Genomic DNA, 57,671 nt, shown 5'->3' with positions numbered 1-57,671 from the left:
TGCCGGCACTTCCTTTGCCGCCTCGGGCGTATTGACGGTGATGCGCACCATCTCGGAACCGGCCTGCGCCAATTCCTTGACCTGAATGGCCGTCGCGATCGGATCTGCCGTGTCGGTATTGGTCATCGATTGCACCACGACTGGCGCACCGCCACCAATTTGGACCTGTTTGGCACCCCATACGACACGTGCACCACGCGTCGGACGGCGGGTCAACTGGCCAATAGGAAACGGCGATTGTTCAACGATGGTCATGGTAGTGTCAGTCTTAAACAGAGTGGTACGGCCGAAGTCGGGTCAGCGCACTGCAGCGACAAGAGCGATACCATTGAGTCAGTTATTCAAACCAGTGCTGCAGGCTTTCGAGACCGAGATCCTGCAAGGTGTACCAGCCGCGGGTAAAGCCGTAGACGGCAATTACGACCAGCACGAGCAAGATGACAAACAGCCACAGGCCTGTACCACTGGAGCGCCCGGACCGGGAGTAACTGTCCCGGATTTCATAATCGGTGCTGCGTTTCAGGTTGATATTGGTCGTGGCTGCAGAGGCAGCAACAACCTGCTGGCCGCCTTCAACGCCTGGCTGCTGGCCCAGCAATTGCAACAATGGCTGCTCATCCGCTTCCAATACCTGCGCATATTTCTTGACCATGCCACGCAACATGAAGCCAGTGGGCAATGACGCCCAGTTCTGACTTTCCAGCGCGCGCAACTGAGTCTCGGAAAACTTGATGCGATTGGAGATTTCAGCCAACGTAAGACCACGAGCCGCTCTGAGCGTCGCGAGCGTCTGGCCCAGCGATTGTACGGGGGCCGACTCTTCACGGGGAATATCAGCGGCAATGTCTGTTTCGTTGGTCATGAAGAAATCTCGGTAATGGGAATGGATTTGAAGGCCTGCATGCGTTCGCTGATGCGGGTACGGTCTTTAACGTCGCCCGCGAGCTGTCCACAGGCGGCATCAATATCTTCACCTCGGGTTTTACGCACCGTGGTAATCACGCCCTGATCCACCAGCAAGCTGGAGAACTGGCGAATGCGTGCATTGCTGGACCGCTTCAGACCCGCCTCCGGAAACGGATTGAACGGAATCAGGTTCAGCTTGCACTTGACCTGGCGCGTGATATCCACCAGTTGACGGGCATGCTCATCCGAATCATTCACGCCATCGAGCATGACGTATTCAAAGGTGATGAAATCACGCGGCGCATGCACAAGATAGCGGTTACAGGCGGCAATAAGCTCAGCCAGCGGATATTTGCGATTGAGCGGCACCAGTTGATCGCGCAACGCATCGTTCGGCGCATGCAGCGATACCGCCAGCGCAACCGGGCAGTCATGCGCCAGGCGGTCCATGAACGGTACGACACCGGAAGTGGACACCGTGACTCGACGCCGCGACAGCCCATAGGCATTATCGTCGAGCATAAGCAGCAATGCCGGCAGAACCTGATCATAATTGAGTAGCGGCTCGCCCATTCCCATCATGACGACATTGCTGATGACGCGAAGATCCTGGTCCTGTACGGCAGCTGGTGGCTCATCCTGTCCTGCGGCGGCCAGACGTGCGGCAGGCATATCCTGCATGATATCGTGGCGGGCCTTCCACAATTGACCGACAATTTCAGCTGTGGTCAGATTTCGATTGAAGCCCTGGTGACCAGTAGAGCAGAAACGGCAGCCCACGGTACAACCGGCCTGACTGGAAATGCACAGGGTTCCCCTGTCATCTTCCGGAATGAATACGGTTTCGACAGCATTATTATTGCCTACATCAAACAGCCACTTGCGGGTACCGTCGGTAGATACTTTCTGGGTAATAACCGATGGTGTTTGCAACGAGCAGCGTTCTGTCAGCGTGCTGCGAAAGTCCTTGGCCAGATCTGTCATCTGGTCGAAATCGGAGATGCCGCGCTGGTGCACCCAGCGCAGCAACTGTTTCGCGCGAAAAGGCTTGTTACCCCAGTCACCCACCTGCTTGACGAGCGAATCGGATTCGACACCCAGAAGATTGATGCGTTGATCGGTAGTAGTCATAACAGCCTTTTGCGGAAAATGAAGCACGTTTTCAGCGAGCCTGTTACTTCTTGAAGAAGTAAGCAATTTCGTTGGCTGCTGTGTCAGCGGCATCGGAGCCATGTACAGCGTTGGCGTCAATGCTGTCGGCGAAGTCGGCGCGGATGGTACCGGCATCGGCTTTCTTGGGATCTGTGGCGCCCATGAGTTCGCGGTTTTTGGCGATGGCGTTTTCACCTTCCAGAACCTGAATAAAAACAGGACCGGAAATCATGAATTTGACCAGATCGTTGAAAAAAGGACGCTCTTTGTGAACGGCATAAAAGCCTTCGGCTTCGGCCTGGCTCAGTTGCTGCATACGAGCTTCAACCACTTTGAGACCCGCTTTTTCGAAGCGGGAAATAATTTCGCCGATAACATTTTTGGCAACAGCATCGGGTTTGATGATAGAGAGCGTACGTTCAACAGCCATTTAATTACTCCAAATATTCAATGAAAACAGTTACTTCAACGAAGTTTTAACTAACTCGGCATTTTAACATGCAAAATTAGGGCGCTACACCTTAAAATAAGGGTTTTCGATAAAGACTCACCATTTTGCTGACCCTTTGGGCCTGACGGCCATAAACCCGCCAGCCCATCCACTGTTGATACTATGACTCAAACACCTGCCCCCGACGAATTGCCCAAAAGTTTTGAACCCAAGGAGCTTGAACGCACCTGGTACCAGGAATGGGAACGCATGGGCGTCTTTCGGGCCGGCCGCCACACGTCTACAGACGCACCGGAAAGTGGCGAACCCTACACCATTCAGTTCCCGCCCCCCAATGTCACAGGCACGCTGCATATGGGGCACGCCTTCAATCATACGATCATGGATGGTCTGATCCGCTACCACCGGATGCTGGGCAGCGACACCGTCCTGGTGCCAGGCACCGATCATGCGGGCATTGCCACGCAAATTGTCGTTGAGCGCCAGCTGGATGCCCAGAAAACCACCCGGCACGACCTGGGTCGGGAGGCCTTCGTAAAGCGCGTATGGGAATGGAAGGAACAGTCGGGCAATACGATCACCGCTCAGGTACGACGCCTGGGCGCTTCGGCAGACTGGCCGCGTGAATATTTCACCATGGACAGCCAGATGTCCCTGGGCGTGGTCGAAACCTTTGTCCGTCTGCACGAGCAAGGTCTGATCTACCGCGGCAAACGGCTGGTCAACTGGGATCCGGTACTGGGCACAGCAGTGTCTGACCTGGAAGTAGAAAGCCAGGAAGAAGATGGCTTTCTCTGGCATATCCGCTACCCCCTTACCGAACCGGTAAACGGGCTGGAATATCTGGTGGTGGCAACTACCCGTCCTGAAACCATGCTGGGCGATGTGGCTGTCATGGTTCACCCTGAAGACGAACGCTACAGCCACCTGGTGGGCAAGTCAGTACGTCTGCCCCTGTGCGATCGCAATATCCCAGTGATTGCCGACGATTATGTCGATCGAGAATTCGGTACAGGTGTGGTCAAGGTAACCCCCGCCCACGATTTTAACGACTATGCCGTTGGCCAGCGCCATCAGCTGGATATGATCAGTATTCTGACGCTGGACGCAAAAATCAGTGAAGACGCCCCCGCCCGCTTCCAGGGCCTGGACCGATTCGAGGCGCGCAAGCAAATTGTTGCAGAGCTTGAGGCCCAGGCGCTTCTGGAGAGCATCAAGCCGCACAAACTCATGGTGCCGCGCGGCGATCGGACCAAATCGGTCATTGAACCCATGCTGACAGACCAGTGGTTTGTCGCCATGAGCAAGCCGGCCCCTGAAGGCACGCACAACCCGGGCAAAAGCATTACCCAGGTTGCGCTGGACGTGGTGCGTGATGGTGAAGTGCGCTTTTTTCCGGATAACTGGAGCAACACCTATAACCAGTGGCTGGAAAACATCCAGGACTGGTGCATTTCCCGGCAATTATGGTGGGGTCACCAGATTCCGGCCTGGTACACAGAAGACGGCCAGATCTTTGTCGCCCGCAACGAGGAAGAAGCGCAGATCAAAGCCAAAAAAGCCGGCGTGACCGGACCGCTGCGCCGCGACGACGACGTGCTGGACACCTGGTTTTCCTCTGGTCTGGTCCCTTTTACGACCATGGGCTGGCCGGCAGAAACAGATGATTTCAAACGCTATATGCCGTCAAATGTGCTGGTCACCGGCTTTGACATCATCTTTTTCTGGGTGGCGCGCATGATCATGATGAGCATGCATCTGACCGGCCAGGTACCGTTCCGTCATGTCTATGTGCACGGGCTGATTCTGGACGCCTACGGCCAGAAAATGAGCAAATCCAAGGGCAACACGCTGGATCCTGTGGACCTGATCGATGGTGTTGATCTGGACACGCTGGTCGCCAAGCGCACGTCGGGCCTGATGAATCCAAAACAGGCAGGCAAGATCGAAAAGGACACCCGCAAGGCATTTCCGGACGGTATTGCACCTTACGGCGCTGACGCATTGCGCTTTACCATGGCCGCCTATGCCACGCTGGGCAGGAACATGAACTTTGACCTGAAGCGCTGCGAAGGCTACCGCAACTTCTGCAACAAGCTCTGGAATGCCAGCCGCTTTGTGCTCATGAACGTACCGGACGCCGAAGCAGTCAATCAGGACGATAACGAGCTGTCCTTTGCCGATCGCTGGATTACCAGCCGCCTGCAGCAAACCCTTGAAAATATACAGAAAGGGTTTCATGAATATCGCTTCGACATGATTGCAAATGCAATATACCGGTTCGTCTGGGACGAATACTGCGACTGGTATGTTGAACTGGCCAAGGTCCAGATCCAGCGCGGCAACCAGGCGCAGCAAAACGGCACGCGCCGCACCCTGATCCGGGTGCTGGAAGCCATTTTGCGCATGGCCCATCCCATCATTCCGTTTATCACAGAAGCGCTGTGGCAGAAAGTGGCGCTGGTGGCGGGCAAAAAACCAGCGGGCACCACAGCGAGCATCAGTGTTCAGCCATATCCGCTGGCCAACAGCGAGCTGATTGATGAAGCTGCCGAAGCACAGGTCGCCACGCTCAAGGCACAAGTGGAGGCCATCCGGGCGCTGCGCGGAGAGATGAGCCTGTCGCCGGCCCAGAAAGTACCCCTGTTCGCCGAAGGCGACGCCCAGATGCTCAACCGCAATGCCCCATACCTGATGGCGCTGGCCAAACTGAGCGAAGTACAGGTTGTTGACCTGCTGCCTGATCTGGGTGCGCCGGTTCAGATCCTGGACAACACCCGGTTGATGCTCAACGTGCAAATTGACAAGGAAGCTGAACTGGCCCGGCTGGCCAAAGAAGCTCAGCGTCTGGAAGGCGAAATTGCCAAAGCACAAGGCAAACTGTCCAACGAAGGCTTTGTCGCACGCGCACCGGGCCATGTCATTGAACAGGAAAAAGAGCGCCTGGCCCAATTTACCGAACGCCTTGAAGGCATTCGTGGGCAACAGGCCAGGCTGCAGTAAACATCTGGCTGATCCGTCCTTTGTTGGTTCGGGTCAGCCTGTTGCCTCCCGGCAATCCGCCACGGCGCATCTTACCGGCCAGGCCATTGAGTTTTCACGCCGGGCGCGGTGCTTTTGTCTACGGGCAGCGCACCACTGTTTCACCATCAATATATCGCCGAAACTGAGCAAGGCCTGAAACGGGCTCCCATCATTGCCACAGATCCCATAAAATATTCTCGTTACGTCACAATTGTCAGACAACCGACGTTTGTTTTTGGTATGGTAACTGTAACGAGCATCAACACAGCACACTACCCTTTCAACCAATTTGCCAGACAAGGAATTACACATGTCATTGAAAACGTTTACGCTGAATAACGGCCAGACCATCCCCTCACTGGGATTTGGCACATGGGAACTGGATAAGGAAGAAATCTGTGTGCCGGCAGTCACCCAGGCCCTGAAAACCGGTTATCGCGTCATTGATACGGCAGCCCGTTACATGAACGAAGCCTTTGTTGGAAAAGCGCTCGCCCAATCAGGACTGAAGCGCGAACACTACCATCTGACTACGAAAGTCTGGGTCACGGATTTCGGCTACGACCAGACCCTGCGCGCCTTTGACAAATCACTCAAAAAACTGGGGCTGGAGTACGTGGATCTGTATTTGTTGCATTGGCCGGTCGAAGGCTTCAGGGAAAGCTGGAAGGCGCTGGAGAAACTGCAGGACGAAGGCCTGACCAAAGCCATCGGCGTATGCAACTTTGAAATCGACCATCTGCAGGCGCTGGCGGCTAGTTCCAACAGCAAGCCGGTATTGAACCAGGTGGAAACGCATCCGCTGTTTCAGCAGCGTGCGCTGCTCAAGTATATGAACGAACAGGACATTCTGCTTGAGGCCTGGTCGCCACTTGGACGAGGCGACGCGACGCTGCTGACCAACCCCGTTCTTCAGGACATCGCCAAGTCCCACGGCAAGGATGTCGGCCAGGTCATTCTGCGCTGGCATTTGCAGCGCGGCTCACTGGCTATTCCACGCTCAAGCAAGCCAAGCCGTGTCGAGAGCAATTTCCAGATATACGATTTCGAATTAAGCGACGAACAGATGGCGGCCATTAACGCCCTGGACACCAACCAGCGCAGCGCCGGTGACCCCAAGGATCCGGAATGGATCGCCAAGCTCATGAGCATGCCCATTCCCGATTGATGCATATAAATAAACGTATAACTGAGCATATAATTAAGCATATATAAAAAATCGCTTTTACAAATGAAAGCGGCATCAGCAAGCGCCTCCCGAAGTGGCCGTCCTTTTCACCCAGTTGATCAGGGCGGCCATGTTTTATTGCCTGTGCCGATTGACAGCCAGCAAAGCCAGTGATGCCTTGTCGGGACTCCGTTATACCCGGCCCAGGACAGCGTGAACCAGGCAGGCGAACCACCTGCCTGTCACTGTCACTGTGCACGAAGTTGTCAACCTGCCGGCTAAAGCAGAGGCCGCCGATAGTAAAGATCACATAGTAAAGACCAGAGCGTCCACAGTACGCAGCAAGCTTACCGTCACCAGCCGATCCTGCGGTGTCCGAGTTTCAAAAACGGTTCATTAAACAGACACAGCATCACAATAAAGATAACTGCACTCAGACCGCCATGAACCTCGGGCTGGATGCCAGCAACCTGCACAAGCTGGCCAGAAAACCGGGACTCAGGTAAGCCCTCATTGATCGCTGCACTCGTCTAGCCCGCAGGCGACAAACGCTGCGTGGCGCCATCCAAGTCTTGTATGACCGACATAGACGCTGTAATTACAGTTGCCATGGGGAAACCCTTATTTCATTTGTGTTGTATTCATTACGCAATGCGTATATTATTTACGCAATAACGTAGCGCCCACGCAGCACCTACACCAATAACGGAGACAACATGCGCATTCGCACCTACCTGACATCCTGTTCGCTGGCCATTGTCGCCGGCAGTCTAGCCATGGCCCCGGCCCTGGCACAGTCATTCCCCGACAAACCCATCCGCTGGATCGTGCCCTATCCCGCTGGCGGCGGTTCCGATTTCCTGGCTCGCACCATCGGCCAGAGCCTGTCCGAAGATATCAAACAATCTATAGTCATCGACAACAAGCCGGGTGGCAACACCTCCATAGCGGCCAGCGACACGGCGCGCTCCGCTGCCGACGGTTACACCGTGCTGTCGGCCGACAACGGAACCATGGTCTTTAATTCGGCACTGTACAAAAAACTCTCCTATGATCCAGTCAAGGATCTGGCGCCAGTTACCCTGCTTGGACGGTTCCCCATGATCCTGGTGGTCAATCCGGCCAGCAATATCAAAAACCTGAAGGAGTTTGTCGAACACGTCAAAAGCAGCAACGGCAGCATCAACTACGGTTCAGCGGGTGCCGGCAGTCCGCATCATCTGGCCATGGAGCTGTTCCAGACAGAAGCCGGCCTGAAAATGACCCATGTGCCCTATCGCGGCGCGGCCCCCTCACTGACAGATCTTGCCGGCGGCCAGGTGCAGGCCATGATGGTTGATCTGGCGGCAGGTGCGGGCTTTCTGAAAGGCGAAAAAATACGTCCACTGGCCGTGGCAAGCGCCAAACGTTTGCCGCAATTGCCTGACGTGCCCACCTTTGCTGAATCCGGTTATCCCAATGTGGAAGCGGCGGCGCTGGTTGGGATGGTGGCGCCGGCCAAAACCCCTGCTGATATTATTGCCAGCCTGAATAAAAGCGTTGTTGCTGCCCTGAACAAGCCGGCGACACACAAAAAGCTGATCGAATTTGGCATCGAGCCAGTGGGCGACACGCCCGAGCAATACAGCAAGTTGCTTGAGGACGAACGCACTCGCTGGCACAAACTTATCAAAGACTTGAACATTACCCTGGACTGATCCGAGTTACATCATGAATACCCAATCCACTTCGCAGTCAGCGCAGGCGCAATGCCCTTATTCCGGTGCAAACACCAATGCCACCGGCTGCCCGGTGAGCGCCCGCGCTGCGCAGTTCGACCCCTTCGAAGACGCCTACCAACAGGACCCGCCGGAGTATGTGAAATGGTCACGCGAACAGGAGCCGGTATTTTTCAGTCCCAAACTGGGGTACTGGGTGGTGACTCGTTACGAGGATATCAAACAGATATTTCGTGACAACATCACCTTCAGTCCCTCTATTGCACTTGAAAAAATCACACCCACTGGCCCCGAAGCCAACGCCGTGCTGGAGTCCTACAATTACGGCATGAGCCGCACCCTGGTCAATGAAGACGAGCCGGCGCATATGCCACGGCGACGCCTGCTGATGGAGCCATTCACCGTCGACGCATTAAAGCATCACGAACCCATGGTGCGCCAGCTCACCCGCCAATACGTCGACCGCTTTATCAACGATGGCAAAGCAGACCTGGTCGAACAGATGCTGTGGGAAGTGCCGTTGACCGTCGCCCTGCATTTTCTCGGTGTTCCTGAAGAAGACATGGATACCCTGCGCAAGTATTCCATCGCGCATACCGTCAATACCTGGGGCCGCCCGAAGCCGGAAGAACAAGTTGCCGTCGCCCATGCCGTGGGCAACTTCTGGCAACTGGCCGGCACGATTCTGGAGAAGATGCGCAAAAATCCCGAGCAGCCCGGCTGGATGCAATACGGCATTCGCATGCAGCACTTGCATCCGGAGGTGGTGCCTGACTCCTACCTGCATTCCATGATGATGGCTGGCATTGTTGCTGCGCATGAGACCACAGCCAACGCCTCTGCCAATGCCATCAAACTGCTGCTATCGCACCCCCATGTCTGGCAGGAAATCTGTGAGGATCCAAACCTGATTCCGAACGCGGTGGAAGAATGCCTGCGTCATAATGGGTCTGTAGCGGCATGGCGAAGACTCGCGACACGCGATGTGCAGATCGGTGGTATCCAGATTGCGGCAGGCTCAAAGCTGCTGATTGTCAGTTCGTCGGCCAATCATGACGAACGTCATTTTACCGACGCTGATCTGCTCGACATCCGGCGTGAGAATGCCAGCGACCAGCTCACATTCGGCTATGGCTCGCATCAATGCATGGGCAAGAATCTGGCGCGAATGGAAATGCAGATTTTTCTTGAAGAGCTCACCCTGCGCCTGCCCCATTTGAAATTGTCGGAACAGACATTTACCTATGTACCCAACACCTCATTCCGGGGGCCGGAACATTTATTGGTGCACTGGGACCCTGCAGCCAATCCGGAACGCCATAACCCCGCTATTTTGGGCAGACAGCATCCGATACGGCTTGGCGAACCTTCCACCCATTCGCTATCCCGCCAGGTTGTGGTTCAGGAAACCGAGATGCTGACCGACGATATCATGCGAATCCGCCTGGCTGCGGCCGACGGCCAGACCCTGCCGCGCTGGACGCCAGGATCCCACATTGACCTGGTGTGCGGCGACCTGGGTATCTCGCGACAATATTCTCTTTGCGGCGACCCGGCCAATCCACAAGTTCTGGATATTGCCGTATTGCGCGAAGACGCCGGTCGCGGCGGCTCGGCATGGGTGCATCAACATGTCCGTTGCGGCATCCCCTTGCATATCCGTGGTCCGCGCAATCACTTTCATTTCGATGCACAAGCCAAAAAGGCCATCTTCATTGCCGGCGGAATCGGCATTACCCCCATCAGCGCCATGGCGCGGGCGGCCAAAAAACGCGGAATTGATTACCAGATCCACTATTGCGGTCGCAGCCGCAAGAGCATGGCATTGCTCGCTTGCCTGCAGGAGCATGGCGACCGGCTCCATGTCTATGCCGCCGATGAAGCGCGGCGCGCAGATTTTGCCAGCCTGTTGGCCACATCCGACGCCGACACGCAGATCTATGCCTGTGGGCCGCAACGCCTGACCGACTGCCTGCAGAAAATCTGCGAAAGCTGGCCAGACGACGCATTGCATATCGAACATTTTCATTCAACACTGGGCAAACTGGACCCGACCAAGGAGCACTCCTTCGAAGCTGAACTGAAGCAATCGGGCATTACCGTTACCGTTGCTGCAGACCAGACGCTGCTGGAGGCCTTGCGTGGCGCCAATATCGACATCCAGAGCGATTGCGAGGAAGGCCTGTGCGGATCCTGTGAAGTGAGTGTACTGGGCGGCCTGCCTGATCACAGGGATGTGGTGCTCACGCGCAGCGAACGTGCGGCAGGCAAAAAAATGATGAGTTGCTGCTCGCGAGCCAAAGACAAACGCATCGTCCTGGATCTATGACAATCCTCATATGAAAGGCCGGATCATGAATACTTGCCGCCATTGTGCTTGCCGCCCTTGCCGTCTAGTCCCGGGCGAAAATGCCTGCCTGGCCGATCATGTTCTTTTATCGTCCTCTATAATACGGCCCATGTCTACTTCCGGTCTATGTATCAAATGAACGCCCTGAGCGCCCCTGACAATATCACTGCCGCAACCCCCGCGCGCAGCCGTGAAAGACGACAAAGTGTACAGGCAGCTGACACCGTGGTAGCGGTGCTCAAAGGGCTGGCCAGCCTGGGTGGGGGCGCCAGCCTTACCGCCCTGGCAACGCATCTGGACGAAAACCCTGCCAAAGTCCATCGCTATCTGGTGAGCCTTATTGATGGTGGGCTGGTGACACAGAACGCCAATACGCAACAGTACACACTTGGTCTGGAATCCATGTTGATCGGCCTTGCCGCCATGCGACAGGCTGATCCCATCAGAATAGCGGAGCCAGCCCTGATACATCTGCGCGAGCAGCTGGGCATTACCAGCTTTATTGCGGTCATGGGCAACAAAGGCCCGACCATCGTACGGATGGAAGAACCCAGCCTGCCGGTCACGGTGAACGTAAGGGTGGGCTCGGTACTGTCCTTTCTCTGGTCAGCTACCGGCAGAGTCTTTCTCGGGCTGCACAACGAACCTGCCGTACGGGCACTGGCCAGGCAGGAATTTGACACCCTGGACGAAACGCAGAACCCACCGGCGCCATTTGATGTCCTGGTTGCACAATTACATGATGAAATAAGCAGATTTCACTGTGTTTGTGTCAGAGACACCAACCTGAAAGGCATTAGTGCCGTTGCAGCGCCGGTATTTAACTATGCCGGGCAACTGACTGCAGTGCTGACCGCATTGGGCGCCAGCGGCGGCTTTGATACGTCGCTGAGTGGACCCATTGCCGTATCCGTTCGTCAACAAGCGCAACGCATCAGCCAGCAACTGGGCTACAGCATAGCCTGATCAGCACGCCCTAATAACACTGGAATGAACAATCCGGCAGCCTGGCTAATACCGCAGCGTTGCGGTCGGCTACAAGGGGCCCCGATTGTGATGCACTCACCAAAGACAAGGAACCATGTACACGCTTTGCCCAACTGCGTGATCCTACATGCTTTTTTTCTTATGGAGACGGTCCCGTTTACGCAGCGCGGTGGGAATCGCCTGCCTGGCCCACATCGGCAACGATTTGCTTACATATTTGAGCCGGTCTGCCTCGCGGATGAGTAGAGTGCGGCGCCCTCTTTTGCGCTTGTTCTCAAACACCCAGGCCCGGTCTGCAATCTGCAGCGCAAACCCCAGGTTATCCATGCTGCGCCCGTAACGCCGCGCTATCGCATCCAGCGGAACGGCATGACCGCCATCGGCAACGCGTGATTTGACCCGCGCAATAAGCAGCCCCACGTCATCCACGCCAACAAAAGCCAGGATGACCTGATAGCCTGCGAGGCGGGCGCGACGCATCAGGTCCAGCTCAGAATTGCCGCTAAGCGTGGTTTCTATTGCAAAGCTGCGCCCACTGGCAAGCAGCTTATCTCGCGCAAGCAAAGCCAGCCTGCCGGCGCGCATTTGCACCTGTGCGCTATTGCGATTTTCGATATCAAGCTGTTCGGCAATATCGTCCGAATTGACAACCGGCAGATGGCCCGTCAGATGCAAACGCGTAAGCGTTGTTTTGCCTGCCCCATTGGGGCCGGCTACGACCCAGAGTTTCGGTACACTCATGCCGCTGCAGTATCGCCGACCGTTTGTTCGACTCCATCGACAAAACGCACGAGCTGGCGTCGCCCGTCGGGAAATTCCTTGATGATCAGGCCTGGAGGCGTACCATCTTCGCGATAATAAACCGGGCGGCCGGCCTGCAGGTGCGCGCGCGCAGCTGCGCCATTGTCGCGCACGATCCTGACATCAAACATTCTCCAGAACACCTTTTCTTCCACATCGGTCATGGCTTCCAGATTTTCCAGCTTCATTTCCATACTTAACCTCACCGCACAGTGGTGTGTCGCCTTTACGTTTGTATTACCACAAAGGCATACTCCATCACACTGTACGAAAGCATCGCCCAATATCCACGAGGTGGATCTCATTTCCCACCCTATCGACTGATTATATGCAATCTGCAGAAAATAACAGGCATTTCACCCCAGGGCGCGCTATCCCATCATTTTACAACCACCACCCTGCAAATGAAAAATGGCCCCGGGGGAAAAACCGGAGCCATTCTGACGCTCATTTTTCTACAACGATATTGGCTTGCGCACGCAGGCGAAACAATGCCCAATCCGGAATGCGTTCAACCGTAGCAAATACATTCCGTATCGTACATCACGCAACTTCCTGCAACGCATCCAGCGGCTCCAGCGCGCCCTCAAATGCCCGCGTCGCAATGTATTCAGGACGCGGCGCCAGCCCATATTTTGGTGCATTAAGCGTATTCTCAACGCTGTTATACACCATGAATACGTTGGCACGTGGCCATGGCGAAATGTTGCCGTTAGAACCGTGCATGGTATTGCAATCGAAAAACACCACCGAGCCGGCTTTGCCGGTAACGGCTTTGATGCCGCCCTGCTCTGCGAGCAACTCCAGACTCAATGGATCAGGCACGCCATATTCCTGAGCCTTCAACGATTTTTTGTAGTTCTCGTCGGGTGTGATTCCCCGGCACGAAATGAACTGTCGATGAGAACCTGGCACAACCATAAGCGGACCGTTGCATTCATTGTTGTCTGTCAGCAATACCGAGCAACTCAACGCGCGCATATGAGGCATTCCATCTTCCGTATGCCATGTTTCAAAGTCGGAATGCCAGTAAAACTCCTTACCCTTGAAACCAGGCTTAAGATTGGCTCGCGACTGATGCAGGTACACTTCCGAACCCAATATCTGACGTGCAACATGAATCAGACGAGGATCGCGTGAAAGCCGATCCATTACCTTGTTCAACGCATGCACCTTGAAGATGGAACGAACAGCTTTGCTGCCGGGTTCGGTAATCGCTTCGTCGCTCGCGGCAATCTTGCTGTTGTTGGTCATCGCTAGCACTTCGTCCATCAACACCTTGACTTCCTGCTCACTGAACAGGCTGTCCAACACCAAAAATCCGTCCCGTTCGTAGGCAGCCATCTGCTCGGCAGACAACGCATCGGCGTAATTGCCGTCACCATACACCACGGGTTCCTGTCTGGCGATAATTGCGGCTGTGCCGCTGGTACGTGATTCATAAATGTCGGTTACGACCATCTTGTACTCCTTATCTGTTTACAGTTCAGGCGGTTTCCTCGGTCATAGCCGGATAAACACCGTCTTCGTCATGTACTTCAAGACCGGTTACCGGGGGATTAAAGACGCAGATTACACGTAGCGGCACTTTCCCACCGCGCAGCCAATGCTCATCATTCTCATTCAGGGCATAAACCACGCCCGGGCCCAGTGCGTATTTCTTGCCATCGGCAATGGTTTCGATCTCGCCGTCCCCTTCCACGCACCACACTGCTTCCAGGTGATTCTGGTAGTGAATATGGGTTTCCGTACCGGGAAATATCACAGTTTCATGAAAAGAAAATCCCATGCCATCCTTGGCCAGCAACACACGGCGACTGAGCCAGGTGTCGGTTTTAACTTCGAGATCGGTACCAATAACATCTTTCACATTTCTAACTATCATATTTCTTACGCTCCGAATTTGAGAACTTTGGATTTCTTGCCTTCCTGCTTGAGCACTTCAGCGACGCTGCGTTCAATCAACTCCAGGCCCTGCGTCAAGTGCGCATCCTCGATGGTAAGCGCCGGCAAAATTTTCAGGACCTCGTCCTGGGCGCCCGAGGTTTCAATGACCAGCCCGTGTGCAAAAGCCTGCTGGGCAATTTTATTTGCCAGCTCGGGCCTATCATCGCAGACCAGTCCCTGAATCAGGCCACGGCCACGCACACTGAAGCCGGCTTCAGGAAAGCTGTGCACGATGTTCTCAAGCCAGTCGCGCACAATGCTTTCCTTGCGGCGCGTTTCGTTCTGGAAACGGTCGTCGCTCCAGTAGCTGTCCAGCGCCTGGGCCGCTGTAACAAAAGCCAGGTTATTGCCGCGGAACGTACCGCTGTGCTGGCCAGGCTTCCAGATGTCCAGTTCAGGCTTCATCAACACAAGTGACATTGGCAGACCAAAGCCGGACAGCGACTTGGATAGCGTGATAATGTCGGGCTTGATGCCGGCCGCTTCAAAGCTGAAAAAGCTGCCGGTACGACCACAACCGACCTGGATATCATCCACGATCAGCAGCATGTCGAACTTGCGGCACAGTTTTTCCAGTTCACGAATCCAGCGCCAACTGGCCACATTCACACCGCCCTCTCCCTGAACCGTCTCGACAATGACAGCAGCCGGCAAGTCCAGACCGCTGCTGGGATCTTCCAGCATGCGTTCGAAATAGGCAATGGTGTCCACGTCGGGTCCGATATACCCGTCAAAGGGCATAAAGGCGGTGTTATGCAGCGAGACGCCGGCCGCATTCCGGAATTTTTCATTGGCAGTCACAGCCAGCGAACCGCCGCTCACACCATGAAAACCATGAGTAAATGAAACGACGTTGGAACGACCTTTGACCTGGCGCGCCAATTTGAGTGCCGCTTCTACGGCATTGGTGCCGGTTGGACCGGTAAACTGCAACGTGTAATTCATTTTGCGCGGAATCAACAACACACGTTCAAAAGTTTCCATGAAATATTTTTTTGCCGATGTGGCCATATCCAGACCATGCACCACGCCGTCAGTATTCAAATATTCAATCAGCTTCTTCTTGAGAATCGGATTGTTATGCCCATAATTCAAGGTACCTGCGCCACTGAAAAAATCGATGTATTCCTTGCCTGATTCATCAGTCAGTACAGAGCCCTTGGCCTGACTGAATATGACGGGGAATGAACGTACGTAGCCACGTACTTCAGACTCCATGCGGTCGAAAATTTCTAAATCCATGATTTTTCCTATTTATTTAAATATTAAAAGACAATGCCTGTTACAGGCATTCGGACGCCGGGCACGCCCTGGTGAACTCAGCCCGGCGTTGGCCTGAGCGGCCCAATCTTCAAAAGACGTTCATCGTCATGCGCTTGAGGCCCGAATAATTCTGGTTCAAATAGCGGGCTTTCTGCGATGCCGGTGCTCATGTTGCGAGCGACGGCCGCGAACATACGACGAGAAGCGGCGTTGTCCGGACCCACCGTAGTTTCCAGGTACCGGATATGCGCCAGGTTCGGCCGCTCCAGCAGACTTTGCAGCATTCGCTGACCCAGTCCATGACCGCGCCCACGCTCGTGGACGGCGACCTGCCAAATAAACAATACGTCGGCCTTATCAGGAGGCTGATAGGCTGAGACAAATCCATCGATTTGCTCATTGGCCTGCGCGACCACGCAGGTCTTGTCAAAATGCTCACACAGCAGCAGATAGCTGTATACCGAATTTAAATCCAATGGCGGGCACTGGGAAACCAATTGCCAGATGTCATAACCATCGGCTCTGGCAGGTGTTCTCAGCAGGTGCAGGTTCTTCTGCGCCGCCCCTGCCGCATGGGATTGTTGCGAATGCGTTTGAGATGTGGTGAGTGCCGTGTCAATCAAATTAAAATTCCGGATTCTGGGTGCGAGGCATCAGCCACTGGAACATCCAGGATGGGTGATGCCGGTTCATTGGAAATCTCATGCGCCACAACGCTGTGTGCCTCCATGAGCATGACAATTTTTTCAAGCGACGTCGTAATGTCGGCCTGTTCTGTCTCTGGTAAATCCTTCAGCGCATCTGTCAGCTTGGTCTGAATGGGCGATGGCGTTGCCCTGACCAATTCAATGCCGGCCTCGGTCGCAGTTATAAACACAATACGGCGATCTTCCCTGCCACGCTCGCGACGAATCCAGCCCTTGTCTTCCAGACGGTCAAGAATACCGACGACGGTGCTGGGACTGACGTGTATTTTGCGGCTGATGGAGGTAGCCGTAATGGGCCCGTTCTCAACAATGGCGCCCAGGCAGATCAACTGCGGCGCTGTCACGTTGCTGTAGGCGGCAAGTTGCCGTGAGTGCACGGCGATAGCCCGGGTTATGCGGCGCAGCGCGCTAAGGATACGAATGTCATATTGAGTTTGCATATTAATTGTTTTACTCATAATTAATTGTATAGAGAAATCGCTTCCCTTTAAAATCATTTCAGCACTAATCATATGCGATCGAATGATTGCTGTCAAACCGGTTGATACCCTAATGATCAGGTAGAAAAAGTGTAGAGGAGAAACAAAGTCTGTCTGACGAAAATGAAGGGGGCTGCTTATTATTATCTTTCATCTTCTGTTAACTGACGATAAAAAACCGTCTATTTTTAACAATGAGTTACTTTTATATTTAAAAAAATAAGAAATATTCCTTATGGAAAACTTCTATTCCACATGCGACTGCGTATGGGCTGCGCCCTAACTGTTCGGTCGTGTTTCACCACTTAGTCCAATCACAGCTTTATTTTGACAAATATTTATTGACCGGTTAATATTTGCCTATGCAATTAATTGTCCCTTTACCCTTCAATTGACTGCATCGCCCTTCCGGGTTTGTTTGTCTCCCGGCAGGGCGTCATTTTTTGTGCCGTGCGCTTCAGTGCATGAAAATCATGCAAATATTTAAAGCGTCATCGCGGGATTTTGTTAATGAACAGTGTCGAAAAGATCAATCTGATAGGTCTGTACCAAAGAAGTGAATTCAGGGTTGGATGGCCGAACATTGTTCATAAATCCAACGCCAGTGGATTATTGAAAACCATATTTGTTGAGTGAGAATTGCTTGCCTCTCAGGCTGATTGACTGCTCCGTTATTGAAAAGGAGTAAGTCGGTCTAGTTGTTGTTTGATTGGTATTTGATTTTTGTAGAAAGTCGATGCACAAGATATTCGACTCCCATTCCCCCATTCCAGGTCCTGAATCATCATGCAAAAATTTGTCGCCATATCTGCCATTCTCATCGCTCTCTCCGGCTGTGGCGTGTACCAAGGCCACTACACTGGTGCCCCTCCCATGCCAGCCGACGCACCTCCGCCAACTTCACTGCCGTCACAATAAATCGTCGTCAGTGAAGTTGGACGCTCATCCAATCAGCAATAATGCTACTGCCAGTAGATGTACGAAAAGGATCTATTCCGGGGTTACCTTTGCGTCAAGCATTGCTTGTTGCCCCTTTTTTGATTCGGTTTTAGTTCTTTCTTCCAACTGTTGCGTATTTCCTTCCCACGCATCTAATGTCAGAGCGGACAACTTCTTTTGCGCCGCTAGAGCAGTCGCGCAATAACTGCTTCGCGTCAACCACGCGAGCGCAACATCGATTAATCAAAGACGGAGCACCTTCACGAAAAAAACTGTTTTATTTTCGGCAGTCTAACCAGAAACGTCGCGCGGGCCAATCCACGCAACGCATTTGCCAATTTGTTGCCGCGCTTCAATTGCTGCGTGAACGCTTGGTATCTCTTCGAAAGTCGTGCAGGCGGCAATATCAATAAATAATTGACTATCCAAAATTGCAGAAAATATCGCATCTGCGCGACGCTGGACTGTTGCGTGGCCTACCATATAATCTGCCAAACGCGGACGGGTAAGAAATAGCGATCCTTGCTCTCCGAGCTCATAGGGGTCAAGATCGTTAACGGAGCCTGAAACATTCCCGTAATTGATGACAAGACCGCGCGTGCGTGTGGCTCGCATGCTGTCGCGTAGAGTCGTTTTTCCTAACGAATCGAAAACGACGTGAACCCCACTACCCAACGTGAGTTCCCGAACCCGGTCAGCGAATAGCCCGCCCTCGTAGGGAAGTACAACGTCGGCTCCGCGCTGAGTGGCTGTCACCCTTTTCTCTTCGCTACTCGCTGTAGCGTACACCGTTGCGCCGGCGAGCTTGGCCATTTGGATGAGGATCTGGCCGATGCTACCGGATGCCGCATGGACCAGACAATCCATCCCCTGCTTTAATTCGGCAACATCGTTCACCAAATAGTGAGCGGTACATCCTTGGAACATCGCAGCGGCTGCGACATCGAAACCTATCTCGTCGGGAATTACAGCGATGAGCGAGGCGGGAACGCAAGCATATTCAGCAAAACTGCCCCAGGAGATACACCATGCCACGCGCTGCCCTACATGCAAGAAATCTACACCTTCGCCCAACGCAACGATAGTGCCTGCTCCTTCCATTCCAAGAGTACACGGTGCTCGTACTGCATAAGTGTCGGAATTTTCGTACTTACCTTGCCGGGTGTGAATGTCCATGAAATTGATGCCGGCGCATGCTATTGCAACCAGAACCTCTCCCTCGCGTGGCTGGGGAACGGGTACATCATTTTCGTACTGGACGACTTCTGGGCCTCCGTATCGGTTTATCGTTATGGCTCGCATATGACTTCACTTCCTGTTGACGTGGGTGTTCCGGCGCGACTGGCGGTATGACCAATCCAAGAGCAATTATGAACGCAATGAGGTTCATGCAGACGCAATATTTAGTTCACGATTGTCATAGACTCATCTAAATTCAATCTATTCGCTCAATTGCCGGATAAGAAAACGTACCTTCTAGATGTGGTCGTTGCGGCTGGTATAGGCGCAAGGTCAGATAGAAATTTTCTCCTGGCGGCGCCGGCAACCAGTTTTTTCCTAACCCGGGGTTATCTGCCTGAATGGCAATACTCAAACCGCCATCTGCATCGCGACGCAAACCTTGTGTCCGGTCACCAATGGAATATCGATTGATCGGATTGGCAACAAGCAGGCAGTCGCTGCGGCGATACAAGGTGATCGACCAAAAAGCATCGACTTTCGGTCCTTCCCCGGGCGCAAAGCGCAAGACATAGCGTCGTTCTCCTGTCAGCGCCTCGTCTCTTGCATCGACTTCAGCCATGATATACATCGCCTCGTCAATTCCCAGCGTACCAATCCAATTGCGTGCTACTCTTGCCCGCGTCACAATGTCGTCCTTGAACCCGGTGCGTATATTGATAGCAGTCGTCCATCCGTCACCCAGCGCTGATGAATTGGCCACTTCGCGCAAATTGGTGTAAACCTCGTCCAGTGCTGTATGAATGTCGCATGTGGCCGGCGGCCATCCCGGCAACGGCGCCGCAGGAGGATTACGTCTGAGCATCATATCCAGCACGCGCAAGTATTCGCTCGCATCCGGTATGCCCGTATCCCGATTATCGATAAGACAATCAACGGTAGACAGCGCCGGTGCACCGTCGGGCCGGTAGATAGCAAAGCGATCTTGCAGAGCATGCACCTTCGCAAGATCTGTAGAATCTGCATCCACCAGGATACGTCCAATGATCCATACATCTTCACTGGGCGCACTAATGACATGCATCCCCGCAGGGATTTCCCCATCCCAGCCAGGCCCGTGGACGAACAGCCGTTGCGCCTTACCTCCAGTCGTTCGCCGCCCCGCATAGGCCCACGGATTCGTCCAGGCATCAAGGAACCCCAACACCCAATAGCGAGAACCGAAGGCCGGCACGTCGATTATCAATGGGCCTGCAGACAAATCAAGCCAGGCATTCGAAAACAATGTGTCGTTATTGGGTGTGACAACTTCCTTATCGTCAGGGTTTCGCAAGCGGCGTGTATGCGTAAATTGATTCACCCAGCGCATGCTTGAGTCGGGAGCATCTCCAGCAAAACCCTGTACGGAATGACGTCGCGGGGTTGTTGCCGCTCGCATACGTGCCATCTCAAATAGCGGCAATGTGGTCATGACGGCAGAACAAGTGTCTGGTTGTGCCGCAGACATTGGGGAGCGGGTCAATAAAACGGCATCCAGCGCGATTGCACCTTGGCCTTCAGGCATCACCATAATTGGATTTATTTCCAATGAAACGAGGCTATTGCCAGCCGAAAGTGCGAATTGCGAGATGCGCACGATGGCATCAGTAAGGGCGTTGACGTCCGCGCTTGATAAACCTCGAGCACCGGTTAACAGGGGAGCTATTTTCAATTCGCTGATCATCTCCTGAGCCTGCTCACGATTGACAGGCGCGAGCCTGAGTGCAATATCGCCCATCAATTCGACATTGATGCCACCCGATCCCAACATGACAACAGCCCCCAGCGAGGGGTCTTGACGCACGCCAAGAATGCATTCGATACCCCCCCTGATCATTGGTGCAATAAGCACGCCGTCTAACTCAGCAGTTGGTTCTGCACTGCCCACCGCTGCCACTATACTGTCATAAGCGTTACCGGCTTCGTTTTCATCCCGTATATTCAAGACAACACCACCTGCATCGCTCTTGTGGATAATGTCGGCGGACAATACCTTCATGACCACGGGAAAACCCAGATCACGGGCGCAGGCAGTTGCATCATCGCGAGATCGGGCTTGACGCAACGGGACGGTAGAAAAGCCAAAACTGGCCAATAGATCCATCGCCTCGGCCTCATTGTAGACCTCGCGATGCAGGCGAACGGTCTCGCCCTTTGGTTGGTCCGGTGTTAAAGGCCGTTCATTGTGGGCTGCAAAAAAGTTCATGGCGGCCAGAACGCGAATGGCTCTTGCCGGATCCGCAAAACACAGACAACCCAACGCCTCGAGCATCTGCTGTTGTTCAGCATCGATAAGCGCACTGAAGATTATCACTCGGTCTGGGAAATCGCATCGCAAATCCTGGGCCAGCTGGCGCTGAAGTCGCTGCATGATCGGGGTGCTACCATAGGCAGCAAGGAATATAAGAAGGTTGCCATAATCTGCTTCCCCCAGCATGGCTCGGGCAGCCAGTTCGATCAGTTCCGGTTCGGTGGTTACCTGACCGGTCAAATCAACAGGATTGTCGGTAACCGCCAGAGGTATGTGACTCCGAATCAACGCTTGAACTGCAGGTGATAAAGGTGCTAGGTCAATTGATGCGTCAGCCGCGTCATCTGCCATCATGGCGCCCACGCCGCCGGATACCGTAAGCAAACCCAGGCGGCTGTTGACTGGGGTTCCAGCCACGGCGAGGCCTTGGGCAATATCAAAAAATTCCTCGATCGAGCGGGCTCGCCAGACGCCACATTGACGGAACATGGCATCATAGACAGCATCGTCGCCTGCCAAGGCTGCGGTGTGCGACGCTGCTGCCTGCGCTCCCTGTCTGGTGCGTCCCACCTTGACAAGTACCACCGGCTTTCCTGCAGCGCGAGCCAGCTCCAGGGCTTGTCGTAACTTGACTCCGTTGCGGCAACCTTCAAGATAGGCCATGATGATTTTAGTATCTGGATCACATGCCATCCAGGCTATGCAGTCCGCAATATCAATATCCGACTCATTTCCCGTCGTTATCCACTTCGACAGGCCAACACCGCGCCGCTGTGCCATGGCATATGCATAGGCACCGAAGGCCCCACTCTGGCTCACGATGCCAATGGGGCCTGGGTTGGCCAGGCCGACATTCAATACTGGGGAAAAGGTGGCATACACAGAGCGGGCAATGTTCATGAACCCCAGACAATTAGGACCAAGTATCCGAATGCCGGCAGCCCGGGCTCTGCTCGAAAACCGATCCTGCGCCAGGCTACCTGCTTGTCCGGCTTCTGCGAACCCCGCGGAAAACATGACAATATTTTTGACCCCACTGGCAATCGCATCGTCCAGCGCCGCCTCGGCGCTGCTTGCCGGAATGGCAAAAATGGCCAGATCTATTGGGTGATTAACCGCAAGCAGCGAAGCAAAGGCAGGACATCCGTGAATCTGTCGGCCGCTGGGATTGATGGCGTATAGCGCACCGTCATAACCGTGTTCGACAAGATAACGTACAGGAACGGTACCGATCTTATCCGGGTTGGAGGATGCACCAACGACAGCAATGGAACATGGAGATAAAAAAGAGTCGAGATTGGCTTGAATCATGGTTTGTCTGCGTGTTCGCGTGATATGTCTCTGCGGAATGCACAACAGGTTCAACTTTTTAAACCCATAGAGACGACCGAGCCATGATAGCGAGCTGCCTTTTATAAGACAAACTGTAATTTATGATAGTTTTATAATAATAAATTATTAATTGGTATTGAGCTTTTGATCTACAAAACTGGCGAAAGCCAGGCATTGTATGTTCATCTTGCACAAGGGGTAAGGTCAATCACGCCGATGGTGTATTCAGGGTGAAATCAAGAAAGCTCTCCACCGCCGGAGACAATGATGACCGGTGCCTAGCGAAGACTGCGATACGCCAAGTGACAGTAGGTTGTGATAACGGACGAAACGTCAAGCCAAATCCCTCTGCCAGATCTCGGGCCATCGATGGACAGATCACGTAGCCATGGCGAACCCGCAACATGGAAAGCGCAGTATTGACGCGATGCACGGAAATAATTCTGGGAGGATGGTGTCGTTGTGGTACGTTGCTCAATACGTTTACGGTGAGGTTAGGCATATAGTTGATGAGTGGCCTGTTGCTCAGTTCCTTCCAGCATACCGATTTGTTTGCCGCTAACGGATCATCCCGTCGTAAGGCTACCCATAGCGGATCGGCCCTGACCATATGAGCTTGTATAGCCTCGTCAACCGGCACGCCTTCCGGCCCAAATCCGATGTCTGCACTGCCGCTATGCAGACGAGACAATACCTGTTCGATGGGCACATCTTCAAATCGGACGTCAATACCCGGATTCTGTTTCTCATAGCGAGCGATGAGCTCAGGAAGCAACGTACAGGATAAAGGCTCCGGCGCGGCAACGCGTACCACGCCCCTGCGCAACTCCTTGAGGTTAGTAACACTCTCCAGGGCCTCTTCCAAATTACCAAGCAGTCGACGCACCAGGGGTTCAAATGCGACACCTACTGGCGATGCGCTAACATTGCGCGTATCACGATCCAGCAGACGTACGCCCAATCGGCTTTCCAGCTCCTTGACCAGACCGCTGAGTGCCGCCTGCGACAAATGCATTGTACTGGCGGCCTCTGAAAAACTGCCGGATTCAAGAACGGCAAGGAATGCACGCAACTGACGGAGCGTGATTTCCGGCGTAGAGGCGCGTCGCTTCGGTTCGGAATCATACATGGATTTATAACCCAGGCCTTTAAATTGAAAAGAAAATCAAGCTTGTCCGTATAGAGCCGGCGACCTATTATATCAGCAGGTCTGCGCCTGCCCTGCTTGTCAGGCGACCCGCCAGCGGTACAACGATTCAAATAACCAGGAGACAATAATGGGAATAAATCGACGCATGTTGTTGGGAACGGCTGTTGCGGGTATCTGCAGCGGCCTCGCTCCACGGGCATTTTCCCGGGAAGACTGGCCGTCACGTCCGGTTAAAATTGTCTCACCCTATGGAGTTGGTGGCCCTAATGATCTGTCCGCGCGAATGATTGGCGACTATCTTGCACGGCATCTGGGACAGGCTTTTATTGTCGAGAACAAAACCGGGGCCGGAACGCGGGTTGGCAATAGCTTCGTCGCACATGCACCGAATGACGGATACACCATTTTGTATGCTGCGGCGCCCTACGCAACGCTGGAAGCACTGTATGGACCGCTGCAATATGATCCGCGCAAGGATCTGCAACCTGTCGCCATGACCGCAGTAGCACCACTTTTTTTGGTTGTCAATGCAAAAACATCGATAGGTTCTGTCAAGGATTTGATCAGCTACGGAAAAGCGCAATCCAAGGGTTTGACTTTTGGTTCTCCAGGCTATGGCTCGTTACCTCACCTGGCCAGCGAACTACTCTTTCGCAATGCAAAAGTAAAGGGACTTACCGTTCAATATCGCGGCGATGTTGCTGCTTATACCGATTTACTAGCCGGGGGACGAATTGACGCGACGCTGACCGCAATCACGGCCGCACTTCCGCACATCCGCAGCGGAAGCTTGCGTGTGCTTGGCGTAGCCTCTACCACGCCTAGTGCAATTTATCCCGCAGCGGCCCCGCTGAGTGAACAGGGGTTATCGGATGTCGTTGCATCCGGCTGGTATGGATTCATGGCCCCGGCTGCTGTACCTGCAGATATTGTGAAACGACTGGATGAGCAGATCAATCGGGCGTTGTCTGATCCAGACATACAGCAAAAGCTGTCAGCACTGGGGCTGGAACCCCGGCAAAGTACCGCCGCCCAGTTCGGCGAATTCATTGATGCCGAAACGCGAAAATGGACTCAGGTAATCAAAGCGGCTGGCATAAAGGGAACGTGAATTTTTTCCCGGCAGAAATCGAGTACTTGATTGAGTATTAATTTATAACTCAACAAAGTATTGCCGTTTGTTATATCGATCGGGGTCCTTGTATGTACACACAGCCTATTGAAAGTCAAATACATCAACGGTGTCGCTATCGCCGAAACTGGGCTGGCCCTTTTCCCGTCCATCGTTTCAAGGCTTTTCGAAATGCAGCCGCATCATTGAACCCCAGCATTTCCGTCTTTTTTTAAATTTACGGATTTGGGCACAGTATGATCACTGCCCTATTTTCAAACCCCGTTGCTTTACCAGATTCGTCCATTTATCGCGGTCGGTCTGTACAAACTTGAGCAAGCCCTCTGGAGATCCCGGCGCAATTTTCATTCCAGCGGCGGTTACAGCTTCTCCAAACTTCTGGGTCTTAACGATATCAGCAAGATATCCGTTAAGCCGTTCGATCCGTTGCGGTGACACGCCCTTTGTGGTTGCCAGGGCAAACCACTGGCTCGCGTCGTACCCGTCAATGCCCGCCTCGGCCACTGTCGGCACGTTCTTTAACGATGGCAAACGGTAAGTTGTGGTCACCGCATAGGCTTGCAACGCGCCCGACGAGATATGAGGTAGTACCGGTGTGGGGCCAAGTATCGCAAGCGGCACCTGTGCACCAACAACATCGGATACTGCTTGTCCGCCTCCTTTATAGGGTACCTGCACCATTTGCGTGCCGGCGAGCTGGTTGATCATTTCTCCGGCCAGATGTTGCGAGGTGCCAGTGCCTGAAGTCGCATAATTCCATTTATGCGGGTTTTGTTTTGCATTTGCTATAACGTCAGCGAAACTATGCTGTGGGTTGGAAGCGGGGCCCACAATAATCATTGGACCTTCTGCAAGCATGATCACGGGATCCAGCCCTTTACCGATACCCGGTTCTTCACGCGGAAAGATAATGGGGCCGGGAACAGTAATAAGCAGCGTATCATCCGGCCGGCTGTTGGCAACCAGGTTCAATGCCAGTGAGCCCGATGCACCGGGTCGGTTTTCTACAACAACGCTTTTTCCAAGCTTTTTCGCCAACTGTTCGGCTGCAATACGCGTCAGAATATCTGCCGTGCCGCCGGGCGCGAAGCCTACGATCCACCGCACGGGTCGCTGCGGCCAACTTGCTTCGGCCTCTGGTGTCGCCGCAAGCGAGATATGGCTCTGCACCAGCATTGCTGCTGCTAAAAATACACATTTTTTTGGAATATTCATGTGACCCAACTTGATGGATGATTATTGTGAATCCGGCGTACCGGGCAAAGTATGGGGATACGTTTTCGCACTTTCATTGAACACGTTAACCATTTTTAGCATCGGCCCCAATACCCAGGTGTTAAATATCAGCACGTCCGTTTCTTCTTTGGGGTCTGAGAGCAGATTGAATAAATAAGGCGACTCCAGTTTTCCTTCGCCTTTATTGACTTCGGGTTCCCAATAAAAATGCAGTTTCCAATGTCTCCATTTCACTGCGCGAAGCTCGTTTTTTATATAAAACAAAAAACCTTCCCGACACGATGCCTTTTGTTTCCCTGTAAAAAACGCTGTTTGATCTACGCCATCTATCGGTCGATCCGTCGGCAAGCCGGCTCCCGCGATTGCAGCTAACGTGGCATACAAATCAGTCACATGAACGATTTCGTTGGTTGTGCAGCCAGCGTTCACGCGCCCAGGCCATCGGATAATAAATGGCACGCGCAAACTACCTTCCATGGCCGTATGATAGGTTCCGCTCCAGGGGCCTGCCGTTCCGCGATAGGGGCGACGAAATTCGGGACCATTATCGCTGCAAAAAATGAAAACCGTGTTCTCTGCGATTCCGAGCTGCTGCACAGCGGCATCAATTTGCCCGACTCGATGATCCATTTCAACCATTGCATCTGCAAAGTCGCCGGCATTGGTGCGGCCCGCAAAATCGCGATGTGGCAGCGTGGGAAAGTGAAGATGGACCATTGGAAGATAGAGAAAAAAAGCCCTGTTATCCTCCGTGTTACGCTTCATAAAATGAATAGACTTTTCAACCAGCTCCGCGTCGATCTCTCGTCTCGTTTCCAAATCGTATACTTTGACGTTATCGGTAGGGCCGTTTTTCTGCCCTTGCATAATGTAGGGCAAATCGACGACTGTCGGATCAAAGCCAACGGTCGACGTAAACTGACTTTCATCGGTCGTACGAGGAATACCGTACCACTCATCGAAACCGCGATCACTTGGATAGCGTCCCGGGCAGTCACCCAGATGCCACTTGCCAAAATGCGCTGTGGCGTAGCCTTGGTCACTCAATAATTGCGCCAGCGTTATTTCATTTCGGTTCAGCCCTTGAGGCAGCCCGGCAGGAACTGATTGCAAACAGCCAGTCCGGATCGGATGACGTCCACTCATCAACGCCGAACGGGTCGGTACGCAATCGCTTTCAACATTAAAGTTATGCAGCAACATGCCCTGCGTCGCGAGACGATCAATATTGGGCGTGGGGGCTCCACGCAACGCACCACCGCCATAGCAGCCCAGCTCGCCCCAACCGAGGTTATCGGCAACGATTAATACGATATTCGGCGAGGAATCCGGCATCTGTACCTCAAAAAATGATTGTTTGACAAAATATCTTTCAAGTGTAGGACCAGTCTCGTACAATTTGATTCCAGTTCCACATATATCGATGAATATTATTTATGAATTTAAGTTTCCGCGACATCGAGTACTTTCTAACCCTGGCCGAGTCCGGACATATGGGTCGGGCCGCGGCAGTGCATGGCGTGACGCAATCCGCCCTATCCAAATCGTTGAGCAGACTGGAAAAGGAAACCGGTCTGACGCTATTTGAACGTTCGTCACGCCGCATATGGCTTAATGCGTCAGGCCGGGCTTTTGTAGACCATGCAAGACTTCTTTATGCGCAATATCAGGATGCCTTGCAAAATACGAGCGCCTTGCAGACGGGTGCAGCAGGAATGTTAAGAATTGGCGCCACCGCAATTACGCTGGATAACATTGTCGCCCCTGCACTGCAATGGCTCATGCCCAAGCGCCCTGCCCTCAAGGTATCATTGACAACCGGACTATCGGATGCGCTATTTGAGCAGGTAAAACACGGGGATCTGGATCTGGTCATTGCTCCGATCTATGGCGACAGCATTGCGGAGCTGGATCATAAAGTATTGATGCAAGATACGATGAAGATCGTTGCAAGCACGCACCATCCTGTATTTGATACGCCTACGCTTCACATTGCCGAACTTCAGGCGTATGGCTGGATCGTGCCATTAGTGGGTTCTTCAGCGCGGCAAGCCTTGCTGCACTGGCTTAACGAGCAAGGGCTGAACGAGCCGCGGGTCGCTTTGGAAGTGCCACTCGTATCACGGGGTATTCTGGATATCGTTGCGAGCACAGACTTTATCTCATTTGCTCCCGAATCCTTACTCCAGCGAGACATGGGTTCGGGTGTTGCGGCGCTCCCAATCGCATTGCCGCAACGCAGAAAACTCTGCCTGCTCTCCCGAAAAGGCGCGCATTGGACCCCCTTAATGGAAGGCTTCAGAGATGCGGTGGAACACTGCATCTGAAGCAGCCACTACTGTTATTACCGCTTGACTTATGGTAGCAAGCGCATGACTGCGTCGGCATATGGCTTAGGAACTTCCTGTGGAAGATGATGCCCCGCGTTGCTCACAAGGATTTTCTCGTACTTTCCCACAAAATGTGGACGATCTAAATCGACTGGCATGGGTGAATCTACGCCATTTTCCTCGCCCTCTGGAACAATGCTGGGCTCGTGTTTGGCGGGCTTTAATGCAAGAAGCGCTTCAATTTCGTCGTATGCAGGATCACCAGTCACGGGGTTGAATCGATGTCGGTATGACAATACCCATCCCGAAAAATATCCCATCGTTGCTCAGTAACATTCTATAAGCTCTCACAGCTTCTTCATGATCCCTGAGACTAAAGCTGATCAGCAAATCGACTTAGCTTCTTTAAATATCCGTTACGTTTCGGCCTAGTACGCTAATGCAAGCTGATTGATTGACAATCAGCCTCGAGACGTCGCAATGCGCTATAGACAAAAAAATAAGTCCAACCATGAAGATAATTCTCAAAATATCCCAAATTACGCGTATACCCCAGTAGTCATTTATTTTATACAAAACTAAACTTTGCGTACGATATATTTATTTTGTATACAAAACCTATGGATAGAATAGAAAAAAAGGCCAATCAATCTGTCTATGACGAGGTAAACGCCTTGTTAAATGACATGCTGAAGGATATTACCGAGCCCATTCGCGTTCGGGAAGAGGATCTTGCGAATCAATTAGGCGTTAGTCGGACCCCCGTTCGAGAAGCGCTGATTAGGCTCGAAAGCACCGGTTTGGTCAGCCTGCGCCCCGGGCGGGGCGCTTTATTGATTCCGACTACAGACGATGAGTATGTCGAGTGGCTAAGACTACGCGAGACGCTTGAGGGTTTTGCCGCGAGCGAAGCTGCGCTCAACTCCTCGCAGCGAGACGTGGAACGGCTGCGTGCTTTGTTCGAGCCATTCCTCGGAGACGAGGGGCCCGAGAGCGCTGCCGATGCCTATGCCCAGGCCAATGTAATTTTTCACAAAGAGATAATGGCGCTGGCTAACAATCGCTTGCTCGAACGAGTATGGGCAGCCTTCGGCCATCGCCAGACCACGTATCGTCGGCAGACTATTAAGCGTTTGCGTCGCAGCAGTGATTCATTGCGTGAGCACATGGCTATCATCGATGCTATCGCCCTACGGGATGCCGAACTCGCCGAAAAGCTTGCCCGCGCGCATGTACGAGCCCTTCACACCGCGTTTGTACGGGCACTTGCTGATTCGTAGAACACAAGCGCCAATTAATCCACCCGCCATCTATGTGCATTTTTATCGAACTTTAAATGAAATTCTTAATTTTTATTGACTATGGTCAGCCCCGGCTAGGATTGCTACTAGGTGATAACAAGGTCATTGCTTTGGCTGAGCTACTCGGTTTATTCCCAGATCACGGTTTGGCCAAAATTCCCACGTGTATCAACGAGTTGATAATGCTCGGAGATAAAGGGACAGACATCATTCAAAATTGCCTGAACAAAGGGGTTCCGGACATTCAAATGAGACTCCTGGATGATGTTCAGGTGCTTCCCCCACTTAAGATGACCAAGAACGTTTTCTGTGTGGGGCGCAATTATCGCGACCATATAATCGAGGGCAACCTGGCGCGCGGTCGCCCTGCCGATGCGTTTCCGGAAGCTATCGAATTTTTTTCAAAACCTCCGACTGCAGTAGTGGGCCATCGTGCGAACGTTTGCAGATATGCCAAGCTGACCGACACGCTGGATTATGAGGTCGAATTGGCCATCGTCATAGGCACGCGCGGAAAAAATATTAGCCGAAACGATGCTTTGAAGCATGTCTTTGGTTATACGATCGTCAACGACATTACAGCGCGCAACCTGCAGCAGCTCCATGGCCAATGGCTCAAAGGAAAAAGCCTGGATACGACTTGTCCAATGGGGCCAGTCGTCGTTCATCATTCAGCCATCGACAACGCAAACAACCTCGATGTATCACTCACATTGAATGGCGAACTTCGCCAGTCCGACAACACCTCATCAATGATTTTCAGCATAGAAGCAATCATCGAACAGCTCTCTGCGGGAATGACACTGGAACCGGGCGATGTGATCGCGACAGGCACCCCCAAAGGTGTCGGGTTCGCAATGACACCGCCTTCCTGTTTAAAGACTGGCGATGTTGTGTCAGCTTCGGTTCAACACGTGGGAACGCTCACAAACACCATATCCGATTGATCATCAGGCTCGTGCGCTTTTACCGAAATAAAGGAGAAACTATATGACTTTGCCTAAAGACCTCTTACCCTATGCGAGCGGTGATCTCGCCTCCCGCTATCTTGATGTCGAGTCACTTCCGTGGAAGCCAACACCTACCCCCGGAATCGACATGAAAATACTGCTAGATATTCCCGAAACCGGTCTATTGACAGCGCTCTTCCGTTGGAAGCCTGGCACAGTGCTGCCTTTGCATGAACACATAGAAATTGAGCAGACCTATGTTCTAAGCGGAAGTATTGTTGATGACGAAGGTGAAGTGCTTGCAGGAAATTACGTTTGGCGACCAAAAGGCAATCGTCATATTGCTCGCTCGCCTGATGGTGCGTTAGTGTTGTCATTTTTTCTCAAACCAAACAAATTTCTCGAAGGCTCGCTGGCTGGACAGGAACTGAAGTAGCACTACTTCCCACATTGCATCTTCAAATTATAAAGAGGAGACATTCTATGTCGTTCAATATGAAAACTATCGTCACGACTGTAGCGTCGGTATTGTTCGCAGCCGTTTCAAGTCAGGCGTCTGCAGAGTTCAAGGAACGCAAGGCCAAATTTAGCTACCCCGTCAGTCAGACAAACCCAGTTGGTATGGCGACCAACAAGTTCATAGATATCGTAAACAAAAAGACAGATGGAAAATTCAAAATCGTGGGTTACGCAGATGCGCAGCTAGGCAATGAGCTTCAGGCGATGTCTTCAGCTCAGGGTGGAATTATCGAGTTGACGGTCGTATCCACGGCGGGCGCTGCGAACAACGTAAAAGAGCTGGGCATTTTCGATCTGCCCTTTCTATTTCAATCGGTTAAAGAAGCAGATGCAGTAACCGACGGGCCTGTCGGACAGAGTCTACTCGACACATTTTCAACCAAAAACTTAGTTGGCTTGTGTTATTGGGACTACGGTTTTCGGCAGGTAACCAACAGCAAGCATCCCATTAAGACGCTCGAGGACTTCAATGGGCTGAAACTACGCACGTTGCAGAACCGCATATATATCGACACATTCAAGGCGTTAGGCGCCAACCCACTGCCACTTCCGTATCCAGAAACCTACTCGGCGCTGGAAAGCAAGGCGATTGACGGTCAGGAAAGTGCTTATCTTGTCACTAAGAGTAGCGGATATCAGGAAATTCAGAATTACTTGACCGAAACAAATCACGTATTTCTTCCCGCCGTGGTTATGGCAAGCAAGCGCTTCTGGGATCGCCTTGATCCTGAAGAGCAAACTGTATTGCGAGAAGCGTGCTCCGAGTCGCAAGCTTACCACCGTAAAGTCAGCCGCGAAATGGAAAAAGGAGTGGTAAAAGAACTCATCGCAGCAGGTTTGCAGTTCAATACCATCGCGCCGGCGGAACGGATCCGCATGATCGAAGCAACGGCTCCAGTGATGGAAAAATACAAGACCGAATTAGGCGCTGAGCTAGTCGACAAGACACTCGATACAATTCAGCAGATTCGAGCACAATAATAACAAGCATACCGCCGCTGATGGTTGACATCGCAGCGGCCGTTTTACGACTATTTATCAAACCACTTGGCGAGATGGTCAGACTCGTGTTTGTTCAGTTTCATTTGAGCAAAAGCCTCGTGGCTATTTATTCTAGGACATCATGATGTCAAAATTAATACTAGCTTACTTCACACTATTGAAGTTCATCATCGTTGCCTGCCTCGCTGCGATGGTGGTGATGGTATTTTCCAATGTTGTCATGCGTTATGCATTTAATACCGGGCTGCCCGTATCTGAGGAGCTCGCACGTTGGTGCTTTGTCTGGCTCACTTTTCTAGGATCAATTCTAGTGCTTCATGATCGGTCTCACCTAGGCGTGGACCTTGTCATTCAAGCATTGAACCCAAGTATGCGCAAACTATGCCTAATTGTCGCTTCGGCGTTGATGATTTACGCTACCTGGTTGATCTTGGTCGGTAGCGTGGAGCAAACCATCTTGAATATGGGTGCCAGTGCGCCGGCCACCGGTCTTTCCCAAGGCTGGTTCTTCGGTGTAGGCGTAGTATTTGCTCTGTCGACGGGGATTATCTTGATATATCAGTTGATAGTACTTCTCAAGACACCAGCAAGCGAACTGGATGCAGTAATCACCAACCATAGCTCAGGGGCTGAATAATGACGCTTGCGATATTTGTCTTTGTACTATTTGCTGGCCTGGCGATTGGTCTGCCAGTCGCTTATGCTCTGATATTAACAGGCGTTGCCTTAATGTATCATCTGGATTTTTATGACGCCCAAATAGTTGCGCAGAATCTCCTGAATGGTGCGGATAGCTTTCCCTTGATGGCAGTACCGTTCTTCATGCTTGCTGGTGCGATCATGAATGCTGGCGGGTTATCAGGACGCATCGTCAATCTGGCGTTGGCACTCGTTGGCCATATCAAAGGTGGCTTGGGATACGTCACGATACTGGCCGCTTGCATACTAGCAAGCCTTTCTGGTTCGGCTGCGGCCGATGCTGCCGCGCTGTCGACACTGCTAGTGCCCATGATGATGAAAGCGGGCCATTCGAAAGGTCGCTCAGGCGGATTAGTCGCCTCATCGGGCATTATTGCTCTGGTCATTCCGCCTTCGATTGGCTTGGTCTTGATTGGTGTCACGGGCAATATTTCAATTACCGGACTATTTATGGCCGGAATCGTGCCCGGCATTCTAATGGGATTGTCCCTATCAGTTACCTGGTTTTTGGTTTCTCGAACAGAGAATACACAACCCTTGCCGCGAGTTGAGCGCAAGGACATTATGCGCACTTTGGTTGAAAGTTTTTGGGCGCTTTTGCTACCGGTCATTATTATCGTAGGTCTGCGCTTCGGTGTTTTCACCCCAACGGAAGCTGGCGTAGTCGCAGCAGTATATGCTCTATTTGTCGCGACGTGTATATACCGAGAATTGCGAATTCCCCAGCTATACGAGGTGTTCTTGGAATCTGCCAAGATGAGCGCTATGGTGATTTTTCTGGTCGCTGCTGCGCTCGTCTCGGGCTGGATGATCACCATTGCGGGCTTACCGCAGCAGGTAACGTCCCTTGTGGAGCCCTTCAAACACTCTCCCACGTTGATGATGCTAGTCATCGTTGGGCTGATTATCTTGATCGGAACAGCGATGGACATGATTCCAATCGTCCTAATCCTTGTACCTGTTCTGTTGCCCGCGGCGGTGGCTAGCGGAATTGATCCCGTATATTTTGGCATCATCTTCATGTTGGCTTGCTCGATTGGATTGATTACGCCACCGGTCGGAGCAGTGCTCAATGTCGTGGCAGGCGCCACCAAGGCAAGAATGGTGGAACTGATTGCTGGAGTATGGCCATTCCTGCTTGCGCAATGTATTGTGCTACTGCTACTCGTAATATTTCCTCAGTTAGTGCTGACCCCATATCGATGGATTATGCAATAGGCTAATCACCACGCCATAAATACCCCATGAGCGACTATTTTAAATCCAAAGTTTGGATGAACTGAAAAGTGTGAAAGTAATCATAGAGGACTCACATGAAGAAACCTATTACCTTGAAAGGAGCTCGTGTAATGGTCTCAGCCGGTGCGTCGGGCATCGGGCTTGCCATTGCCCGGGCATTCGATACCGCGGGCGCGCAAGTTCACATTTGCGATATATCCGACACGGCTCTGAGTACGCTTCGTGACGTGGCCCCGAACTTTGGCATGTTCAAGGCTGATGTCTCCGACCCCGATGAAGTAAATTCCTGGTTTGACCACGCCCTACATGCAATGGGTGGGCTGGATGTTTTGATCAATAACGCGGGAATTGCCGGTCCGACAGCCGGCATCGAAAAAATAGCCATCGACGAATGGGACCGCACAATGGCCGTCAATGTGCGCAGTCAGTTTCTATGCTCTCGCCGTGCCATCGGCTCCCTCAAAGAATCGAACCGAGCCACTATCATCAATCTGAGTTCTGTAGCGGGGCGCATCGGATATCCTTTGCGCTGCGCCTACGCTGCTTCAAAATGGGCAGTCATAGGGATGACTCAAAGCCTTGCCATTGAGTTGGGCGAGCATGACATCACCGTGAATGCCATATTACCCGGCATCGTTGAAAGCGAAAGAGTCAATAAAGTGGTTTCTGCCAAGGCGCTTGTCAAAAGTATTCCAGAAGCTCAAATGCGCGCCGAGATTTTGGAGAATGTGGCTTTGCATCGGATGGTACCCATGGAACATATCGCAGACACAGCACTGTTTCTTGCCTCTCCCGCCGGGCGTAGCGTGACCGGCCAGAGCATGAACATCTGCGCAGGCGTACAGGCATTAAAGTAAGAATGACGGAATCAACCCCGTTTTTTCACATGAATATCAAATCAATTAAAGGAGACGGTCAATGAGCCTCGATTATCTAAAAGCAACATTTGGCCTTGAAGGGTACACTGCGCTGATCACAGGCGCAGGGACAGGACTCGGGTATGCCATTGCCTACAGCTTGGGAAATGCCGGTGCTAGAATCATCGTCAACGATCTGTCGCTGGCCACTTGTGAGGAAGCTGTTGCCAAGCTGAGGATTCTGGGTATTGAATCGCGGGCGGCGAGTTTCGACGTGTCGAACGCAGCGGCAGTGCAAGATGCGTGCAGCCAATTGGCTGCGGAAGGATGGCATGTAAATATTCTCGTAAGCAATGCGGGCAACCAGAATCGCATGCCGGTTATTGAACAGACCACTGAAGCGTGGCAATCCCTGTTCAATGTCCATGTAAATGGCGCCTTTAACTGCACTCGCGCAGTACTTCCTCATATGATGGCCGAAGGTCATGGACGGATCATTCTTATATCTTCCGTGGCCGCGCTAGCCTCAATGCCCGGTATATCGGCCTACTCTGCCTCTAAGGGTGCGCTAGCAGCGTTTACGCGTTCACTCGCAGTCGAGTACGGCGAACATGGCATAACCTGCAATGCGCTAGCCCCAGGATTTGTCAAAACGAACTTCACCGCCGCACTACAGCAGCGTGAACAATTCAACGATTTTGTATTGGACTCCGTACCTCTGAGGCGTTGGGCGCAACCCGAAGACATCGCTCCAGCGACAGTTTACCTTGCCTCTCAGGCTGGAAGTTTCGTCAATGGTCATCTTCTAACCATTGATGGTGGCTTGCTCGCAAGAATGTGAGATATATCCACCAGATCTTCTTTCAGTAGCATGATACGACCAACATCATAACAAAGGGGTGACAATGTTTTTGCACATAGTATTAATGCAATTTAGCAATAAGGCTGATACCCGATTTTTTCAGCAAGTAGTACATCACACAACGCTCGTAAAACGTGAATGCGAAGGTCTGCTCATGTATCACTTTGGGGAGAACATAGCAGATCGATCTCAGGGCTACACGCACGCTACCAGTGCCGCTTTCGCCAACTCAGCGGCACACGATGTCTATCAAGCCTGCCCATCCCATGTGGCGATGAAGCAGTTCATGGAGCCCTATATCGAACGAATCGTAGTCTACGACGGAATGCTCCCCTCCGCTTCAAAGGCCCTCAATGTTAATGATGAACACGCGTGAATCTCTGGTCGGACCCATCTTTTGTGCTACCCGCGGCGCATCACCCATTCACTGAAGGGTAGCCAGCCCTGCAACGCCGGACTCAGCAGCTCAATTTCAGGCTAAAGTGCCTCGCACAAACAATGATCGCTGACCACCCAATCGTCGGCGCTCGAAAGTGTTAAATGCCAGGCCATTGTGAAAATCAGCCGCCCTGAATTGTAAACATCGCATCAAAAATTTCCCAATAGGAGAAAAAATGACGCAAGCCAACCAACCCGCTATCAGTCGATTCCCGGTCCCTGAGCTCAAGGATATGCCTGAGGACATTCGGACACGGATTCTCGAGGTTCAGGAAAAATCCGGATTCATTCCGAATGTTTTCTTGACGCTTGCGCACCGGCCCGACGAGTTCCGCGCTTTCTTCGCTTATCACGATGCGCTTATGGAAAAGCCCGGCAATCTGACCAAAGCAGAGCGTGAAATGATCGTTGTGGCAACAAGCAGCCTTAACCAATGCCAATATTGCGTCATCGCTCACGGCGCTATCTTGCGCATACGCGCCAAAGACCCCCTTATTGCCGATCAAATTGCTACGAACTATCGTAAAGCCAACATCACTGATCGCCAGAAGGCCATGCTGGATTTCGCGATACTGGTCTCGCAAAACGCGCACGTAGTCGGTGAACCCGACTTCGAAACACTGAAACGGCACGGTTTTACCGATGATGACATTTGGGATATTGCCGGCATTTCAGCATTTTTCGGCATGTCAAATCGCCTCGCAAATGTGACTAGCATGAGCCCCAACGCCGAGTTCTACTCGCTTGGGCGGTAAAGGGAACCCGGCTCATTTCCAACGAAGGCACGACAAACGCAATTTTTTCGCGTTTAAGGCTTGGATATAAGGTTAAGTTATTGATGCTTTTGAAATATGATTTTGCTTAACACCGCTTGTGACAAACCGTAATAAACACGCCTTATGTGCTACAGCCTTAGGGATATAAAGAAACCTTCGACCATGGTAATCGCCATGCCGGCTACCATCATGACGATACCACCCCAGTCAGATATTTACCCAGATGCCCGGTTTTCAGATAAAGGCTCGCGCCCTCGGGACCGGCGACCAACTCCGGATACTCGCTAGGCGGCAGACGCAACCAGCTACCCTGCTCATACTCGTGTGCCGCCTCATTCAGGCTTCCTTCGAGCACCAGCAATTCCACCCCTTCGACAAACTGACTGAAGATCCGGGCGCCGGCCGCTAGCTTCTCCAGCGACACCCGCTCACGCTCGTCCGTGAACAAGGCGCAGGACTCTCCCTTACTGTGCCTGATCCAGGTTGAAGGTTCCCGCGTGTTGATTCGCACGCTGCGGCTCTCACCTTCTGGCATTTGCCGTAGCTTTACGAATATAGTGGCGCCCTCACGGGTAAACGGTTGGTGACTGGAATCAGGCGGATTCCGCAAATACCAGCCCACCGGGTAATCGCCGTTTTCGTCAGAAAACGTTCCTGACAGCACCAGGATTTCTTCGCCACCGGGATGTTGATGCCCCGGAAAACGGGACGCTGGCGCATAGCGTACGATGCTGGTCGCCCGGGCTTTCTCTTGACCGACCCGATCCAGCATCACACGCTCCACACCGGGCTGCGGCGAGCCGACCCACTGGTAGTGCTGCGGCAACACGACAGCACGCTGTAAAAAATTAGAATGTATCAACATAGCTCAAGGGCGAAAAGTATTCATGAGAAAAGCCAAGCGACGCCGTAGATCCTGACAACCGGCTGGGCATCGGGCAATGGTTCGAGTTGACCGACGACATCGTTCCTGAACAATGTGCTCTAGAGATAAGCGCTCGCAGTGTCGTAGTTGTCAAAACCATGGAGCAGCTGAACATCCTCGTAACACACTTGCAATTTTATCAGCTTGGTTCTGCTGATCGACTCGAAAAACGGGGCTTGTATTTATCATACACCGCAGTTACCGCAGCACGGCTCTGTTCATCGATTGTCAAACTTATCATCGTCTACATGTAATGTAACCTCAGGGGACAATGTCGAATCAGGATTATCAGGACAGGACTTGGCTGATCGTCAAATCAATGTATGCCGGAATATGAATGCCCGACATACAGCGATTATGCTTTCATGATCAAGATGGCACTCATGGGAGATCACTGCAACCATCAATCGTGACGTCAGAATTGACTACCTCGTTATTAATTGTCGATATCGCTCCATTGTGCTTCGAGAGCCACTTGCATAACGCCAAGCTCCCTGCGCTACGCCCTCATTGCAACGTCACCCTCCCAGCCAGGCTTTCCCGCGGTATGGGGAAACAACAAAAATTGGACATCCGCTCCCTTTCGTTGCTACTATAAACCGCATGCAAACGCCCTATTTTCAAATGGAGTGATTATGCAGTTTTGTCTTGCCCCCCTGCAGGAGATTGCCCCAGCCGGCTTTCAATTGCCTGCCAATGCCTGCGATACCCACGCTCATGTCGTGTCTGACGATACGAATGCGTACCCGTTTGTCGCCAATCGCAGCTATACCCCGCCCGGGGCCCCCGAATCCCGCTATCTGTCCATGCTTGAACGCACCGGCATGCAACGCGGCGTGCTCATTCAAATAAGCGTCTATGGCGATGACAATCGCTATATGCTGGATGTATTGAAACGGCATCCGGACAAATTGCGCGGCATTGCCGTTGTGCGCGATGACGTCACACACGCGCAATTGCAACAGATGCACGAGGCGGGTGTCAGGGGGTTGCGCATCAACGTGCTGTTTGGCGGAGGCACCGGCTTTGACGCCATGGAAAACCTTGCCCGCAAGATCGCCGATTTCGGCTGGCATATGCAGTTTCTGATGGATGCCCGCCAATTACCTGAGCTGCTGCCACGATTCAAACAACTGCCGGTGCCCGGCGTCATTGACCATATGGGTCATATGCCCGTTGCACAAGGCGTTGATCATCCTGGCTTTCGAGCAATGCAGCAATTGGTCGAGCACCACGGCTGGTGGGTAAAACTGTCGGGCGCCTACCGTATCAGTGAGGATTTCCCAGAATTTCGCGACGTCGTTCCCTGGGCCCGGGCGCTGATTGCCACCAATGAAAACCGCATGCTTTGGGGCAGCGACTGGCCGCATGTGGCCATCTCCCGCATGCCCAATACCGGCCTGCTGTTAAGCCAGCTGGCACAGTGGGCGCCCAACGCTGATCAACGCAACAAAATACTTGTAGAGAACCCGGCCGCTTTGTACAGTTTTGGGCGCTGAAAAAAATTCAGGCTCTGCAAGAGCCGGCCAAATATGTCACAGGAGACGCCAGATGAATTGGTACACGCAGTTGAACCGGAAAGAAAAAAATACCTTTATCGCGGCTTTCGGTGGCTGGGCAACCGACGCCTTCGATTTCATGGTGTTCACATTTGTCATTAGCGCCATCATCCAGCTTTGGGGCATCAGCAATGCCGAAGCCGGTATCCTGGGCACCATCACGTTGCTGTTTTCGGCAATCGGGGGCTGGGGCGCCGGCATTCTGGCCGACCGCTATGGCCGGGTGCGGATCCTGCAGATCACCATTCTCTGGTTCTCGGTATGTACGGTGCTAATCGGTTTTGCACAAAATTTTGAACAGTTTTTTGTGTTGCGGGCACTGCAAGGGCTGGGGTTTGGCGGCGAATGGGCCGTGGGTTCCGTGCTGATGGGGGAAATTATCCGAGCTGAACATCGCGGCAAGGCCGTGGGAACGGTCCAAAGCGGTTGGGCCATCGGCTGGGGCGCCGCCGCGCTGGTTTATACGCTTATGTTCTCTATTTTGCCCGTTGAATGGGCCTGGCGCAGCCTGTTCTGGATCGGCGTATTGCCGGCACTGCTGGTGCTGTTTATTCGTCGCCACGTTCCCGAACCGGAAATTTTTAAGAAAAAAGTACTCGAACAGAAAAATGTTTCCAACATCTGGGGGATCTTCGCCCCAGGTGTTATAAAGACCACCCTGCTTACCGCCCTGCTCTGCACCGGCGTGCAGGGTGGTTACTATGCCATCACCACCTGGCTGCCAACCTTTCTGAAGACGGAAAGACATCTGTCTGTCGTTGGCACCGGCAGCTATCTGCTGGTCATTATTGCAGGGTCATTTTGCGGTTATATCGCTGGCGCGTACTTTGCCGACCGGTTCGGGCGCAAGGCCAACCTGATTTTGTTTTCAGTACTGTCGGGGGTTTGCGTCTATCTCTATACCGCGCTCCCCCTAAGCAATACACAGATGCTGATACTGGGCTTTCCGCTTGGTTTTGCGGCCTCGGGCATCTTCAGCGGCATTGGCGCCTATCTGACCGAACTGTACCCATCCGCTATCCGCGCCAACGGTCAAGGCTTCTCCTATAACTTCGGGCGTGGCGTGGGCGCCCTTTTCCCGGGGCTGGTCGGCTATCTGAGTCAATCCATGGGGTTGGCCGGCGCCATTGCCGCATTTGCCACCGGTGCGTATGTACTCGTACTGCTCACGACGTTTATGCTGCCGGAAACAAAAGGAAAAGAACTGATTGAATGATCAAAAAACGACGTATTTTCCCCATATGGATAAAAAACATGGCTGTTATGTTCCAAAAACGCAACATATTTTAGGGAATATCACAATTGAGTGTATAATAAACAACGTACAGTCCTACATAAAAACATCATCCAACAAGCCGTGACGGCTAAGCCCCACCAGGTGCCTTCACGAACAGACACAACGATTACCGTCGGTATGACCTTGTGAACCATACCAGTATCAAACGGATAACTTCCCTCACTTGATGGCAGCAGAAGCACCGTTTTCTGTACATAGACATCATTTTTTCAGACTGCAGTACGACCCGCTTTCGTGAGTGGTAATGCAGAATCAGCTTTCTGCGAAAGCGCCTGGCATCCGCATTTGCATTTTCCGGCATCCTGCCGTGGTTTTGTGTGTTCGCGCCCCTTGGGTTGCACCGCTTTCCACCGCATCCTGCCGTTGATTATTAATCTTTACAGGAGAACAATATATGGCAAAAGAAGAACTACTTGAAATGAGTGGATCTGTTACAGAAGTATTGCCTGATTCCCGCTTTCGGGTCACGCTGGACAATGGACATCCCATTATTGCGTACACCGGTGGCAAAATGCGCAAGCATCATATTCGTATTCTGGCTGGCGATAAAGTCACCCTGGAAATGTCCCCCTATGACCTGAGCAAAGGTCGTATCACGTTCCGTCACATTGCCGGTCGTGCTCCTTCGGGCCCCGCACGCCCACGTCGCCGTTAAGGCCTGCTGGCCCAACGGCCGCCCTTCTATCTATGCAGCCTTGCGGGCAGATATTCATGCAATGTTCTGCCGCAAGCCTGACATAAAAAAATATGTTAGAATTTTCGACTCTGTAAGACTGCCGATATAGCTCAGTTGGTAGAGCAGCGCATTCGTAATGCGAAGGTCGTAGGTTCGACTCCTATTATCGGCACCACGGTACTAAAAACCATTGATCGTATTTCTATAAAATTGAGTAGAATCAATGAGTTAAAGTACAAGCGTGTAGTAAATTTAGCGTATATAAATAAAAAAATTCAATCACGCTACTAAATTACTACTCACCGCTCTACTCAAATGGCTACTATCCGTCCGGTAAAAAACGGTTATCGGGTGCAGGTCTATCTTTCACCCAAAAATCGCCCTTCATCTACGTTCCAGACCAAGCGTGAATGCATCGAATGGGCGAATCAGCAAATGCGGTTAGCCCGCACCCCATTCCATAAAGTGACGTTAGCGACCGCAATGCGTCGTTACCTTGAAGAAATCAGCCCCAAAAAGAAAGGACGACGATGGGACGAAATCAGAATTGCTGCTTTTCTGCGCGATGAGCCACAGCTGTCTGCAATGTATCTCAGTGAGATTTCTAGAGCCCACATCGCAGATTGGAGGAACCGCAGGCAAGCCAGCGGCGTGAGTGACGCTACAGTCAGGCGGGAGTGGACCTTATATTCCAGCATATTCAACGCCTGCATACAGGAATGGGAATGGCTCACCGAAAATCCCATGCGACTTGTTAAGCGCCCTGCTGCTCCACCACCGCGAGAACGGATTATTACAGATAAAGAAATCGAGCTCCTAAATTACGTCACAGATTATGGGCCCGAAAGTAACTTTGCTACCGTGACGCAGCGCGTAGGAGCGGCATTACACTTCGCACTGGAGACCGCCATGCGCGCCCAGGAGATCTGCCTATTACGTTGGGAAGACCTCTCAGGTAGAGTGGCTAAGGTTCGCACATCTAAAACCAGATCGGGGATTAGGCAGGTGCCTTTGTCCCGCGCTGCAGTTGAAATTATTGATCGGCTGCGCACGGTGAACGGAGATAAGGAAACCGTGTTTGAATTAACGACCTCTCAGCTCGACGCCTTGTTTCGCAAGGCGAAAAAAACAGCCGCCTTGGAAGGTTTCACCTTTCACGACAGCCGCGCGACAGCGATCACTCGACTGGCGAAAAAACTCGAGATTCTGGACTTGGCCAAGATGATCGGACACAAGAATCTGTCCATGCTAATGGTGTATTACCGGGAAGGCGCTGAAGAATTGGCGGCGAAATTGGACTAAATCCCTTGAAGATGAGGGGAAGATAGAACACATTAACCCAAGCCACCGCCATGACCAGTATTCATGAACGATCTGATGCTAATCGATTGATTTTATTATTAGTTAAACGACATCGCCTCTATTTCGCCCCCTAGCCATACCCCTATATTTGGTTGTTGCAAAATCTCCACTCTTAGGAGGCGGAAATTGGGTCGTTATAGGGTAACTTTGCTTATCCAGTCACCTCTATAGGCATTCCGGTGTGAAAAGTGGGAATAACCATAGGGTAGTGTCAATAAATGCAAACTCTCCGCTCTACGATACTTCTCCTGCGGTACCATAAGCCCATAAATCAAAAGGTAAAAATGAGGAGCGGATGTGGTTAAGGACACGCAAACGGAATTTGAGAGTGCCGCATGGCCTCTTTTCCAAGACAAACCTTCCCTTAATCAAAAACGAATAGATTCTCTGCAATCTTTAACGGAGTCTGCAGGAAAGCTTAAATTCCTTGAGTCAAATAATGCGTGGGTAAAATTTTGGGTACCCACAATTTTGGCTGACGCGTTAAAAGAAAGTAGCAGATTCCGCGGGAACACTATGGCGATATATCTGCGCCAGATCCTATACCGTCACTGTTATGGCGAGTACATTTTCATGTGTTTGGAAAAGTTGCAATTGGAAAATCGCGACCATTACGTATCACATCAAGAACACACATCGAGCTACGAACCCATCAAAGATCCTGTGTATTGGGTGCCTCAGCTTGGAAAAAATATTTTCCCGATCCGATTGGCATTGCCGAATAAAGTAAAACAAGATTTGGCCAAACTAGCCAAACGCCACGATATATCCTTATCGCAGTACATCCGTGAAACGATTCTGTCTCGCGTATTTGGGCATGGAATGGTGCCAGGACGTCCAGTAACCGATGTTGATGAGCAAGAGAGCCTTTACGCCGATCAATGGAGCGCAGAGGAACAGACAGTTTCTTCAGTATCTTCCCCAGCGACAGATAATGGGAACCACTTCTATTTCGATGAAAAATAAAAATTAGGGTATTTTTGGCGTCGAGTAGATCGTTTTGTTATCGTAAGCCATTGCTAACTAACAAATAAAAGGCAGAAATCAATGAACAAATCAAAATCAGCTGTTTTGGTATTGGGACTTATTTTCAGTGGCTCAATCTTTGCGCAAGTCCAAGTTGACGGATATACGCGAAGAGATGGTACCTATGTACAACCCCACTATCGCAGCAATCCAGATAGTGTTCGACACAATAATTATGGCGCTGAAAACAACCCAATGGGAAATCCTTATACAGGAAAGACAGGGACGCAGCGTGATGAATTTAGTGACTCTTACAATAATCGAAGAGGCTTTTGAGAACCATGTGTCTAGCGATTGAGAAAATCAGATTCTGTACATGCAAAGACAAAAATTTTGACGAGGTTTCTCTTGGGATATGGCTTTATTACAGAGGTGAAAAAAACTTCGATTCGGAAGTCGTGGGCACGATCGTGACAATCTCTCCTCTCGACACTATATTGCTTGACTCAGATATCAACGGTGATAACGTATGGATGACCGATCAAGAATATTCAACGTACTTTGCGTCATTATTAGAGAACAAAGCACTCTTTGATTTTGATATACAGTTTGAGCAAGACGACGAAATTCTAATCAAACTCAAAAACAAGATATACATAGAGCTTTTTTTCAATAACGGAAGATGGTCAAATACTGATCATAGTTCACAATTTCGTAGACGCTCGCTAATGATGAAAGGAAAAGCAGCCGCTCGCCTGCGATTGGATATTTCGGCTATAAACAAGATATAAAAAAATGCAAAACTCCAATAAATTCGTATTGATTTACATAGCAATTATTATCATTTCGCTTGCATTTGCAATGCAAAATCGGGCTCATGAACGAGAATCCAATTACCTACGCGCAGAAATCGAAGTGAGTAAATGCATGAAAGAATTCGAATTGAGCGAAGACGAGTGTTACGACATGCTAAGGAAGGAAGATCAAGAAAGAGGAGCTGCTTTTGACGCTGTGGAACAAGGTTCCAACGGAAGATACCAAAACTAGACCGTGCAAAATAACTGCGAATTCAAGCGACACTTCCATCCAAAAAGAATGCTGCGTCAGCAAATAGATATAGCAATGAAAACACAAAATTTCTCTAATAAATTATGTATTTCAAAGAAGTAGCGATACTACGCCTTGCATAGAAGAACAATGAATGAAAAAAAATCTAACACAAATGTTCGCCTAAATGTCCCGTACCGGGAAAAAAATACTGCTAAAAATCTTGGTGCTCGTTGGGATCCGATTAATAGGACTTGGTATGTTCCCTCAGGTAAAGATCTATCGCTTTTCGCGAAATGGCTGCCTAAGTCGCCAGCGAGAGCAGCGTCAAAACCCAGTCCCAATCCTGCCCCACGGACAGTCCCCAAGACCGAGACAGGTAAACCCAAAGTCGCGGTCGATAATAGCATTCAGAAATCCAATAGCAACTGGTTTAAATGGATATGGGCAATCGGAATTCTTGTTATTGTTTATCAATGTTCTAAGCCCAAACCGTCTCCCCCACAGAGTAAAGGTGAATTTCTTTTACAGGAATACCGAAAAAAAGGACACCCCAAAACTTGTTACGCACCAATCGCCTATGGTGCGATTTGTGAAGATGGCTGGGAGTCAAGCTCGACAGGCCCAGGCACATGCTCACACCACGGTGGTGTAGAGTCTTATTTATGTAGTCCGTAAGCACTCAGTTGACATCACTCAAGAACGGGATAATCTTGACTGGCGTCAAGCTCGCACCGTTAATACCTCTTCCCAATTGGTTGTATACCCTGGCGTTTTACGCTCCTGGCGCATATACCAATTTTCTCGGTCATGAAACCCGATACTTCCCGTTTTAAGCGCCCCCCTGCCAAACCGCGCATTAATGGCATCAAGCGTGTTCATCAGTCCCACACGCTTTTCCACTTCTTCCTCTACCGGAAACAATTCTTGCTGAATGCCTACTGCTGGCTCAATATCCATTAACATCACGCCGGCCTTGGCATAGTTATATCCTGGCCTGAAAATCTGCTGCAGGGCCCGCAATGCTACCTTTGTAAATGCGAGGCTATCTGAACTGGCCACTGACACATTGACGGTCAGGCAATTGCCGTATTGCTTGTCTTTTCTAAATGGACTAGTCCGGATGAAGATCTGCAAAGTGCTGGCTACTGAATCTTGGCGCCGCAGCTTATTGCACGCGGTGGCGATAAACTCTGACAAAGCGTTCTCCAACTGAGGCAACGTCGTGACCGGCAGCCCGAATGATCGTGACGAGATTATCTGTTTTTTGGGCTCGGACATCTCATCCAGGGCAATACGCGGAATTCCGCGCAGTTCTTGGACGGTTTTGCCTAGCACAATGGAAAATTCTGTCCTAGCCTTTTCTGGATCCAGTTTAGCCAAATCGAACACTGAGTAAATCCCCATTTCATTCAGCCGTTTAGCGATCCGCCGGCCGACCCCCCAAACTTCGCGCACTTCAATATCACTCATCAGCCGTGCCAGCTCCTGGCGCGAAAGCGAACCCAAATCACAGACCCCATCCCAGTCAGTTTTCTTTTTGGCCATGTGGTTGGCCAACTTTGCCAAAGTCTTTGTTGGGCCCATCCCTACACAGGTAGGAATTCCGGTATCGCGCAGTACCTCCTTACGGATCTGCTGGCCATATTTGGTCAAGTCATCACGAATACCGGTCAGATCCAAGAATGATTCGTCAATACTGTAGACCTCCTGAACAGGAGAAAAGCGGCCGATAACCGTCATCATACGATCGGACATGTCACCGTACAGGGCAAAGTTCGCTGATAGCCCCATGAGACCTTGGCTTTCTGACAGGTGCCTGATCTGGAACCATGGAGCACCCATCTTAATTCCAAGGGCTTTCGCCTCATCGGTCCGGGCAATGGCGCAGCCGTCATTATTGGAAAGAACTACAAGCGGCCGCCCTTTCAACGCCGGCATGAAAACCCGCTCGCAGCTGCAATAAAAACAGTTTCCGTCAATGAGCGCGTACGTCATAGCGTCGACTTGATGATGTAGGTGACAACGCCCCAGATAGACCATTCCTGCTCAGCGCTGGGTACGATGTCCGGAAAGGTGACATTCTCCGCACGCAGCTTGATGATGCCATTTCTCTTAAAAAGACGCTTTACCGTTACGTCCCCATTAATTTCGGCAATCACGATATGGTTGTGCTTGGGTGTGACGGATCGATCGACGATCAAATGGTCTCCGTCGTCAATCCCGGCGTCAGTCATGCTGTTGCCCTTGACGCACATGTAATAGGTGGCTGTTGGATTTTTTACCAGAATTGCCCCGATATCAATTCGATTGACGGCCAGATCCTCGGCGGGGGACGGAAAGCCTGCCGGCGTTTTCGCGTAAATATGCCCAATTTTTACCGGGCCAGCGGCCAGCGGTATCAGATCGATGTTATTTTTCATGGCGATAAATATACTGTGCAAATAAACAGTATTTATACACCAAATAAAATGACAAAATGTTAAAAAACGGGAGGCCGTAACATGTGCGGAAGAATAAGACAGGCTGAACTGCCAGACGAGTACTTTGCGACCGTTTTCACTAATATGCATAAGATATTCGATCCCGGAGACGGGCTGCGCTTCAACGTGCCGCCCGGCACGAGGCCGATTGTCATGCATGAACTGGCAGGGACCCCTACCCTCGAGCGCCAATTCTGGGGATATGCCCCGCCCTGGTACAAACGATCGCCAGTGAGCAACGCCCGCTTAGACAAGATCCTGGACAACTCCCCATTCTGGAAAGCTCCGACGGTCCATGGCCGCATGGTTGTGCCCGCTGATGGCTGGTTTGAATGGACGGGCGAGAAAGGCGACAAGCAGCCGTGGTTCATTCGGCCCGCAGATGGCAAGCCGATATTGATGGCCGCTATATCGGGCTGGCGGGAAGGCGCGGAAGTCGACAAAGAGTCAGGGTTCGCCATCGTGACGGACGATAGCGCGGGCGGGATGGTGGATATTCACGACCGCCGCCCAGTTGTTCTGACCGCCGAGCATGCCAGGGAATGGATGGATCCGGCCACCACGGTGGAGCAGGCGAAGGAATTATTGACCGTGGCCCGGCCGGAAAGCGCGTTTGAGTGGTATGAGGTGACGCGGAAGGTGGGAAATAGCAGGTATCAGAGTGAGGATTCTTCAAATCCTGAATGAAACGTGTAATATTGTGACATTATATTTCATTGATTAAATAGATATGCCGCATATTCTTACCAGATCACTGCTTACAATCTTAATTCCAGGAATCTTTGCTGCGACACCCTGGCTATTATTCTTCGCTCATTCTGGCCTACCAATTGATCTCCCGAATCACGTAGTAATTCAGGCGGCAGTCGCATTTTCATTTGTTGCTATTTTAGGATCAATATTTGAGGGCCTTGGAAGTTTTATTGAGGCAAAATGGGACCATAAGCGCGAACAAGAATTCGATATAAAGTCCAATTGGGAGATTTATTTGGCTAGCGCCTTCGAATTTCCACCTATCGGATATCGCTATCTAAGTAAATTAGTAACGAACTTATATTTTGAGTTGGCCATGGTATTTGCAGCCCCTTGTTTTTGGCTCGGCCTTGCCATTTTGGCGAATTCTTACTCGTTGTTCCACCCAAACTTAATTTTGATAGCAGTCATTATACTTATTTGGGTGTCAATTTCGTATTTCAAAATGCAGGCTTATCATACACATCAGCTATTGTGTAGTACTCGACAAAGTTTGAACGCAAGGTTAGTTACCTCGCAACAATCACTTGCACCTAATGTTGCAGAGCATTGAGCTGCCGGATACCCGATTCCCCTCAATAACTAACCCGATAGGATCTCAAGCCGCATATCTGTCAGTTTGGTTCGTAACTTTCCTATGATTATTTTGGAAAGTGCGTTTGAACGGTGTGAGGTGAATCGGAAGGTAGGGAATATTCGGAATCAGGAAGAGATTTTGATTTGGACACTGTAGTGCTATAAACAAATGACAAATATTTCCAACAAAGATTGTGATATAAAAATGAATATACTCAAAAGGGTGTTGACCAAAAAATCTGTCGTGTTTACGATCATGCTCATCGTGATTGGAACAGCATTTCTACCGTTCGTAAATAATGTATGGCCGAGCGTTAATCCTTACTTTCCGTTCTATGCGGATTTAGGAAAGTATGGAGCCTTTGGAGATTATTTTTCTGGAGTACTTGGTACTGGCTTGGCACTTATCACAGTGATCTTACTTTGGGCGACTTATTCGGCACAAAAAGAAGAGTTGGATGAACAGAAACGAATTATCTCAACACAAACAAATACAATTGAGAGGCAAGCATTTGAACAGACGTTCTTCGCTTGGATATCAGTTATAAGATCGTTTCCTGATGATATACGTACGGAAAGGCTATATAACGCAGTGGTGGGAGATCTTGGAGGGAAACACCGAGTACTAACTCAATTCGCTCACGTCAATAAAGATGAACAAAATTTCAACACTCAATGGCCTAAATACATTGAGGACTTTATAAAAGATATTCCTGATTCGTACACAATATTCAAAAAACATAACAACATTAGTGAATGGAGTGATGTAATTATTCAAAATATTATTGAAATATTGAGATTGATTTACAAAGACGGCACATATCCAAAAACGCTGGATGATCAGAGGATTTATTCACGGATTCTATCTGTACAATTTTATAAAAAGCATAAGTACCTAATAGGTTTTGAATTGTTGAATATGGACGATTTAGATAGAAAAATGATAATTGACAGTGGTTTTTTGGACTTCCGGGAGAAACAACAATTACTAGTTGCGATTGAAAAATATTTGAATAACAAATTGGAAGCAAATGAGCTGATCGAAGTCTGGAAAGCCTAAAACTTTAATGGAAATTATCTAACTCAAGATCCAATTCCACTACCAATAGACCCTGAGGTCACCCTCGCATTATTTCTGAATTGTTGCGGAGTCATGCCCACCATCTTCCCGAACGTGGTTGTGAAATTGGCGTGGTTTGGATAACCCACTTGATAAGAAATCTCTCTTACAGGCAGATCTGTCCGTAATAACAGATCTTTCGCCTTCTCTATCCGTGAATTTCTGATGTATTGTGCTGGCGAGCATCCGTAAGCCGAATCGAAAGCACTATTCAACCTAGTCTTGCCAATCTGAAAAGATCGGGTAAGCCGGTGCATAGTCAAAATCTCAGAAAGATGGTCCTCAATGAACACGGCCACCTTGTGCGCCAATAGTTGACGTTCAGTCTTCGTAAGTTTCTTCATCTGACAAAGCATATGAAGTGTCTGTAAAGATGTCCCTGTTCTAGATCAAGAACCTATGCTTCGGTGCCTGGGAATACGGGAAAACCATTAAGGATTATGTTGCCGATATAAATCGCAAAGCATCTGTAAAGTGGCCGGCCGGCTCAAGCCGCGCTCCTGGGCAATAGCGTCAAACTCATTTGCCAGATCTGTTTTCAGTCGAAATGTGACAAGCTTAATCAAGCCAGCAGCAACTAGGCGCTTGTTCGTCTCAGTCGCATTTTTTGCTCGCAATTTACGGCTGTGTTCTGTGTTGCTGTTTGCCATATTGGATCCCCTTCCTGAAATTGACAAGGTCGAAAAAATTTAGTAAATTTGGACTGAAACCGGTGGAGTGGTAGCTCCACCGGTCCCCCGATTAGTAGGCTGGAGCAGCTAGCAACAGCATCATGCTAATCAGGATAAGTAGTAAAGCGATACGCTTCATCGCAATCTCCTTACCAGTAACCCCCGGGTCGTCCGGGTCCGCATGGGCTGCTTGTCAGCCCATTGCGACTATTATAGAAACCTCTATAATTATACGAAATGACGCACATAAGTTTATGCGCTAAATAACAATTATTTTTTACCCTCTTGATGTATCAGACGCACGTAGTCCTGCAGCGCGTTCAACTGCCGAATAGCCTGATCCCCTTCAGCCACTATTCCGATAAGATCTTGAGCAGCCTGTCCATCAAGTTCGGCTCGTGCCGTTCCATGGTCCAGGCCGGCGGTTTTGGTGTCTTGGGCGGGGCATACTGGACGTTTGACGCGGACTGACAGCCGGCGACGACCGGCAGCAAGATCAGCGCGAAGACGTTCAATAGTTTTCTGTGCATCACGTAGTTCCTCATAGTGCTTCGTGTCCAACTCTTTGTTTTTTTCCTCCAAGGCCTGCTCCTTCGTGCGGGCAACCTCGTTCTGTATGGCTGTCTGTAGTTTGGCAAAGGTCTCGCGATCTGCGTATCCCTGGCGATACTGGTACCAGCCGTAGAACTGGGCACCCAAAATGGACACCAGAGCCAGAATCAGGTAGCGCGTTATTGCAGACATATTTTCATCTCCGCATTCCGTCGCCGTACTAATCCTCGTAATTTCCGGCCGCCCGCATACACCCAGCGGGGGAGCTCCCGGCAGGCACCAACAATATCGCCGGCACGCAGCTTGCGGAGCAGCGTAGAGCCAGAATAGGCGCCAGCACCCACGTTATAAACAAAGCTGGCCAGAGCCACCCGGGCGCCATCCGGCAGCTGTCGCGGAACTGATTCATCCACCACGGCCAGCGCCTTCTTCACCTCCTCACTGGTCAGCTCGTCGCATTTCTCTGGCGTGGCCGTATCACCCATCTTTACTCCATGGGTGTACCCATCGCAGATCGTAGGGATACCAACAGGATCCAAATATGCCACCAGTGAGCGCCCCTCCCATGTGGCAACCAAGGCCACTGCGGCAGCAACTACCCCGCCAACTACTTTACTTTTCAGATCCATCCAATCCCCTCCACTTCTCAACCCGGCGCCGCACGCAGTCCCGAATGCGCACGACCGCCGTCGCAAAATCCGGCAGTTTGATCACAATTAAAACCAAGACATAAGCGGCCCAGAATATGAGCACAACATCCTGAAGCGTCCAACCGTATATCAATGCAGCCGATCCTGTTGTAATAGGCAGGTGTATCGTCTCGTCCTGCATCAGTGCCGTCCTTCGAGGCATAACAACCTCCATAAAAAAACCGCCTAATGAGGCGGCATATTGCTGAACTATTATCCAAGCCTTGGTGGCTAATTTGATCCTGTTAGATTAGCTGGCGGAGTATTGCCACTCACTGGAAAGGTGGCTTTGACCTGTGAAACTGCTCGCATCCACCCTTTCGTTTCTTCATTGAACTTAAACCCCTGCTCCTCTAGATCTTTGAAGCCCTTGTAAATCGCGTCAATCTGATCAGAGATTGAGGGGTATGACACCCGACGGTGAGGGATAGGATCTTCACGATGTTTGATTTTCATAGCTAAACTCCATATCAAGAAACGGCCATGCTGTCACTGTAATTTGATACATGCCTGGTAGGTCGAATTCAAGCTCCGCCTGGGAGTCTGTACACTCGTAGACCTCGCCGCTAATGTGAATTTGGCAAGGGACAGGTAAATTTTTTAGCGTTGAACCTTCCAGAGTAGTTCTTTGCTCCGGTCGATCCGTAATCACACCATCCTTGATGTAATGAATGCTTCGGTCACCGATCCCGCTCACCCAGAGTCCTACCTTGTTGGCGTCTATGGTATTAAGGGTAGCGGTCACCGATCCGGTTATTCGACCTTCGTGGTCGTGATAGGTGATAGTCTCAGTATTCGAAATAATCTCATTGTTCATCGTTTACCTCGCTGCTAAGAAAGCGACGATTGACGTCGCTCCAGGGGCCGTAATTGCTATACCATTTCCGGATACCCAGCCACTCCATTGAATGCTAAGGTCGGGTTGGTATCGGCCATACAAAGGACCACCATTTTCGCCGCTCCCGCCCCAGCCATCACGCACAGAAAAACTTACCGCATCGGCATCAGCCACTATTGTCCCGTTAACTGACAAGTATAAGTAGATCTTGAGGGTGCGACGAGGTTCCTTGTCAAAAAACACTGGGGCGTCATAACCCCCTGCTTTATGAACGAAAACCGTCAGCATTCCTCCATGCGGAGCATTGATATAAACAGTATCTGTTCTATATCCACTGACGTGTGTTGTAACGGAGTTACCTCGCAGTTGCAGCGTCCCCATTACATCTACGGCATCCACTCGCATGTAGCCGGAGTCGTCTACATAAAACAAACTCTGATCATTAGCCGTGGCAAATCGTAATGACGCCCCTGCCCTATTTGTAGTGGCGTTATGGAACATCCTTAGACGGCAACCGCCAGCGGTAAGATCAAACCAGCGAGAATTCTCCACGGTGTTCTTGCCCAGAAAGAATCCACCTAGGTTGTCACCCCACCACTTATCAGCCCCAGAGCGAATGTATGACCAGCCATCAACGGTCGACTCATTCATCGAAATAATACCGGCATGAACTACCCCCAGATTGGAGCTAATTGCGCTCAGGCTGGTCGCGTCGATTTTACTGGCGGCCAGCTTGTCGATAACGGCATCATTAATGAAAACTTGCCCTTTTGAAACTACAAACGGCGAGAACAACTCAGTGCCGGTTCCGGACCAGACGGCAAACCGCTCTGCCCAGACGTTATACGAAGACTGAAACCCCTCTCCGTGAGGTGTAGACTCAATTCCAAGCCCGGTACCAGCAAATACCCGTTGTCCATTGGCCAAAATCTCTACCTTTTGAGTAATGGTTGAGGACATCCGACCGTTTGCCTCGGCAATGGCCTTGCTATTGGTCTGGGCTGAAACAATTGCCTTCTCAGCCTTGCCGTCTACACTGTCAACATTAGCTTGAACCGTAGTTATTCGCTGAGCCAATGCACCATCTGCATTTGCCCGAGTAGCTGCCTCCTGCTCAATAGCAGATGCATTGGCATTCGCCTTGGCATCTAGCTTTGACAGATCTGATGCTAATGCCTCGTCTTTCTCCGTTCTAGCAATACGTTCGGCCTCGACCTTTGCGTCAACAACGACGCCCACCTTGTGAGCAATACTGCCTGGCGTTGCGGCGTCACCATTCAATACTTTTATGCTTTCTTGAAGCTGCTTTCCTACCTCGGAGCCAAGAAACTCATTTTTAAATAGCTCACTGTACTCCTTCACATTGGTCGAAGACGCTCCGCGCACCCCGTCACCAGCAGGGTAAAATGGCCCAATGTTTCCGAAACGATCAACCACCCTCACCCAGTAATAAAAAACCTGACCTGCACGAATCCCGGACTGTTGATACTGCTGCTGCGGATATGCCAGATCAGTCAATTTCTGCGCTGTATTGCGATTGGAGCGCTCCGAATACCAGATTTCGGTGCGCTCTATATAGTTAACTGGGGGAATAGTCCAATACAGGCGAATCCCGTAAATTTCACTAGCGGTGGTCAGCGATTGTATTGCTGGGATCTTAAACAGTGTGCCATTTACCTTGTACTGGTACCGTTCGGCCAATCCCCTGCCTTCTTTGATTGGGCGGACCTCAATATCAATCACATCGCCTTGAACGGCGGTGATCGAAGTCATGTATCGGCCAGTAGTAAACGAGTCAAATGGCGCCCCGTTTACATACAAGTGCACATCGGAATTAGATTTCTCGCTGAGCACCCAGGTGAAAGTGACCTCAACACGGCCATTGACCTCATCAATGATCAATTCAGAAGCGCTGATACTAAATATGTTGATAAGCGCTTTGGTGCTGGTGCCGGTCGGAATGTGTATGAAGGCGTTATTTTCTGACTCGTGATACTCGCGGCTATAGTCAATAGCCTCAAACTTGACCTTACGGCCACCGGCCGGACGCACTGACTTAATTTGCACCTTGCGGCCTGGCGTTTCAGTCGGGCTATATTGCCAGATGTAGTCGATCTCATTGCCGTCGGGCCGGGGGATCAGATCATTTCCATCTTCGCCCCGTGGCCAGCCGCCGACAATGTAGACTTGGTCGCCTTCGGTGGCGGCCACCGGAGAAACACGGACATGTGCTATTTTATTGTTCGGGCTGCGAATCGACATCCAAGCGTTATCGATTGATTCAATATAGGCATCGAGCGTAATGCGGCCATCCTGATATGCCACGAACCGGCCAGAGGCGCCCCAACTGGTGAGATCGTGTGTTAGCCGTACAACATCCCCCCGGGTAATTGTGGCGCCCTCAATATCCATTTCCCAGGAATACTGCCTACGGTGGAAGTATTGGGACGCTGCTAACAAATTTGCCTCGCGGCCGGCTTGACTGGCCACGGTACACCCCTCAAGGTCCAGCGTGATCGGGTTATTTATTTGTGTAGCCCCTGGTACCTTCTGACGCACGACATCAGGTTCATAGTCCTTTTGCTCATTGTGAAAGTTGACGATAATCTCATCGGCCACTTCCGTATTGATGTAGTGGTATTTGAAAGATCCGGCGATGATATTGTCAGGCGTACAAAAATTGGATTCTGGAATGTCAGCAGAATCCCAAATCACACTGAGTTTCCCACCTTGCATCGTCTTGGATGCACGGCCAGCTCGAGCAATGACGTGATAGACGTCATCGATCGACATTTTCCGATCAAGTACCCAATTGAACGTCAGCCCTTTGTCATCGCACCAGGCCGCCCAGGATTTGATTGCCTCGAGATCAATCTTGCTATCTGGCAGGCATTCGCCATACAGCCGGTTATAGTTCTTGTCCCGCATGCCACGGGCCCACATCAGATACCACCAAGCCGGATTTGAGGTATAAGCCTTGACCCAGGCGTTGTTCTTCCAAATTAGGGTCTTCGCGGTAGCGATAGCAGAAAGCTTGTCAATGGTTCCGTTCAGCTGAGACGTAGCCTTGATCTGGACTGCAAGACGGCATTGTCCGGTGTAATCAGCATTGTCAGTCTGTGTGCATCGTATCTGGGCAACCGTCAGCTTATTGCTGGATCGATTTGTCGAAATATCCACAGAATTCTTTTTAAAACGCACATCGTATTGCCCCGGCGATACTGATACGTCAAGCGTCATCCGTGCAGGCTTCTGTGGATCAGATCCGCTCAATTGGCTGATGCCCGTACCGATTATCGTTGTCACAGGGTTTGGTGCTCGCCCCTGCCAAGGCATAATTCCATAGGTTATCCAGCGCCAAAAATAGGTCTCGCATTTCTGAACGAAGCCTTTCGTAAACACGAACTCCTCATGGCATATTTCCATCGGCTCGCCTTCGGTATGTTCATTGGGATTGGTTGAACCATATTGGACTTGCTGCCAGACTTTATGCCCACCAAAAACGCTTTCTTCAATCGTCCAACGGCCTAGTGACCAATAATGCGTGGACAACTTATCGTAACTGCCCCCAAGCGGTAACCATTGTGAACTTGCGACCGGTTTATATTGAGCCTCAAAGATTACTTTTTCTCGTAGTTCGCTTCCTCTATCGTTGATGTGAAATAGCCTTGCGGCCACATCGATCGAAATGTGCTGGGTGTCACGTGGCGTCGTGCGCTGAATCCAGCCATCGCCTTGGCTAAGCTCGAATCCGTCCAAGGTGTCGACGTTTCCAGCTACAAGACTCAATTTTCCGTCATAGGTAGAGCGGTTAATCTGTACATCACGATAATTGGATATATCAGTGCTGCCAATTCGGATTGCCTGTAGATCTAGATCCGGCTGCAGACCAAAATGAAATGCCTGGGATAGATACTGATCATTACCCTGGAAGGTTGTATAGGGTTTGCTAGCAAAAAAAGGCACGACCTTATGCTTACCGAACACAATGATCATGGGTCCGTAGCTGTTATAGCTATTGCTCCCGGCATTGATTCCGTAAGTAGGCGACTGCTCTTTCTCCTTGATGCCAGTCATGGAGGCTTTTGGCGGCGGCAGCAAAGCATTGATAATCATCGATCCGCCGACCATTATCAGGGCTTGGGCACCCGCCACCGCCATCGAAGAGTAGCCCGCGGCAGCCATTGCGGTACCGGCGCCATAGGTCAAAACTGTCAATGCTACCATTGCGACAACACGCAGCACTTTGCCGCCATTACCACCACCGGTGGCCCGAGTACGGATCACAATTTGGTCGCCGGTCTCTGGCAATAAGAGATGCCACTTGTCGTTCGGCACCCTCTGCCCGTTCACATAAACTGACTTCGGACCACGTCCGATGTCAAAGCCGGTACGTTGCAAATACTCGCCCAGAGTTTCCCCTTTCAGAAACGTGACGTATGAGTATTTTCTGCCATCACCAACCAATGGATGCGGATTGGCAACGATAACTGGTTTTAAAGCCATTGATAAAACCCTTCAAATTGGTAGCCTTTAAGGCTCATATCTTTCAGTCGCGTCAGGATTACAAAGCCGCTCCTTTCGTCGGCATGCAAGATCCAGTCTTCGTGGTTGGTGCGCAGATAGACGCCGATATGGAAAAACCGGCGCCGGCATAAAAAAAGGACGGGGTAACCGTCCTGGGGGATGTCTATCCGAGCACAAAGGTCGTCTTTATGTTCCTGTAGCGCTCGCGCCTGGTCTTTCAATGTTGGCTGGTAGCTTGGTGAAGTAATTTCCAGTCCCAGCACATCACGTGCAACCTTTACAGCCAAATCCATACAGTCGTTTTCGCGCTCGTCGTAGGGCTGCCCGAGGTACTTTTGCCACCACATTAATAGATCCCCGGTGCGGTCTCCGGTGTGAAATACACGCCGACTGTAAATACCCCATCTTTAATACACCACACACATAGAATTTATAATGTTAATTTA

56 protein-coding genes and 1 tRNA gene (1 of these 57 running past the window's edge) are annotated in these 57,671 nt (G+C 51.2%); 29 read left to right on the top strand and 28 right to left on the bottom strand.

The window, feature by feature from the left end; genetic code table 11:
• The 4 genes from ispG to ndk form a co-directional block, all read right to left on the bottom strand.
• Nucleotides 1–255, bottom strand: partial view of a flavodoxin-dependent (E)-4-hydroxy-3-methylbut-2-enyl-diphosphate synthase gene (gene ispG / locus INT32_RS18190; RefSeq protein WP_193090127.1) — the start only. Its footprint begins 1,047 nt before the window's first position; 255 of the gene's 1,302 nt are visible here — the first part of the coding sequence; the start codon lies at nt 253–255; its stop codon lies off the left edge, out of view.
• A gap of 82 nt (nt 256–337) precedes the next feature.
• The gene (locus tag INT32_RS18185) at nt 338–862 is read right to left on the bottom strand and encodes a RodZ family helix-turn-helix domain-containing protein (RefSeq protein ID WP_193090126.1); all 525 of its coding nucleotides are present in this window, start codon (nt 860–862) and stop codon (nt 338–340) included.
• A complete protein-coding gene (gene rlmN / locus INT32_RS18180) occupies nt 859–2,037 on the bottom strand; it encodes a 23S rRNA (adenine(2503)-C(2))-methyltransferase RlmN (protein WP_193090125.1) in 1,179 nt (392 codons plus the stop codon). The genes INT32_RS18185 and rlmN overlap by 4 nt, the downstream gene beginning before the upstream one ends.
• Before the next feature lie 43 nt (nt 2,038–2,080).
• Entirely contained in the window at nt 2,081–2,488 is a 408-nt protein-coding gene (gene ndk / locus INT32_RS18175; protein WP_014750897.1) for a nucleoside-diphosphate kinase, read from the bottom strand.
• Between the two features lie 183 nt (nt 2,489–2,671).
• On the opposite strand from ndk, the gene INT32_RS18170 reads away from it, so the two are divergent.
• From INT32_RS18170 to INT32_RS18150, 5 genes are all read left to right on the top strand, one after another.
• Nucleotides 2,672–5,512 carry a valine--tRNA ligase gene (locus INT32_RS18170; RefSeq protein WP_193090124.1) on the top strand — a complete coding sequence of 947 codons (2,841 nt, stop codon included), beginning with the start codon at nt 2,672–2,674 and terminating at the stop codon, nt 5,510–5,512.
• Between the two features lie 331 nt (nt 5,513–5,843).
• Nucleotides 5,844–6,701 carry an aldo/keto reductase gene (locus INT32_RS18165; RefSeq protein ID WP_193090123.1) on the top strand — a complete coding sequence of 286 codons (858 nt, stop codon included), beginning with the start codon at nt 5,844–5,846 and terminating at the stop codon, nt 6,699–6,701.
• 716 nt (nt 6,702–7,417) lie between these two features.
• Nucleotides 7,418–8,398, top strand: coding sequence for a tripartite tricarboxylate transporter substrate binding protein (locus INT32_RS18160; protein ID WP_193090122.1), 981 nt, complete (start codon nt 7,418–7,420; stop codon nt 8,396–8,398).
• Between the two features lie 13 nt (nt 8,399–8,411).
• Entirely contained in the window at nt 8,412–10,748 is a 2,337-nt protein-coding gene (locus INT32_RS18155) for a cytochrome P450/oxidoreductase (protein WP_193090121.1), read from the top strand.
• Nucleotides 10,749–10,904: 156 nt separating this feature from the next.
• A complete protein-coding gene (locus INT32_RS18150) occupies nt 10,905–11,735 on the top strand; it encodes an IclR family transcriptional regulator (RefSeq protein WP_193090120.1) in 831 nt (276 codons plus the stop codon).
• 144 nt (nt 11,736–11,879) lie between these two features.
• Here the strand turns inward: INT32_RS18150 and INT32_RS18145 are convergent, their stop codons facing one another.
• From INT32_RS18145 to INT32_RS18100, 10 genes are all read right to left on the bottom strand, one after another.
• Nucleotides 11,880–12,497, bottom strand: a complete 618-nt coding sequence (locus INT32_RS18145; protein WP_193090119.1) for a zeta toxin family protein — start codon at nt 12,495–12,497, stop codon at nt 11,880–11,882.
• Nucleotides 12,494–12,751: a hypothetical protein gene (locus INT32_RS18140; protein ID WP_193090118.1), complete on the bottom strand. Its 258-nt coding sequence runs from the start codon at nt 12,749–12,751 to the stop codon at nt 12,494–12,496. Before INT32_RS18140 ends, INT32_RS18145 begins: the two co-directional genes overlap by 4 nt.
• A gap of 349 nt (nt 12,752–13,100) precedes the next feature.
• Nucleotides 13,101–14,018 (bottom strand): ectoine hydroxylase, encoded by a 918-nt coding sequence (gene thpD / locus INT32_RS18135; protein WP_193090117.1) that lies wholly within the window; start codon nt 14,016–14,018, stop codon nt 13,101–13,103.
• 25 nt (nt 14,019–14,043) lie between these two features.
• The gene (locus INT32_RS18130) at nt 14,044–14,442 is read right to left on the bottom strand and encodes an ectoine synthase (RefSeq protein WP_193090116.1); all 399 of its coding nucleotides are present in this window, start codon (nt 14,440–14,442) and stop codon (nt 14,044–14,046) included.
• A gap of 5 nt (nt 14,443–14,447) precedes the next feature.
• Nucleotides 14,448–15,746 (bottom strand): diaminobutyrate--2-oxoglutarate transaminase, encoded by a 1,299-nt coding sequence (gene ectB, locus INT32_RS18125; protein WP_193090115.1) that lies wholly within the window; start codon nt 15,744–15,746, stop codon nt 14,448–14,450.
• Between the two features lie 77 nt (nt 15,747–15,823).
• Nucleotides 15,824–16,390: a diaminobutyrate acetyltransferase gene (gene ectA / locus INT32_RS18120; RefSeq protein WP_193090114.1), complete on the bottom strand. Its 567-nt coding sequence runs from the start codon at nt 16,388–16,390 to the stop codon at nt 15,824–15,826.
• Nucleotides 16,387–16,932, bottom strand: coding sequence for a MarR family winged helix-turn-helix transcriptional regulator (locus tag INT32_RS18115; RefSeq protein WP_193090113.1), 546 nt, complete (start codon nt 16,930–16,932; stop codon nt 16,387–16,389). Before INT32_RS18115 ends, ectA begins: the two co-directional genes overlap by 4 nt.
• Nucleotides 16,933–18,183: 1,251 nt before the next feature.
• Complete coding sequence (locus tag INT32_RS18110; RefSeq protein WP_193090112.1) at nt 18,184–19,194, bottom strand: quinone oxidoreductase; 1,011 nt, start codon at nt 19,192–19,194, stop codon at nt 18,184–18,186.
• A gap of 133 nt (nt 19,195–19,327) precedes the next feature.
• Nucleotides 19,328–22,672, bottom strand: a complete 3,345-nt coding sequence (locus tag INT32_RS18105; RefSeq protein WP_193090111.1) for an acetate--CoA ligase family protein — start codon at nt 22,670–22,672, stop codon at nt 19,328–19,330.
• 229 nt (nt 22,673–22,901) lie between these two features.
• Nucleotides 22,902–23,822, bottom strand: coding sequence for a LysR family transcriptional regulator (locus INT32_RS18100; protein WP_193090110.1), 921 nt, complete (start codon nt 23,820–23,822; stop codon nt 22,902–22,904).
• 148 nt (nt 23,823–23,970) lie between these two features.
• Here INT32_RS18100 and INT32_RS18095 point away from each other — a divergent pair, with 148 nt between their 5' ends.
• Complete coding sequence (locus tag INT32_RS18095; RefSeq protein WP_193090109.1) at nt 23,971–24,954, top strand: tripartite tricarboxylate transporter substrate binding protein; 984 nt, start codon at nt 23,971–23,973, stop codon at nt 24,952–24,954.
• 261 nt (nt 24,955–25,215) lie between these two features.
• Here INT32_RS18095 and INT32_RS18090 read toward each other — a convergent pair whose 3' ends face one another.
• Together INT32_RS18090 and INT32_RS18085 are read right to left on the bottom strand one after the other, a co-directional pair.
• The gene (locus INT32_RS18090; protein WP_226817269.1) at nt 25,216–26,151 is read right to left on the bottom strand and encodes a tripartite tricarboxylate transporter substrate binding protein; all 936 of its coding nucleotides are present in this window, start codon (nt 26,149–26,151) and stop codon (nt 25,216–25,218) included.
• 60 nt (nt 26,152–26,211) lie between these two features.
• The gene (locus tag INT32_RS18085; protein WP_193090171.1) at nt 26,212–27,546 is read right to left on the bottom strand and encodes an arylsulfatase; all 1,335 of its coding nucleotides are present in this window, start codon (nt 27,544–27,546) and stop codon (nt 26,212–26,214) included.
• Nucleotides 27,547–27,647: 101 nt separating this feature from the next.
• On the opposite strand from INT32_RS18085, the gene INT32_RS18080 reads away from it, so the two are divergent.
• The 11 genes from INT32_RS18080 (at nt 27,648) to INT32_RS18030 (ending at nt 37,163) form a co-directional block, all read left to right on the top strand.
• Nucleotides 27,648–28,538 (top strand): LysR family transcriptional regulator, encoded by an 891-nt coding sequence (locus INT32_RS18080; RefSeq protein WP_193090107.1) that lies wholly within the window; start codon nt 27,648–27,650, stop codon nt 28,536–28,538.
• 623 nt (nt 28,539–29,161) lie between these two features.
• Complete coding sequence (locus tag INT32_RS18075; RefSeq protein WP_193090106.1) at nt 29,162–29,821, top strand: GntR family transcriptional regulator; 660 nt, start codon at nt 29,162–29,164, stop codon at nt 29,819–29,821.
• Between the two features lie 56 nt (nt 29,822–29,877).
• Nucleotides 29,878–30,789, top strand: coding sequence for a fumarylacetoacetate hydrolase family protein (locus INT32_RS18070; RefSeq protein ID WP_193090105.1), 912 nt, complete (start codon nt 29,878–29,880; stop codon nt 30,787–30,789).
• A gap of 43 nt (nt 30,790–30,832) precedes the next feature.
• A complete protein-coding gene (locus tag INT32_RS18065; protein WP_193090104.1) occupies nt 30,833–31,228 on the top strand; it encodes a cupin domain-containing protein in 396 nt (131 codons plus the stop codon).
• A 47-nt stretch (nt 31,229–31,275) separates the two neighbouring features.
• A complete protein-coding gene (locus tag INT32_RS18060; RefSeq protein WP_193090103.1) occupies nt 31,276–32,292 on the top strand; it encodes a TRAP transporter substrate-binding protein in 1,017 nt (338 codons plus the stop codon).
• A 142-nt stretch (nt 32,293–32,434) separates the two neighbouring features.
• Nucleotides 32,435–32,950, top strand: coding sequence for a TRAP transporter small permease (locus INT32_RS18055; RefSeq protein ID WP_226817268.1), 516 nt, complete (start codon nt 32,435–32,437; stop codon nt 32,948–32,950).
• A complete protein-coding gene (locus tag INT32_RS18050; protein WP_193090102.1) occupies nt 32,950–34,230 on the top strand; it encodes a TRAP transporter large permease in 1,281 nt (426 codons plus the stop codon). Before INT32_RS18055 ends, INT32_RS18050 begins: the two co-directional genes overlap by 1 nt.
• Before the next feature lie 95 nt (nt 34,231–34,325).
• A complete protein-coding gene (locus tag INT32_RS18045) occupies nt 34,326–35,108 on the top strand; it encodes an SDR family oxidoreductase (RefSeq protein ID WP_193090101.1) in 783 nt (260 codons plus the stop codon).
• A gap of 61 nt (nt 35,109–35,169) precedes the next feature.
• Nucleotides 35,170–35,949, top strand: coding sequence for an SDR family NAD(P)-dependent oxidoreductase (locus INT32_RS18040; protein ID WP_193090100.1), 780 nt, complete (start codon nt 35,170–35,172; stop codon nt 35,947–35,949).
• Nucleotides 35,950–36,013: 64 nt separating this feature from the next.
• On the top strand, nt 36,014–36,346 hold the full coding sequence (locus INT32_RS18035; protein WP_226817267.1) for a Dabb family protein: 333 nt from the start codon (nt 36,014–36,016) through the stop codon (nt 36,344–36,346).
• A gap of 238 nt (nt 36,347–36,584) precedes the next feature.
• Nucleotides 36,585–37,163 (top strand): peroxidase-related enzyme, encoded by a 579-nt coding sequence (locus INT32_RS18030; RefSeq protein WP_193090098.1) that lies wholly within the window; start codon nt 36,585–36,587, stop codon nt 37,161–37,163.
• 208 nt (nt 37,164–37,371) lie between these two features.
• Here INT32_RS18030 and INT32_RS18025 read toward each other — a convergent pair whose 3' ends face one another.
• Nucleotides 37,372–38,049 (bottom strand): cupin domain-containing protein, encoded by a 678-nt coding sequence (locus INT32_RS18025; protein WP_193090097.1) that lies wholly within the window; start codon nt 38,047–38,049, stop codon nt 37,372–37,374.
• Nucleotides 38,050–38,744: 695 nt separating this feature from the next.
• On the opposite strand from INT32_RS18025, the gene INT32_RS18020 reads away from it, so the two are divergent.
• From INT32_RS18020 to INT32_RS22430, 9 genes are all read left to right on the top strand, one after another.
• Nucleotides 38,745–39,608, top strand: a complete 864-nt coding sequence (locus INT32_RS18020; RefSeq protein ID WP_193090096.1) for an amidohydrolase — start codon at nt 38,745–38,747, stop codon at nt 39,606–39,608.
• Nucleotides 39,609–39,660: 52 nt separating this feature from the next.
• Nucleotides 39,661–40,884: an MFS transporter gene (locus INT32_RS18015; RefSeq protein ID WP_193090095.1), complete on the top strand. Its 1,224-nt coding sequence runs from the start codon at nt 39,661–39,663 to the stop codon at nt 40,882–40,884.
• Between the two features lie 475 nt (nt 40,885–41,359).
• Nucleotides 41,360–41,620, top strand: a complete 261-nt coding sequence (gene infA, locus INT32_RS18010; RefSeq protein WP_014750950.1) for a translation initiation factor IF-1 — start codon at nt 41,360–41,362, stop codon at nt 41,618–41,620.
• Nucleotides 41,621–41,740: 120 nt separating this feature from the next.
• Nucleotides 41,741–41,816: transfer RNA gene (locus INT32_RS18005), tRNA-Thr, on the top strand.
• A 140-nt stretch (nt 41,817–41,956) separates the two neighbouring features.
• The gene (locus INT32_RS18000; RefSeq protein WP_193090094.1) at nt 41,957–42,943 is read left to right on the top strand and encodes a site-specific integrase; all 987 of its coding nucleotides are present in this window, start codon (nt 41,957–41,959) and stop codon (nt 42,941–42,943) included.
• A gap of 357 nt (nt 42,944–43,300) precedes the next feature.
• Nucleotides 43,301–43,969 (top strand): hypothetical protein, encoded by a 669-nt coding sequence (locus tag INT32_RS17995; protein ID WP_193090093.1) that lies wholly within the window; start codon nt 43,301–43,303, stop codon nt 43,967–43,969.
• An 81-nt stretch (nt 43,970–44,050) separates the two neighbouring features.
• Nucleotides 44,051–44,305: a hypothetical protein gene (locus INT32_RS17990; protein ID WP_193090092.1), complete on the top strand. Its 255-nt coding sequence runs from the start codon at nt 44,051–44,053 to the stop codon at nt 44,303–44,305.
• A 459-nt stretch (nt 44,306–44,764) separates the two neighbouring features.
• Nucleotides 44,765–45,016 (top strand): hypothetical protein, encoded by a 252-nt coding sequence (locus INT32_RS17985; RefSeq protein ID WP_193090091.1) that lies wholly within the window; start codon nt 44,765–44,767, stop codon nt 45,014–45,016.
• 150 nt (nt 45,017–45,166) lie between these two features.
• Entirely contained in the window at nt 45,167–45,694 is a 528-nt protein-coding gene (locus INT32_RS22430) for a DUF5710 domain-containing protein (RefSeq protein WP_226817266.1), read from the top strand.
• 45 nt (nt 45,695–45,739) lie between these two features.
• On the opposite strand, the gene INT32_RS17980 is transcribed toward INT32_RS22430, so the two are convergent.
• Both INT32_RS17980 and INT32_RS17975 read right to left on the bottom strand, forming a co-directional pair.
• Nucleotides 45,740–47,014, bottom strand: a complete 1,275-nt coding sequence (locus INT32_RS17980; protein WP_193090090.1) for a Y-family DNA polymerase — start codon at nt 47,012–47,014, stop codon at nt 45,740–45,742.
• Nucleotides 47,011–47,658 (bottom strand): LexA family transcriptional regulator, encoded by a 648-nt coding sequence (locus INT32_RS17975; protein ID WP_226817264.1) that lies wholly within the window; start codon nt 47,656–47,658, stop codon nt 47,011–47,013. Before INT32_RS17975 ends, INT32_RS17980 begins: the two co-directional genes overlap by 4 nt.
• Here INT32_RS17975 and INT32_RS17970 point away from each other — a divergent pair.
• The 3 genes from INT32_RS17970 (at nt 47,548) to INT32_RS17960 (ending at nt 49,888) form a co-directional block, all read left to right on the top strand.
• The gene (locus INT32_RS17970) at nt 47,548–48,186 is read left to right on the top strand and encodes an SOS response-associated peptidase (protein WP_226817274.1); all 639 of its coding nucleotides are present in this window, start codon (nt 47,548–47,550) and stop codon (nt 48,184–48,186) included. The two genes, INT32_RS17975 and INT32_RS17970, sit on opposite strands and share 111 nt — an antisense overlap.
• Nucleotides 48,187–48,229: 43 nt before the next feature.
• Entirely contained in the window at nt 48,230–48,805 is a 576-nt protein-coding gene (locus INT32_RS17965) for a hypothetical protein (protein WP_193090087.1), read from the top strand.
• 228 nt (nt 48,806–49,033) lie between these two features.
• On the top strand, nt 49,034–49,888 hold the full coding sequence (locus tag INT32_RS17960) for a hypothetical protein (RefSeq protein ID WP_193090086.1): 855 nt from the start codon (nt 49,034–49,036) through the stop codon (nt 49,886–49,888).
• 23 nt (nt 49,889–49,911) lie between these two features.
• Here the strand turns inward: INT32_RS17960 and INT32_RS22425 are convergent, their stop codons facing one another.
• The 9 genes from INT32_RS22425 to INT32_RS17915 form a co-directional block, all read right to left on the bottom strand.
• Nucleotides 49,912–50,205 (bottom strand): helix-turn-helix transcriptional regulator, encoded by a 294-nt coding sequence (locus tag INT32_RS22425; protein WP_226817273.1) that lies wholly within the window; start codon nt 50,203–50,205, stop codon nt 49,912–49,914.
• A gap of 174 nt (nt 50,206–50,379) precedes the next feature.
• On the bottom strand, nt 50,380–50,598 hold the full coding sequence (locus tag INT32_RS17950; RefSeq protein WP_193090084.1) for a hypothetical protein: 219 nt from the start codon (nt 50,596–50,598) through the stop codon (nt 50,380–50,382).
• 291 nt (nt 50,599–50,889) lie between these two features.
• Nucleotides 50,890–51,363 (bottom strand): lysis system i-spanin subunit Rz, encoded by a 474-nt coding sequence (locus INT32_RS17945; protein ID WP_193090083.1) that lies wholly within the window; start codon nt 51,361–51,363, stop codon nt 50,890–50,892.
• On the bottom strand, nt 51,351–51,800 hold the full coding sequence (locus INT32_RS17940; protein ID WP_193090082.1) for a lysozyme: 450 nt from the start codon (nt 51,798–51,800) through the stop codon (nt 51,351–51,353). The genes INT32_RS17945 and INT32_RS17940 overlap by 13 nt, the downstream gene beginning before the upstream one ends.
• The gene (locus INT32_RS17935; RefSeq protein ID WP_193090081.1) at nt 51,784–52,002 is read right to left on the bottom strand and encodes a hypothetical protein; all 219 of its coding nucleotides are present in this window, start codon (nt 52,000–52,002) and stop codon (nt 51,784–51,786) included. The genes INT32_RS17940 and INT32_RS17935 overlap by 17 nt, the downstream gene beginning before the upstream one ends.
• An 89-nt stretch (nt 52,003–52,091) precedes the next feature.
• Entirely contained in the window at nt 52,092–52,316 is a 225-nt protein-coding gene (locus tag INT32_RS17930; RefSeq protein WP_193090080.1) for a hypothetical protein, read from the bottom strand.
• The gene (locus INT32_RS17925; protein ID WP_193090079.1) at nt 52,297–52,677 is read right to left on the bottom strand and encodes a hypothetical protein; all 381 of its coding nucleotides are present in this window, start codon (nt 52,675–52,677) and stop codon (nt 52,297–52,299) included. The genes INT32_RS17930 and INT32_RS17925 overlap by 20 nt, the downstream gene beginning before the upstream one ends.
• Before the next feature lie 3 nt (nt 52,678–52,680).
• Nucleotides 52,681–57,204 (bottom strand): host specificity protein J, encoded by a 4,524-nt coding sequence (locus tag INT32_RS17920; RefSeq protein WP_193090078.1) that lies wholly within the window; start codon nt 57,202–57,204, stop codon nt 52,681–52,683.
• On the bottom strand, nt 57,195–57,518 hold the full coding sequence (locus tag INT32_RS17915; RefSeq protein WP_193090077.1) for a hypothetical protein: 324 nt from the start codon (nt 57,516–57,518) through the stop codon (nt 57,195–57,197). Before INT32_RS17915 ends, INT32_RS17920 begins: the two co-directional genes overlap by 10 nt.
• Nucleotides 57,519–57,671: the final 153 nt, after the last annotated feature.

The sequence above is a fragment of the Advenella sp. FME57 genome, from assembly GCF_014897675.1.
Lineage (GTDB): Bacteria > Pseudomonadota > Gammaproteobacteria > Burkholderiales > Burkholderiaceae_B > Advenella.
The sequence above is the reverse complement of the archived record's forward strand: the minus strand, read 5'-3'. Positions and strand labels throughout refer to the sequence as shown.

Bases quoted from the DNA above. Each gene is read 5' to 3' on its own strand.
- INT32_RS18185 (WP_193090126.1), bottom strand. From the start codon at position 862: ATGACCAACGAAACAGACATTGCCGCTGATATTCCCCGTGAAGAGTCG.
- rlmN (WP_193090125.1), bottom strand. From the start codon at position 2,037: ATGACTACTACCGATCAACGCATCAATCTTCTGGGTGTCGAATCCGAT.
- ndk (WP_014750897.1), bottom strand. From the start codon at position 2,488: ATGGCTGTTGAACGTACGCTCTCTATCATCAAACCCGATGCTGTTGCC.
- INT32_RS18170 (WP_193090124.1), top strand. From the start codon at position 2,672: ATGACTCAAACACCTGCCCCCGACGAATTGCCCAAAAGTTTTGAACCC.
- INT32_RS18165 (WP_193090123.1), top strand. From the start codon at position 5,844: ATGTCATTGAAAACGTTTACGCTGAATAACGGCCAGACCATCCCCTCA.
- INT32_RS18160 (WP_193090122.1), top strand. From the start codon at position 7,418: ATGCGCATTCGCACCTACCTGACATCCTGTTCGCTGGCCATTGTCGCC.
- INT32_RS18155 (WP_193090121.1), top strand. From the start codon at position 8,412: ATGAATACCCAATCCACTTCGCAGTCAGCGCAGGCGCAATGCCCTTAT.
- INT32_RS18150 (WP_193090120.1), top strand. From the start codon at position 10,905: ATGAACGCCCTGAGCGCCCCTGACAATATCACTGCCGCAACCCCCGCG.
- INT32_RS18145 (WP_193090119.1), bottom strand. From the start codon at position 12,497: ATGAGTGTACCGAAACTCTGGGTCGTAGCCGGCCCCAATGGGGCAGGC.
- INT32_RS18140 (WP_193090118.1), bottom strand. From the start codon at position 12,751: ATGGAAATGAAGCTGGAAAATCTGGAAGCCATGACCGATGTGGAAGAA.
- thpD (WP_193090117.1), bottom strand. From the start codon at position 14,018: ATGGTCGTAACCGACATTTATGAATCACGTACCAGCGGCACAGCCGCA.
- INT32_RS18130 (WP_193090116.1), bottom strand. From the start codon at position 14,442: ATGATAGTTAGAAATGTGAAAGATGTTATTGGTACCGATCTCGAAGTT.
- ectB (WP_193090115.1), bottom strand. From the start codon at position 15,746: ATGGATTTAGAAATTTTCGACCGCATGGAGTCTGAAGTACGTGGCTAC.
- INT32_RS18115 (WP_193090113.1), bottom strand. From the start codon at position 16,932: ATGAGTAAAACAATTAATATGCAAACTCAATATGACATTCGTATCCTT.
- INT32_RS18110 (WP_193090112.1), bottom strand. From the start codon at position 19,194: ATGCGAGCCATAACGATAAACCGATACGGAGGCCCAGAAGTCGTCCAG.
- INT32_RS18105 (WP_193090111.1), bottom strand. From the start codon at position 22,672: ATGATTCAAGCCAATCTCGACTCTTTTTTATCTCCATGTTCCATTGCT.
- INT32_RS18100 (WP_193090110.1), bottom strand. From the start codon at position 23,822: ATGTATGATTCCGAACCGAAGCGACGCGCCTCTACGCCGGAAATCACG.
- INT32_RS18095 (WP_193090109.1), top strand. From the start codon at position 23,971: ATGGGAATAAATCGACGCATGTTGTTGGGAACGGCTGTTGCGGGTATC.
- INT32_RS18090 (WP_226817269.1), bottom strand. From the start codon at position 26,151: ATGCTGGTGCAGAGCCATATCTCGCTTGCGGCGACACCAGAGGCCGAA.
- INT32_RS18085 (WP_193090171.1), bottom strand. From the start codon at position 27,546: ATGCCGGATTCCTCGCCGAATATCGTATTAATCGTTGCCGATAACCTC.
- INT32_RS18080 (WP_193090107.1), top strand. From the start codon at position 27,648: ATGAATTTAAGTTTCCGCGACATCGAGTACTTTCTAACCCTGGCCGAG.
- INT32_RS18075 (WP_193090106.1), top strand. From the start codon at position 29,162: ATGGATAGAATAGAAAAAAAGGCCAATCAATCTGTCTATGACGAGGTA.
- INT32_RS18070 (WP_193090105.1), top strand. From the start codon at position 29,878: ATGAAATTCTTAATTTTTATTGACTATGGTCAGCCCCGGCTAGGATTG.
- INT32_RS18065 (WP_193090104.1), top strand. From the start codon at position 30,833: ATGACTTTGCCTAAAGACCTCTTACCCTATGCGAGCGGTGATCTCGCC.
- INT32_RS18060 (WP_193090103.1), top strand. From the start codon at position 31,276: ATGTCGTTCAATATGAAAACTATCGTCACGACTGTAGCGTCGGTATTG.
- INT32_RS18055 (WP_226817268.1), top strand. From the start codon at position 32,435: ATGATGTCAAAATTAATACTAGCTTACTTCACACTATTGAAGTTCATC.
- INT32_RS18050 (WP_193090102.1), top strand. From the start codon at position 32,950: ATGACGCTTGCGATATTTGTCTTTGTACTATTTGCTGGCCTGGCGATT.
- INT32_RS18045 (WP_193090101.1), top strand. From the start codon at position 34,326: ATGAAGAAACCTATTACCTTGAAAGGAGCTCGTGTAATGGTCTCAGCC.
- INT32_RS18040 (WP_193090100.1), top strand. From the start codon at position 35,170: ATGAGCCTCGATTATCTAAAAGCAACATTTGGCCTTGAAGGGTACACT.
- INT32_RS18035 (WP_226817267.1), top strand. From the start codon at position 36,014: ATGTTTTTGCACATAGTATTAATGCAATTTAGCAATAAGGCTGATACC.
- INT32_RS18030 (WP_193090098.1), top strand. From the start codon at position 36,585: ATGACGCAAGCCAACCAACCCGCTATCAGTCGATTCCCGGTCCCTGAG.
- INT32_RS18025 (WP_193090097.1), bottom strand. From the start codon at position 38,049: ATGTTGATACATTCTAATTTTTTACAGCGTGCTGTCGTGTTGCCGCAG.
- INT32_RS18020 (WP_193090096.1), top strand. From the start codon at position 38,745: ATGCAGTTTTGTCTTGCCCCCCTGCAGGAGATTGCCCCAGCCGGCTTT.
- INT32_RS18015 (WP_193090095.1), top strand. From the start codon at position 39,661: ATGAATTGGTACACGCAGTTGAACCGGAAAGAAAAAAATACCTTTATC.
- infA (WP_014750950.1), top strand. From the start codon at position 41,360: ATGGCAAAAGAAGAACTACTTGAAATGAGTGGATCTGTTACAGAAGTA.
- INT32_RS18000 (WP_193090094.1), top strand. From the start codon at position 41,957: ATGGCTACTATCCGTCCGGTAAAAAACGGTTATCGGGTGCAGGTCTAT.
- INT32_RS17990 (WP_193090092.1), top strand. From the start codon at position 44,051: ATGAACAAATCAAAATCAGCTGTTTTGGTATTGGGACTTATTTTCAGT.
- INT32_RS17985 (WP_193090091.1), top strand. From the start codon at position 44,765: ATGCAAAACTCCAATAAATTCGTATTGATTTACATAGCAATTATTATC.
- INT32_RS22430 (WP_226817266.1), top strand. From the start codon at position 45,167: ATGAATGAAAAAAAATCTAACACAAATGTTCGCCTAAATGTCCCGTAC.
- INT32_RS17980 (WP_193090090.1), bottom strand. From the start codon at position 47,014: ATGACGTACGCGCTCATTGACGGAAACTGTTTTTATTGCAGCTGCGAG.
- INT32_RS17975 (WP_226817264.1), bottom strand. From the start codon at position 47,658: ATGCATGACAATCGGCCTCGTGCCGGGCGGCACGTTGAAGCGCAGCCC.
- INT32_RS17965 (WP_193090087.1), top strand. From the start codon at position 48,230: ATGCCGCATATTCTTACCAGATCACTGCTTACAATCTTAATTCCAGGA.
- INT32_RS17960 (WP_193090086.1), top strand. From the start codon at position 49,034: ATGAATATACTCAAAAGGGTGTTGACCAAAAAATCTGTCGTGTTTACG.
- INT32_RS22425 (WP_226817273.1), bottom strand. From the start codon at position 50,205: ATGCACCGGCTTACCCGATCTTTTCAGATTGGCAAGACTAGGTTGAAT.
- INT32_RS17950 (WP_193090084.1), bottom strand. From the start codon at position 50,598: ATGGCAAACAGCAACACAGAACACAGCCGTAAATTGCGAGCAAAAAAT.
- INT32_RS17945 (WP_193090083.1), bottom strand. From the start codon at position 51,363: ATGTCTGCAATAACGCGCTACCTGATTCTGGCTCTGGTGTCCATTTTG.
- INT32_RS17940 (WP_193090082.1), bottom strand. From the start codon at position 51,800: ATGGATCTGAAAAGTAAAGTAGTTGGCGGGGTAGTTGCTGCCGCAGTG.
- INT32_RS17935 (WP_193090081.1), bottom strand. From the start codon at position 52,002: ATGCAGGACGAGACGATACACCTGCCTATTACAACAGGATCGGCTGCA.
- INT32_RS17930 (WP_193090080.1), bottom strand. From the start codon at position 52,316: ATGAAAATCAAACATCGTGAAGATCCTATCCCTCACCGTCGGGTGTCA.
- INT32_RS17925 (WP_193090079.1), bottom strand. From the start codon at position 52,677: ATGAACAATGAGATTATTTCGAATACTGAGACTATCACCTATCACGAC.
- INT32_RS17920 (WP_193090078.1), bottom strand. From the start codon at position 57,204: ATGGCTTTAAAACCAGTTATCGTTGCCAATCCGCATCCATTGGTTGGT.
- INT32_RS17915 (WP_193090077.1), bottom strand. From the start codon at position 57,518: ATGGATTTGGCTGTAAAGGTTGCACGTGATGTGCTGGGACTGGAAATT.